This is a genomic window from Cryobacterium sp., assembly GCF_025463825.1.
Taxonomy (GTDB): Bacteria; Actinomycetota; Actinomycetes; order Actinomycetales; family Microbacteriaceae; genus Cryobacterium.
In genome coordinates, this window is the sequence record NZ_JAODBG010000004.1 from 1 (window position 1) to 50,565 (window position 50,565).

Annotated in this window: 49 protein-coding genes; 26 read left to right on the forward strand and 23 right to left on the reverse strand. The window is 69.6% G+C overall.

Features of this window, described 5'->3' with window-relative positions; translation table 11 throughout:
• Positions 1-60 precede the first annotated feature (60 nt).
• Both JWP54_RS00235 and JWP54_RS00240 read right to left on the reverse strand, forming a co-directional pair.
• Positions 61-1,056, reverse strand: coding sequence for a glutathione S-transferase C-terminal domain-containing protein (locus tag JWP54_RS00235; RefSeq protein ID WP_297366177.1), 996 nt, complete (start codon positions 1,054-1,056; stop codon positions 61-63).
• Positions 1,053-1,379, reverse strand: a complete 327-nt coding sequence (locus JWP54_RS00240; protein ID WP_297366178.1) for a hypothetical protein — start codon at positions 1,377-1,379, stop codon at positions 1,053-1,055. The genes JWP54_RS00235 and JWP54_RS00240 overlap by 4 nt, the downstream gene beginning before the upstream one ends.
• A gap of 205 nt (positions 1,380-1,584) precedes the next feature.
• On the opposite strand from JWP54_RS00240, the gene JWP54_RS00245 reads away from it, so the two are divergent.
• Entirely contained in the window at positions 1,585-2,055 is a 471-nt protein-coding gene (locus JWP54_RS00245) for a VOC family protein (protein WP_297366179.1), read from the forward strand.
• Positions 2,056-2,107: 52 nt separating this feature from the next.
• Here the strand turns inward: JWP54_RS00245 and JWP54_RS00250 are convergent, their stop codons facing one another.
• Together JWP54_RS00250 and JWP54_RS00255 are read right to left on the reverse strand one after the other, a co-directional pair.
• Positions 2,108-3,367: an MFS transporter gene (locus tag JWP54_RS00250; RefSeq protein WP_297366223.1), complete on the reverse strand. Its 1,260-nt coding sequence runs from the start codon at positions 3,365-3,367 to the stop codon at positions 2,108-2,110.
• A gap of 166 nt (positions 3,368-3,533) precedes the next feature.
• A complete protein-coding gene (locus JWP54_RS00255) occupies positions 3,534-5,048 on the reverse strand; it encodes an HNH endonuclease signature motif containing protein (protein ID WP_297366180.1) in 1,515 nt (504 codons plus the stop codon).
• Positions 5,049-5,439: 391 nt separating this feature from the next.
• On the opposite strand from JWP54_RS00255, the gene ligD reads away from it, so the two are divergent.
• The gene (ligD, locus tag JWP54_RS00260) at positions 5,440-6,462 is read left to right on the forward strand and encodes a non-homologous end-joining DNA ligase (RefSeq protein ID WP_297366181.1); all 1,023 of its coding nucleotides are present in this window, start codon (positions 5,440-5,442) and stop codon (positions 6,460-6,462) included.
• Between the two features lie 116 nt (positions 6,463-6,578).
• Here the strand turns inward: ligD and JWP54_RS00265 are convergent, their stop codons facing one another.
• Together JWP54_RS00265 and JWP54_RS00270 are read right to left on the reverse strand one after the other, a co-directional pair.
• The gene (locus JWP54_RS00265; RefSeq protein ID WP_297366182.1) at positions 6,579-7,085 is read right to left on the reverse strand and encodes a dihydrofolate reductase; all 507 of its coding nucleotides are present in this window, start codon (positions 7,083-7,085) and stop codon (positions 6,579-6,581) included.
• Positions 7,075-7,914 (reverse strand): thymidylate synthase, encoded by an 840-nt coding sequence (locus tag JWP54_RS00270; protein ID WP_297366183.1) that lies wholly within the window; start codon positions 7,912-7,914, stop codon positions 7,075-7,077. The genes JWP54_RS00265 and JWP54_RS00270 overlap by 11 nt, the downstream gene beginning before the upstream one ends.
• A gap of 109 nt (positions 7,915-8,023) precedes the next feature.
• Between JWP54_RS00270 and JWP54_RS00275 the strand changes: the two genes are divergently transcribed.
• Positions 8,024-8,758: a glutamine amidotransferase gene (locus tag JWP54_RS00275; RefSeq protein WP_297366184.1), complete on the forward strand. Its 735-nt coding sequence runs from the start codon at positions 8,024-8,026 to the stop codon at positions 8,756-8,758.
• Positions 8,759-8,765: 7 nt separating this feature from the next.
• Here the strand turns inward: JWP54_RS00275 and JWP54_RS00280 are convergent, their stop codons facing one another.
• Both JWP54_RS00280 and JWP54_RS00285 read right to left on the reverse strand, forming a co-directional pair.
• The gene (locus tag JWP54_RS00280; protein ID WP_297366185.1) at positions 8,766-9,452 is read right to left on the reverse strand and encodes a response regulator transcription factor; all 687 of its coding nucleotides are present in this window, start codon (positions 9,450-9,452) and stop codon (positions 8,766-8,768) included.
• Complete coding sequence (locus JWP54_RS00285) at positions 9,449-10,786, reverse strand: ATP-binding protein (protein WP_297366186.1); 1,338 nt, start codon at positions 10,784-10,786, stop codon at positions 9,449-9,451. Before JWP54_RS00285 ends, JWP54_RS00280 begins: the two co-directional genes overlap by 4 nt.
• A gap of 113 nt (positions 10,787-10,899) precedes the next feature.
• Here JWP54_RS00285 and JWP54_RS00290 point away from each other — a divergent pair, with 113 nt between their 5' ends.
• The gene (locus tag JWP54_RS00290) at positions 10,900-12,498 is read left to right on the forward strand and encodes a PspC domain-containing protein (RefSeq protein ID WP_297366187.1); all 1,599 of its coding nucleotides are present in this window, start codon (positions 10,900-10,902) and stop codon (positions 12,496-12,498) included.
• Between the two features lie 9 nt (positions 12,499-12,507).
• Positions 12,508-12,846, forward strand: a complete 339-nt coding sequence (locus JWP54_RS00295; protein WP_297366188.1) for a hypothetical protein — start codon at positions 12,508-12,510, stop codon at positions 12,844-12,846.
• 189 nt (positions 12,847-13,035) lie between these two features.
• Here the strand turns inward: JWP54_RS00295 and JWP54_RS00300 are convergent, their stop codons facing one another.
• Both JWP54_RS00300 and JWP54_RS00305 read right to left on the reverse strand, forming a co-directional pair.
• Complete coding sequence (locus tag JWP54_RS00300; RefSeq protein ID WP_297366189.1) at positions 13,036-13,857, reverse strand: alpha/beta hydrolase; 822 nt, start codon at positions 13,855-13,857, stop codon at positions 13,036-13,038.
• Between the two features lie 20 nt (positions 13,858-13,877).
• Positions 13,878-14,012, reverse strand: a complete 135-nt coding sequence (locus JWP54_RS00305) for a hypothetical protein (RefSeq protein ID WP_297366190.1) — start codon at positions 14,010-14,012, stop codon at positions 13,878-13,880.
• A gap of 10 nt (positions 14,013-14,022) precedes the next feature.
• Between JWP54_RS00305 and JWP54_RS00310 the strand changes: the two genes are divergently transcribed.
• Entirely contained in the window at positions 14,023-14,613 is a 591-nt protein-coding gene (locus JWP54_RS00310; protein WP_297366191.1) for a hypothetical protein, read from the forward strand.
• 21 nt (positions 14,614-14,634) lie between these two features.
• On the forward strand, positions 14,635-15,747 hold the full coding sequence (locus JWP54_RS00315; RefSeq protein WP_297366192.1) for a helix-turn-helix domain-containing protein: 1,113 nt from the start codon (positions 14,635-14,637) through the stop codon (positions 15,745-15,747).
• Here JWP54_RS00315 and JWP54_RS00320 read toward each other — a convergent pair.
• Complete coding sequence (locus JWP54_RS00320) at positions 15,744-16,172, reverse strand: ASCH domain-containing protein (protein WP_297366193.1); 429 nt, start codon at positions 16,170-16,172, stop codon at positions 15,744-15,746. The two genes, JWP54_RS00315 and JWP54_RS00320, sit on opposite strands and share 4 nt — an antisense overlap.
• 389 nt (positions 16,173-16,561) lie before the next feature.
• Here JWP54_RS00320 and JWP54_RS00325 point away from each other — a divergent pair, with 389 nt between their 5' ends.
• Positions 16,562-17,572 carry a DNA topoisomerase IB gene (locus JWP54_RS00325; RefSeq protein WP_297366224.1) on the forward strand — a complete coding sequence of 337 codons (1,011 nt, stop codon included), beginning with the start codon at positions 16,562-16,564 and terminating at the stop codon, positions 17,570-17,572.
• A 130-nt stretch (positions 17,573-17,702) separates the two neighbouring features.
• Positions 17,703-17,918 (forward strand): PLDc N-terminal domain-containing protein, encoded by a 216-nt coding sequence (locus JWP54_RS00330; protein ID WP_297366194.1) that lies wholly within the window; start codon positions 17,703-17,705, stop codon positions 17,916-17,918.
• An 86-nt stretch (positions 17,919-18,004) separates the two neighbouring features.
• Here the strand turns inward: JWP54_RS00330 and JWP54_RS00335 are convergent, their stop codons facing one another.
• From JWP54_RS00335 to JWP54_RS00345, 3 genes are all read right to left on the reverse strand, one after another.
• Positions 18,005-18,319, reverse strand: a complete 315-nt coding sequence (locus tag JWP54_RS00335; protein WP_297366195.1) for a hypothetical protein — start codon at positions 18,317-18,319, stop codon at positions 18,005-18,007.
• The gene (locus JWP54_RS00340) at positions 18,226-19,305 is read right to left on the reverse strand and encodes an acyl-CoA dehydrogenase family protein (RefSeq protein ID WP_297366196.1); all 1,080 of its coding nucleotides are present in this window, start codon (positions 19,303-19,305) and stop codon (positions 18,226-18,228) included. The genes JWP54_RS00335 and JWP54_RS00340 overlap by 94 nt, the downstream gene beginning before the upstream one ends.
• A gap of 186 nt (positions 19,306-19,491) precedes the next feature.
• A complete protein-coding gene (locus JWP54_RS00345; protein ID WP_297366197.1) occupies positions 19,492-20,538 on the reverse strand; it encodes an ATP-dependent DNA ligase in 1,047 nt (348 codons plus the stop codon).
• A gap of 109 nt (positions 20,539-20,647) precedes the next feature.
• On the opposite strand from JWP54_RS00345, the gene JWP54_RS00350 reads away from it, so the two are divergent.
• A complete protein-coding gene (locus JWP54_RS00350; protein WP_297366198.1) occupies positions 20,648-22,357 on the forward strand; it encodes an AMP-binding protein in 1,710 nt (569 codons plus the stop codon).
• Between the two features lie 48 nt (positions 22,358-22,405).
• Here JWP54_RS00350 and JWP54_RS00355 read toward each other — a convergent pair whose 3' ends face one another.
• Both JWP54_RS00355 and JWP54_RS00360 read right to left on the reverse strand, forming a co-directional pair.
• Positions 22,406-23,959, reverse strand: coding sequence for a phosphotransferase (locus JWP54_RS00355; RefSeq protein ID WP_297366199.1), 1,554 nt, complete (start codon positions 23,957-23,959; stop codon positions 22,406-22,408).
• Positions 23,960-23,982: 23 nt separating this feature from the next.
• Positions 23,983-24,537: a GNAT family N-acetyltransferase gene (locus JWP54_RS00360; protein ID WP_297366200.1), complete on the reverse strand. Its 555-nt coding sequence runs from the start codon at positions 24,535-24,537 to the stop codon at positions 23,983-23,985.
• Positions 24,538-24,747: 210 nt separating this feature from the next.
• Here JWP54_RS00360 and ppsA point away from each other — a divergent pair, with 210 nt between their 5' ends.
• Complete coding sequence (ppsA, locus tag JWP54_RS00365) at positions 24,748-27,165, forward strand: phosphoenolpyruvate synthase (protein ID WP_297366201.1); 2,418 nt, start codon at positions 24,748-24,750, stop codon at positions 27,163-27,165.
• An 11-nt stretch (positions 27,166-27,176) separates the two neighbouring features.
• Here ppsA and JWP54_RS00370 read toward each other — a convergent pair whose 3' ends face one another.
• Positions 27,177-27,518, reverse strand: coding sequence for a hypothetical protein (locus tag JWP54_RS00370; protein ID WP_297366202.1), 342 nt, complete (start codon positions 27,516-27,518; stop codon positions 27,177-27,179).
• 59 nt (positions 27,519-27,577) lie between these two features.
• Positions 27,578-27,859, reverse strand: coding sequence for a hypothetical protein (locus JWP54_RS00375; RefSeq protein ID WP_297366203.1), 282 nt, complete (start codon positions 27,857-27,859; stop codon positions 27,578-27,580).
• Between the two features lie 185 nt (positions 27,860-28,044).
• Between JWP54_RS00375 and JWP54_RS00380 the strand changes: the two genes are divergently transcribed.
• The 4 genes from JWP54_RS00380 to JWP54_RS00395 all read left to right on the forward strand — a co-directional run bounded on the left by JWP54_RS00380 (position 28,045) and on the right by JWP54_RS00395 (position 32,168).
• Positions 28,045-28,671 carry a DUF4956 domain-containing protein gene (locus tag JWP54_RS00380; protein WP_297366225.1) on the forward strand — a complete coding sequence of 209 codons (627 nt, stop codon included), beginning with the start codon at positions 28,045-28,047 and terminating at the stop codon, positions 28,669-28,671.
• Positions 28,668-29,498, forward strand: coding sequence for a polyphosphate polymerase domain-containing protein (locus JWP54_RS00385; protein WP_297366204.1), 831 nt, complete (start codon positions 28,668-28,670; stop codon positions 29,496-29,498). Before JWP54_RS00380 ends, JWP54_RS00385 begins: the two co-directional genes overlap by 4 nt.
• 69 nt (positions 29,499-29,567) lie before the next feature.
• A complete protein-coding gene (locus JWP54_RS00390; protein ID WP_297366205.1) occupies positions 29,568-31,508 on the forward strand; it encodes a carbohydrate-binding domain-containing protein in 1,941 nt (646 codons plus the stop codon).
• A gap of 255 nt (positions 31,509-31,763) precedes the next feature.
• Positions 31,764-32,168, forward strand: a complete 405-nt coding sequence (locus JWP54_RS00395) for a phage holin family protein (protein WP_297366206.1) — start codon at positions 31,764-31,766, stop codon at positions 32,166-32,168.
• Between the two features lie 43 nt (positions 32,169-32,211).
• Here the strand turns inward: JWP54_RS00395 and JWP54_RS00400 are convergent, their stop codons facing one another.
• The gene (locus tag JWP54_RS00400; RefSeq protein WP_297366207.1) at positions 32,212-33,420 is read right to left on the reverse strand and encodes an MFS transporter; all 1,209 of its coding nucleotides are present in this window, start codon (positions 33,418-33,420) and stop codon (positions 32,212-32,214) included.
• A gap of 86 nt (positions 33,421-33,506) precedes the next feature.
• Entirely contained in the window at positions 33,507-34,178 is a 672-nt protein-coding gene (locus JWP54_RS00405) for a GntR family transcriptional regulator (RefSeq protein ID WP_297366208.1), read from the reverse strand.
• A 189-nt stretch (positions 34,179-34,367) separates the two neighbouring features.
• Between JWP54_RS00405 and JWP54_RS00410 the strand changes: the two genes are divergently transcribed.
• Positions 34,368-35,213: an SDR family NAD(P)-dependent oxidoreductase gene (locus JWP54_RS00410; RefSeq protein WP_297366209.1), complete on the forward strand. Its 846-nt coding sequence runs from the start codon at positions 34,368-34,370 to the stop codon at positions 35,211-35,213.
• Between the two features lie 105 nt (positions 35,214-35,318).
• Here JWP54_RS00410 and JWP54_RS00415 read toward each other — a convergent pair whose 3' ends face one another.
• Positions 35,319-36,224 carry a hypothetical protein gene (locus JWP54_RS00415; protein WP_297366210.1) on the reverse strand — a complete coding sequence of 302 codons (906 nt, stop codon included), beginning with the start codon at positions 36,222-36,224 and terminating at the stop codon, positions 35,319-35,321.
• Between the two features lie 146 nt (positions 36,225-36,370).
• Here JWP54_RS00415 and JWP54_RS00420 point away from each other — a divergent pair, with 146 nt between their 5' ends.
• From JWP54_RS00420 to JWP54_RS00460, 9 genes are all read left to right on the forward strand, one after another.
• On the forward strand, positions 36,371-37,105 hold the full coding sequence (locus tag JWP54_RS00420; protein WP_297366211.1) for a DUF72 domain-containing protein: 735 nt from the start codon (positions 36,371-36,373) through the stop codon (positions 37,103-37,105).
• A gap of 249 nt (positions 37,106-37,354) precedes the next feature.
• Positions 37,355-38,743 carry an FAD-linked oxidase C-terminal domain-containing protein gene (locus JWP54_RS00425; RefSeq protein ID WP_297366212.1) on the forward strand — a complete coding sequence of 463 codons (1,389 nt, stop codon included), beginning with the start codon at positions 37,355-37,357 and terminating at the stop codon, positions 38,741-38,743.
• A gap of 199 nt (positions 38,744-38,942) precedes the next feature.
• Positions 38,943-39,197, forward strand: a complete 255-nt coding sequence (locus tag JWP54_RS00430) for a BatC protein (protein WP_297366213.1) — start codon at positions 38,943-38,945, stop codon at positions 39,195-39,197.
• Positions 39,197-40,435, forward strand: coding sequence for a cupin domain-containing protein (locus tag JWP54_RS00435; RefSeq protein ID WP_297366214.1), 1,239 nt, complete (start codon positions 39,197-39,199; stop codon positions 40,433-40,435). The genes JWP54_RS00430 and JWP54_RS00435 overlap by 1 nt, the downstream gene beginning before the upstream one ends.
• Positions 40,432-41,418 (forward strand): sucrase ferredoxin, encoded by a 987-nt coding sequence (locus JWP54_RS00440; protein ID WP_297366215.1) that lies wholly within the window; start codon positions 40,432-40,434, stop codon positions 41,416-41,418. Before JWP54_RS00435 ends, JWP54_RS00440 begins: the two co-directional genes overlap by 4 nt.
• Before the next feature lie 134 nt (positions 41,419-41,552).
• Complete coding sequence (gene pflB, locus JWP54_RS00445) at positions 41,553-43,820, forward strand: formate C-acetyltransferase (protein WP_297366216.1); 2,268 nt, start codon at positions 41,553-41,555, stop codon at positions 43,818-43,820.
• 47 nt (positions 43,821-43,867) lie between these two features.
• Positions 43,868-44,752 carry a pyruvate formate-lyase-activating protein gene (gene pflA / locus JWP54_RS00450; protein ID WP_297366217.1) on the forward strand — a complete coding sequence of 295 codons (885 nt, stop codon included), beginning with the start codon at positions 43,868-43,870 and terminating at the stop codon, positions 44,750-44,752.
• Positions 44,753-44,868: 116 nt separating this feature from the next.
• Positions 44,869-45,333: an aromatic ring-opening dioxygenase LigA gene (locus tag JWP54_RS00455; protein ID WP_297366218.1), complete on the forward strand. Its 465-nt coding sequence runs from the start codon at positions 44,869-44,871 to the stop codon at positions 45,331-45,333.
• A 139-nt stretch (positions 45,334-45,472) separates the two neighbouring features.
• Entirely contained in the window at positions 45,473-47,065 is a 1,593-nt protein-coding gene (locus JWP54_RS00460) for a cellulase family glycosylhydrolase (RefSeq protein ID WP_297366219.1), read from the forward strand.
• A gap of 9 nt (positions 47,066-47,074) precedes the next feature.
• Here the strand turns inward: JWP54_RS00460 and JWP54_RS00465 are convergent, their stop codons facing one another.
• Together JWP54_RS00465 and JWP54_RS00470 are read right to left on the reverse strand one after the other, a co-directional pair.
• The gene (locus tag JWP54_RS00465) at positions 47,075-47,509 is read right to left on the reverse strand and encodes a VOC family protein (RefSeq protein WP_297366220.1); all 435 of its coding nucleotides are present in this window, start codon (positions 47,507-47,509) and stop codon (positions 47,075-47,077) included.
• Positions 47,510-47,543: 34 nt separating this feature from the next.
• Positions 47,544-48,113: a hypothetical protein gene (locus JWP54_RS00470; RefSeq protein ID WP_297366221.1), complete on the reverse strand. Its 570-nt coding sequence runs from the start codon at positions 48,111-48,113 to the stop codon at positions 47,544-47,546.
• Between the two features lie 122 nt (positions 48,114-48,235).
• Here JWP54_RS00470 and JWP54_RS00475 point away from each other — a divergent pair, with 122 nt between their 5' ends.
• On the forward strand, positions 48,236-50,428 hold the full coding sequence (locus tag JWP54_RS00475) for a transglycosylase domain-containing protein (protein WP_297366222.1): 2,193 nt from the start codon (positions 48,236-48,238) through the stop codon (positions 50,426-50,428).
• Positions 50,429-50,565 lie beyond the last annotated feature (137 nt).

A 50,565-nucleotide genomic window follows, 5' to 3' on the forward strand; every position in this document is an offset into this window, starting at 1 on the left:
GGAGCAGGACGGGATCGGCCACGTGCTGGCGTCGACCGACCCCGGTCCCGCGATGGTCGTCTAGACCTCGGTGTGCGCGGGGCCCTGCTCCGTGACGCGGTCGCCGAGGTGGTCGCGACCGTGCGGCTCGTCCCAGCCCGCGAGCACCGGCCCCTTCGGCACGATGCCGGTGGGGTTGATCTGCTCGTGCGTGCCGTAGTAGTGGCTCTTGATGTGGGCGAAGTCGGTCGTGCTGCCGAAGCCCGGGGTCTGGAACAGGTCGCGGGCGTAGGCCCACAACACCGGCATCTCGCTGAGCTTGTTCCGGTTGCACTTGAAGTGACCGTGGTAGACCGCGTCGAAGCGGGCCAGGGTCGTGAACAGCCGGATGTCCGCTTCGGTGATGGTGTCGCCTACCAGGTAGCGCTGGGTGCTCAAGCGCTCTTCGAGCCAGTCCAGTCGCGCGAAGAGGGTTCGATAGGCCCGCTCGTAGGACTTCTGACTGCCGGCGAACCCGCACTTGTACACGCCGTTGTTGACGTCATGGAAGATCAGGTTGGCCACCTCGTCGATCTCGGCGCGCAGGGCCTCCGGGTAGAGATCGGGGGCGCCGGGGCGGTGGTAGTCCACCCACTCGGTCTGAAAGTCCACGGTGATCTGCGGGTAGTTGTTGGTGACCAGCTTCCCAGAGGGAACGTCGACGATCGCGGGCACCGTTATGCCGCGTGGGTAGTCGGGGAAGCGGGCGAAGTAGGCTTGCTGGATGCGTTCGATGCCGAGTACGGGGTCGACACCGTTCGGGTCGAGGTCGAAGGTCCAACTGTTCTTGTCGTGCGTGGGGCCGGGCAGGCCGAGGGAGATGACCTGCTCCAAGCCCAGCAGGCGACGGACGATGGCGGTGCGGTTCGCCCACGGGCAGGCACGGGCGGCGACCAACCGATAGCGCCCGGGTTCCACGGGCCAGCCATCGCGCCCGTCGCGCGTGATGCGGTCCTCGATGTAGTTCGTGTCGCGGTCGAAGTCCTTGCCAGGCTCCACATAACTTGGGACTAGCGTGCTGGGGTTCAGATTGCTCATGGCTCCACGCTACGGGAATATCCCGTGCGTACGCATGGAGTTTCGGCGGGCCGGGCCGAACCGCCCCGGAGACGGCCCGCCTCGTCGAGCAGGTGGTGCAGGGACCAGGGTGTCGCGTCGGCGAGGAGCTCGAGCAGCGATTGGGCGGATGCGCGGGCCTCGGCCGCTCCGCGTGGGTCGTAGACGTCGATGGCCAGCGGCGGGGCCTCACCGAACTCGGGGATCTCCACTTCGACCCGGCCGCCCTGCGGCAGGCGTACCGACGGGTGCGCGGTGCGGGCATCCTGGACGGTCGTGCCGAGCGTCGCGGCGATGACGGCCAACGCCTCGGGCTGGTGGCGTGGATGTCGGCGACGAGCGTTGAGAGGTGGTCCATGGGTGCCCATCCGGTTGGGGTGTTGGCGCAAGCGGAGCAAGCCGTGCCACCGGGTTCGCCGGACGCCTCGCGCGGGAGGCCGGACGGGTCGATAATCGGTGATGTTCCGAGCGTGACAAAAACGAAGCACCCAACGACATGAGGAGACCATCATGAGCATCCGGCTCAACCCCTATCTCGGCTTCCGCGACAACGCCAGGGAGGCCATGGAGTACTACCAGAGCGTTTTCGGCGGCGAACTGACCGTCAGTACCTTTGCGGAGTACCACGCCAGCGAGGATCCGAGCGAGCAGGACAAGACCATGCATGCCGCGCTCGCCGCACCGAACGGCCTGGAGTTGATGGCCGCGGACACACCCAACGCCATGGACTACACACCGGGCAACAACTTCTCGGTGTCGCTCAGCGGCGAAAGCGCTGACGGCGAGGAACTGCGCGGCTACTTCGACAAGCTCGTCGACGGCGGGTCCGTGACGATGCCGCTCGAGGTCGCGCCGTGGGGCGACAGCTTCGGGATGTGTGTCGACAAGTTCGGCGTGGCCTGGATGGTGAACATCGCGGGTGCCCCGGCGGATGTGTCCGCGAACGAACGCGCAGGGACCGCCTCGAGCGACATCATCTAGCCTGACGGCCGGCCCGGCGACATGGCAGGAACTCCGCCAGCCAGTGGCGCTCTCACGTTTCCGGGGAAAGCCGAGACGGGCCGCTGCGTGCTCGCCCGAGCGTCCAGATCGTAACCACGAGCACCAGGGACATGGCCACCAGGCCGAGGCCCGAGTACCCCACGACGAGAAGCACCGGTCCCGCCAGGGCCCCGGCGAGGGCGCCGGCGGCGTTCATCGACAGGTCGGAGAAGCCCTGGAGGGGCGCGCGATCGTGTACGCCCACCGCATCGGAGATAAGGGCAGAGCCGGCGACGACGGATGCCGACCAGCCGACGCCGAGGAGGATCAGGCCGACGACCATGGCGGTCGCCGACTCGTCGGCAAGCCAGAACGTGAGCAGGGCGCTGAACAGCATGGCCTGGCCGGTCAGGATCACCGGCATCCGGCCGCCCCGGTCGGCGAGGGCGCCGAACACGGGAGACAGCGCGTACATGCCGGCCACGTGCAGGCTGATGGTGAAGCCCACGATCGTGAGGGACGCACCGTGGTCGCGTAGGTGCACGGGGGCCATCGACATGAGCGCAACCATGGTGGCGTGGCTGAGCGCGATTGCGGCCACGGCGTAGCGGGCGGCTGGGTGGCTGCGCACAAGGGCGAGGCCGCCGCGCCGCGGGGCGCCGCTCGCGGTGGCGCCGCGCTCGGCCATGGCGGTGAGGAGCGGATCGGGCCGCAGCCCGATCGTGTAGACGAGGGCGGCGCCGAGGGTGGCCGCCAGGGAGAAGGCGAACGCCCCTGTGAGCGGGGGCAGCCCGAGTGCGGCGCCCACCACCTCGCCGGGGCCGAACAGGTTGGGTCCGAGCACCGCTCCGATTGTGGTGGACCACACCACGATGGACAGGTCGCGGCCGCGAGTGGAACTGCTGGCCAGGTCGGTGGCGGCGAAGCGGGCCTGCAGGTTCGCGGCCGACCCGGAGCCGAGCAGCATCAGCGCCATGAGCAGCAGCGGGAAGTTGTCGACGGCGACCGATGTGATCGCCAGCGCGGCGCCGAGGCCGGCGACGAGGGACCCGGCCGCCAGCGACCGGCGGCGTCCCCGCGCCTGCGCCAGCCGCGCCAGGGGAACCGCTGCCAGGGCGGCGCCGAGGGTGCTCATGGTCGCGGCCATTCCGGACCAGGCGCTGGAACCGGACAACTGGGCCGCCAGCAGCGCCCCGAGCGACAGGGTGGCGCCCATTCCAATGCCACCGAGGATCTGCCCGGCGACCAGGATCCAGACGACGGTGCGCTGCCGCGGTGCCCGACGATCGTGCGCTTTCGGCTGCTCGATCATCACCGTCCCATTATGGTGTGCTCGGTCCCCGTGGCCAGCGGAGCGTCACGCGAGCCTTCGACCGACGGTTCTCGCTACACCACAGGCGTTGCAGCACTCAACCGGGTAGCCAGTCACTCTCGTTAAGTGACTGCGCGGCGGGCGCACGAGGTCCGATTCGCCGCTCTCAGAAGGGCGGGTTTTCGGCGGCCGGTGGCGAGGGGTACCGTTTGGGCTGGTGCCGGGGCATCAGGAAGCTGTCGTCGGCGGGTTGCTTCTGGGTTTTCGGTCCCACGGTCGGTGGTGCGAGGCGGGGTGGTCCGATCGGGTTGGCCGGGTCGGTGCGGTAGGTCCGCTTCCCCGGCGAGGTCCAGACCAGCACCCCGCCCGCTTCCTGCGTCACCGACCACTGACTGAGGTGTTTGAGCCGGTGGTGGCCTTCGCAGAGGTGCGCGAGGTTGTCCAGGGTGGTGGCGCCGTCATATTGGCGGTCTTGGGTGTGGTCGATGTCGCTCTTGATCGCCGGTCGGGAACAGCCGGGGAACCGGCAGGTCTCGTCTCGCATTCGCAACACTTTTCGCATGCCCTTGATGATTTTCTGTTGCTTCTTGTCGACGGAGAGGATCACTCCGGTTTCGGGGTGAGTGAGGATGCGGGTGAAGCTGGGCGCGTTGCCGGCGACAAAGCGAGCCGCGTCGGGAGAGATCGGCCCGTAGCCTTCGAGGGTGGCGGGTTCCTCGTCCAGGCCCAGCAGGGTCAGGGCCGACACGGTTATCATCACGGTGCCGCGCATTCCGGCACCCAGCCCGGTCGGGGTGATCCCGTCCAGCAGGAGCGCGGCGGTGACGTCGGCGCGGAGCTGGTCAAGGGTGCGGGTGGGGAGGTCCTCGGTGATTTTCGGCTCGATCCCGAACGCGGCCCCGGCCCCGGCGCCTCCGAAGCCGTCTTCGACACCGGCACCGGCCTCCTGGTCGGCTGAGTCGCAGTCCGAGGATGGGTCGCCCAGCTTCTTCAAGCTCGTGGCCATGCTGGTGATGCGGTTGCAGGCCGCTGTGGTTTGGTCGGCGGTGCCGTACCAGTGCAACCAGCCCATCCCATCCGGCGCGGCCTCCCACCAGGTGCGCCGGTCCGCGAGAGCGTCCGTGCTGCGGGCCACGATGGACTCCGGGTGCAGTTTTTCACGGAGCCGGCGGGCCCGATCCTTGAACCGGCCCGCCGACTGTGACTTCGCCACCGGCAGCACCTTCTCTTCGAACGCGGCCTGGTCCTCGTCAGGCACGGTGCGGATCTGGTCGAGCAGGGTTGTCGCATGCCGGTAACTAATCTCACCACGAGACAGCGCATCGAACGTGGCCGGGGCGTGGCTGTAGAGGAACCGGGCCTCGTCCAGCTGCCGTTCGATGGTGCGCTCGGTGGTGCGCGTCAGGCAGGCGGTCTCGGGCACGATGGTGCGGCGGGCGATCTCATGCTTGTCCCACCGGGCGTACGCGGCAGCGCGGGCCCGGTCCTCGGTCATGGTCGCCGCGTTCCGGTCGGCCGTGCGTATGGACTCCCGGTCGCCGTGCAGTCGGGAGGACACCCGCGGATTCTCGCTCCAGGCCTGCAGATGCAGCAGGGCTTCGACGCGGCGAGCCTGGGCCTGGGCGATCAGCCTGTCCTCCGCCGCGACTCGCTCGGTCAGCTCGGCCAGATCGTCGCGCACCCGCTGATCCATCGTCGGGTCCGGCTGGTACGACTCGGGCAGATCCGGTATCGGCGCGGGCGCGGGTGCTGGCGCAGGTTCAGGTGCGGGCGTGCTCGCCAGTGTGGGTGGTTGTGGATCTGGTGGAGCGGGCTCCAGAGAGTAATCGTCGTCAACGTCCGGAACTGGCGGTGGTGCCTGGTCTGGGCTACTCATAGTGAGATCGTCTCACCTACCACCGACATCGAACCCGCCCGCAGGACCCCTCCGTGGGACTATCGAAAACTTTCTCGCGGAAGGGCCGAGGCGGAGCAGAGGCGGGCGCAGAGGTGCGGCCGACCTGGGCGGGGCAGTGGAGGTGCGGGAGGTGTGGGAGAGGCACACCGATCGCGTTCGGGGCTAAATTAGGCGCATGGCGAGTGAAGCGACCGAACTGACAGTTCCCGGACCGAACGGCGACCGGGTGATGCGCGTTTCCAGCCCGAGCCGGGTGCTCTGGCCGGAGGCCGGCATCACCAAGCTCGACCTGGCCAACTACATCGTGGAGGTCGGGGACGCTTTCGTGGCCGCCAACGGCGACCGGCCGCTGTCGCTGCAACGGTTCCCGGCGGGCGTCGACGGCGAACAGTTCTTCTCGAAGAACCCGCCCAAGGGGGCACCCGACTTCATCCGCTCGGTGCCGGTGGTCTACCCGAGCGCGCGCACGCATCCGCAACTCGTGATCGACGAACCGGCCGCCGCCGTCTGGGCGGTGCAGATGAACACTGTGGTGTTCCATCCGTGGCCCTCGCGGGCGGAAAACACCGACAACCCCGACCAGCTCCGTATCGACCTCGACCCGCAGCCGGGCACCGACTTCGACGACGCCATCCCGGTGGCCATCGAGCTGCGCGCGGTGCTCGCCGAGGCCGGCCTCACCGCGTTCGTCAAGACCTCCGGTAACCGGGGGCTGCATGTCTTTGCGCCCCTCGAAGCCACCAAGGAGTTCCAGGTGGTGCGGCACGCCGTCATCGCCGCCGCGCGCGAAGTCGAACGACGGATGCCGAAGACCGTGACCACTGCCTGGTGGAAGGAGGAGCGCGGCAGCCGCATCTTCCTGGACTTCAACCAGGCGAACCGGGACCGCACCATGGCCGGCGCCTACAGCCCGCGGCCACTGCCGCACGCCCCGGTGTCGTGCCCGATCACCTGGGACGAGCTCCAGAACACCGATCCGACGCTGCACACGGTCCTGACCGTGCCGGAGCGGTTGCGCACCAACGGCGACCCCTGGGCTCAGATGCACGCCGACCCCGGTCGCATCGACACACTGCTCGAGTGGTGGGAGCGGGACCTGGCCGCCGGGCTGGGCGAGCTGCCGTTCCCGCCGGACTATCCGAAGATGCCGGGGGAGCCGCCCCGCGTGCAGCCCAGTCGCGCCCGCCACGACCCCTGAACTCGTGGCGGTGCTGGTGCAGCGCCCGCGCCCGCGGCCGACCGCGCGGCGTATCCAGTCGGGCCTTCAGCGACGTGTGAGCGCTCGGCCCGATCCGGCTGAGGCGCCACCGGAGGCTAGGCCGTGACGCGCCCGTAGCTGACGAAGCGGTACCGCAGACCGGTTCGCGAGGTCAGCCAGTCGCCGGTGGCGGTCTGCGCGAAAGCGGCATCCACCACGGGTGCGACGGTGTCGCCGGGCGCGTCGAGGTCGACCTCGGTCACTTCGAGGCGGTCGGCGAGGGGCATCGACTGCCGGTAGATGTCGCCGCCGCCGATGATCCAGACCGGCCCGGGCAGAGCGGCAGCCAGGGCGTCGGCCAGGGAGTGCACGACGGTGGCGCCATCGGCGCTCCAGTCCGGCTGGCGGGTGATGACTATGTTGTGCCGGCCGGCGAGGGGCCGGAACGGCTCCGGCAGCGAGTCCCAGGTGCGGCGGCCCATGACGACGGCGCCGGCCAGGGTGAGCTCCTTGAACCGGGCGAGGTCTTCGGGCAACCGCCACGGGATGGTGCCGGCGTCACCGATGACACCGTTGACCGCCTGCGCCCAAATCAGGCCGACGCCGGTGCCGTCAGACGGCAACGGGAGCCTTGATCGCGGGGTGGTGCACGTAGTCGACGACCTCGAGGTCCTCGAACCGGTAGTCGAAGATATTGTCCCGCTCGGTGGTGATCTTGAGCTGCGGCGCCGGGTACGGCGTGCGGCTGAGTTGTTCGGTGACCTGCTCGAGGTGGTTGGAGTAGATGTGGCAGTCGCCGCCGGTCCAGATGAAGTCGCCCACTTCGAGGCCGGTCTGCGCCGCGACGAGGTGGGTGAGCAGCGCGTAGCTGGCGATGTTGAACGGAACGCCGAGGAACAGGTCGGCGCTGCGCTGGTAGAGCTGGCAGGAGAGCTTGCCGTCCGCCACGTAGAACTGGAACAGTGCGTGGCACGGGGCGAGCGCCATCTCGGGGATGTCGGCGACGTTCCACGCCGACACGATGATGCGCCGGGAGTCCGGGTTGGTCTTGAGAGTCTCGATGACCTGGGCGATCTGGTCGATGTGGCCGCCGTCAGGCGTGGGCCAGGACCGCCACTGCACGCCGTAGACCGGGCCGAGTTCGCCCTGTTCGTCGGCCCACTCGTTCCAGATGCGTACGCCGTGTTCCCGCAGCCAGCCCACGTTGCTGTCGCCGCGCAGGAACCAGAGCAGTTCGTAAGCGACGGAGGGGAAGTGCACCCGTTTGGTGGTGACCAGCGGAAACCCCTTACTGAGGTCGAAGCGCAGTTGGGCGCCGAACACGCTGAGCGTGCCCGTGCCGGTGCGGTCCGCTTTGTTCGCGCCGGTCTCGAGCACCAGGCGCAACAGATCTTCGTAGGGAGTGGCGATGGTGCTGGCCTCGGGCGCGCTGGTGCCTTGCTGGATGTTCATTGGCATAAATCTACCCGCTCGGCCTCCCTGCACAGAGCGAAGAGGGGGTGTTCGTGCCCCGCGGCGTCACATCCGCATCCGGAACCGGCTTCCTCGCTAACATGGGGCCGTGAAGCCCTTTCTGCTACTGGCAACCCGCTTCGAGGATGAAGCCGCCGACGACGAATACGCGGGGTTCCTTGCGGCCGGGAGCCTGCGTCCCGAACAACTGCATCGCGTTCGCCTCGAGGCGGCCCCGCTGCCGACGGTGAATCTCGCTGACTACTCCGGCGTGATCGTGGGCGGCAGCCCGTTCAACGCGAGCGACCCGGCGGGAACCAAATCGGCGGTGCAACTGCGGGTCGAAGCCGAACTCGCCGGAGTGATCGACCAGGTCGTGGCGCAGGACTTCCCGTTCCTGGGCGCCTGCTACGGCATCGGCCTGCTCGTCGGCCACCTCGACGGAGTCGTCGACGACACCTGGTCCGAGCCGGCCGGGCCCATCGTCGTCAGCCTCACTCCGGACGGCGCGGCCGACCAATTGTTCGGCCGGCTCGCACCGAACTTCGAGGCGTTCGTGGGCCACAAGGAGGCCTGCACGGCCCTGCCGGCGGGCGCGGTGCTGCTCGCCACCGGGGAGAGCTGCCCGGTGCAGGCGTTCCGGGTCGGCCAGAACGTCTACGCCACCCAGTTCCACCCCGAACTCACCCAGGCCGGCATCCGCACCCGGCTGCGGGTGTATCACGACAACGGCTATTTCGAGCCGGATGCCTACGACGACGTGATCGCCGCCATCGACGCGTCCCGGGTGACCGAGCCCGCCAACATCATGAAGGCGTTCGTGGAGCGATTCGGCACCCCGTAAGCCCACCTCAGAGCAGCTTGCGGGCCGTCGCCCAGGCGGTGAGCTCATGGCGGCTGGAGAGCTGCAGCTTGCGCAGCACCGCCGAGACGTGGGTCTCCACGGTCTTGGGCGAGATGAACAGAGCGCTCGCGACCTCCTTGTAGGCATAGCCGCGGGCGATCAGCCGCATCACCTCCTGCTCCCTGGCCGACAGCCGGTCGAGCTCGTCGATACTGGCCGCGGTCTCGCCCGCGACGGCACCGAAGGCGTCCAGCACGAACCCGGCCAGCCGCGGCGAGAAGACGGCGTCCCCGCCCGCCACCCGGCGGGCGGCCTCTGACACCTCGGCGCCGGAGGAACTCTTGGTGATGTACCCGCGGGCACCGGCGCGGATGACGCTGACCACGTCGTCCGCCGCATCCGACACGCTCAGAGCCAGGAAGAGGGTGGCCGGCGCTTGGGGAGCCGCGGCGCGAATCACTTCGGCGCCGCCGCCGCCGGTGCCGCCGGGCAGATGCACGTCGAGCAGCACCACCCGGGGCTGGGTGGCCACGACGACCGCGATCGCCTCGTCGACGGTCGCCGCCTCGCCGAGCACCCGCAGGGCCGGATCCAGCTCCGAGCGGAGGCCCGACCTGAAGATTGAGTGGTCGTCGACGATCACCACCGTGAGATCGGGGGCGTCGCCGGTGGCGGAGGCGGTCGGGTCGGTCATGGGGTGTCTTCCTGAACGTCGAGGGGGAGCGTGAGCCGAATCTCGGTGCCGGTGCCGCCGGGCCCCGGCTGCACCGTCGCCGTGCCGCCGGCCCGCTGCATCCTGGCCAGGATCGACTCGCGCACGCCCCAGCGATCCGCGGGGATCGCCCCGATGGAAAAACCCGGGCCCCGGTCGGTGACGCTGACCTCGATGGCGGCCGGGGAGGACTCGACGTACACCGAGATGTCGCCGCCGGCGTGCCTGGCCGCGTTGAGCATGGCTTCCCTGGCGGCCGCGAGCAGCGGTTCCGGCACTTCCCGGTCGACGGAGCCGACCGCGACGACGTCGACGTGCGCCGCGAAGTCCCGCTCCAGCGTCGTCGCGAACCCGCGCAGCTCGGCGGCCAGGTCGACGGGTGCATTCCGGGTACCGGTGAACAGCCACTCCCGCAGGTCTCGTTCCTGGGCGCGGGCGAGCCTGGCGGCGTCGGAGTGCGGGCCGGCCTTCTGCTGGATCAGCGCCAGGGTCTGCAGCACCGAATCGTGCAAGTGGGCGGCCATCTCGGCCCGCTCCGCCTCTCGCTCCCGGGCGGCGCGCTCATCGGAGAGGTCGCGGGTGAGCCGCACGGCCCAGGGAGCCACCACCACGGCGACTCCCACGAGCACCGACAGGGCCGCGACGATGACGGTCCAGACGTTGGGGCTTTCGCTCGTGATGAAGAACAGCAGGATGCCCAGGGCCACCAGCACCAGCGCGCCAAGGGCCCGCACCAGCATGCCCGAGCTGCGGGGGCCGGCGCCGCTGCGCAGCTCGGCGAACTGCCGCCAGGCCAGGCCGGTGCCGGCCAGTGCCACGATCGCGGGGATGATGGCGTCCAGCGGCAGCTCGGCACCGAGCCGGTTGGCGATCAACGCTCCGGCGGTGCTGACAAGGGCGAGGCCGAGGAGGATCTCGGTGACGGGCGCGCGCCGGGGTTCTCCTGCGGCGGCGTCAACGGATGCGCCGGTGGTGCCGGTGGTGCCGGCGGTGGCCGGCGAGGCCAGGGCCGGTGCGACCGGGGTCGTGAGGGAGCCGGACCGCGCGGAGGTGGTGAGAGCTGCCTTGGGTAGTCGGTCGTGGTGTCCGCCGCTGCCTGTCGCAGGAGCTTCGTCGGGGGTCGTGGCCCACAGCCAGCCGTACAGCAGCACACCCGCGCCGCCGCAGAGCGCCAGCACGAACGTCACGGTACGCACCAAGGTGACGGGCAGACCGGTGTGCCGGGCAAACCCCGCGCAGACGCCCGCCACGATGCGCAGGCGCGGGCGCACGAGCCTCCCGCTCGAGCGGGGGTGGGCGGCACTCACGTCGGTCACAGCACCATCCAAGCACCCATGGAGCCCCTGGTCGCTCGCCGAACCCCGGGGTCAGGGTGCAATCAGGGTCTTCCCCCATGGCTCGTCGCGCGGCGGAGCAGCAAGATGGAGCCATGACCGAGACATCAGCGCCCTTCACTCCCGGCACCCCGTACGGTGCACCCGGTGGCACCGGGCAGTCCAAACAGCCTGGCGGGGCCGCATTCTTCGACTGGGTATGCAGCCTCGGCTTCGTCCGTGGCCAGGACCGCTGGCTGGCCGGCGTGTGCGGGGCGATCGCAACGCGCACCGGCCTCGACCCGTTGATCGTGCGCGGCATCGCCGTCGTGATCGCAATCCTCGGCGGCCCCATCTTCTTCGTCTACGCCCTGGGGTGGGCGCTGATGCCCGATCAGTCCGGCCGGAGCCTGGCCGAGAAGGCGGCGCACCAGGTCTTCGAACCGGCCATGATCGCCGTCGGCGTGCTGCTGTTCTTCATGTTCATCCCGTGGATGCAGGGCATCTGGTGGCAGGGACCGCCGGAAGTGTGGGGCATGCCCGGCTGGCTGGAAGTGCTGCTGCGCACCAGCTGGGCCATCGGGCTCACGGTGGGCATCATCCTGCTGGTGATCTACATCGCCAAGCGGGTACCCTCGCCGCGGAACACCGCCGGCTACCCGTCGGGCTACCCGGCAACAAACCCGACGGCCAGCCCGTCAGCGTCCACGCCCGATGCGGATGCCCCCACCGCTGCCGCTGGGCCGGAGACCGCAGCCCAGCCGAGCACCACCGATCAGGCACGCGCCGCGTCCACACCCCACGCCCGGGCAGCGTCGAGCCCGACGTCGACGTTCGTCCCACCGATCCCGCCCGTGCCCGATGCCCCGGCCGCAACCGGCTCGACGGCGAGCGCCAGCCCGGCCGGCCCATCGCTGTGGGATGACCTCGCCGGCCGCCGGCCAGCCGGGACTCCGTCGGCCGGACCTGCGCCGTACGGGTCGGCACCGTACGGGTCCACCCCCACCGGTCCCGACTCCGGAGCCGGCGCCCCCGCCGCGGCCTTCGACCCCGAGCGATACCGGTCGGCGCACCGCCGCCGGCAGCTGGGCGCGGGTTTCGTCTCCGTCGTGGCCGGAGTGGCGCTGAGCGCCGGTGCCGTCGCCGCGTCCTTCGTGGCAGACGGATCCTGGTCGAACTCGGCCTTCCTGGTCGGCGCCGCGGCCGCGCTCGCCGTGGTCGCCCTGGGCATCGTGGTCGCCGGCATCCGCGGCAAGGAGGGCGGCTGGCTGAACTTCTTCAGCATCGCACTGGTCGTCAGCATGGGCTGGACCGCGTTCATCCCCGCGGACGCCGATGTGGTGCCCTTCGGCGATCCCACCTGGCAGTACGACACGAGCGACCCCACCGGCCTGGCCATGGTCGCCGGTTCGCCCCGGATCGACCTCTCCGGGCTCGATCGCACCCCCGCCGGCATCGACCGCACGATCGACGTCTGGCTGGGCTTCGGGGACGTCGAGCTGCTCCTGCCCGAGAACCGCACCGTCGAGGTGCAGGCCAGCAACCTGGCCGGCGGGATCGACTACGGCGAGTCCGGCGTCGACCGCGGCGGCCTGCTGTTCTTTGACTCCCGGTTCGTCTCCGAAGGCAGCGGCACCGGCGTCACGACCGTGCGTGTCTGGACCGGCTTCGGCGAGGTCACCATCAACCAGCCGGCCTCGCCGGCCCTGCGCTAGGAGAACACCATGACCGACGCATCCACCAACCCGAACAGCACCACCAACACCGGCGCCGCCCCGACGGAGCCGACCATCCCCAGTCCTTCGGCACCCGCCGCCACGGGAGGGCGGGCGGCGCCGGCAGCAGAGGCGGCCTATGCCGACCCGTTGCCGCGCAAGCGCCGCCCGCTGGTCGCCACTATTCTCTGGGGCGCCATGATGCTCGCGATAGCGGCCTTCTTCGCGGCCCGCGAACTGGCTCCGGGCGGACTCGACCTGGTCACCTGGCTGCTTACGGCCGTCGTCGGTATCGGACTGCTGCTCGTGGTCGCCGGAATCGCCGCCGCCTCTCGTCGCGCCGGCTGAGCCGGGGCGCCCGCAGATAAGGATTTCGTGAGTTTTTCCGGACGTAATCGCCTGGGGTGTCCTTATTTCGTCACTATCTCCTTATGCGCCAGGGCAGCACCACCCGGTAGGGCCGGCCCGATGCGAGCCGGCCGGTGCGGATGCGGCGGCCAAGCGGCCGCCGCATCCGATGGCACGGAAGCGAAAACGCTACTGGGCGATGAAGGCCAGCAGGTCCTTGCCGAACCCGGTGCGGTAGTCGCCGTAGATGCCGTGCGGGGCGCCCGGGTAGACCTTGAGGGTGCCGTCCTTGACGAGCTCTGCGGTCTTGAGCGCCGCGGCGCCGATCGGAACGATCTGGTCGTCGTCGCCGTGAGCGATGAAGATCGGCACGTCCAGAGCCTTGAGGTCCTCGGTGAAGTCGGTCTCGGAGAACGCCTTGACGCAGTCGTAGGCGGCGGCGAGGTTCACCAGCATGCCCTGGCGCCAGAGGTCGTCTTTGGCGCCCTGCGATACCAACGATCCGTCGCGGTTGGCACCGAAAAACGGCACGGTCAGGTCCTGGAAGAACTGTGAGGCGTCCTTGAGCACACCGGCGCGGATGTCGTCGAACGCCTCGATCGGGGTGCCCTCAGGGTTGTTCTCGGTCTTGACCATCTGCGGCGGAACGGCTCCGGCCGTGACCACCTTCACGACCCGGCCCACACCGTGCTGGGCGGCGTAACGCACCACCTCACCACCACCCGTGGAGTGGCCGACCACGACGAGGTCGTGCAGGTCGAGAGCCTCGACCAGCTCGGCGAGGTCCTGGGCGTAGGTGTCCATATCGTTGCCCGTGTAGGTCTTCGACGAACGGCCGTGGCCGCGCCGATCGTGCGCGATGGCGCGGTAGCCGGCATCCGCCAGCAGCTTGAGCTCAACCTGCCAGGCGTCGGATGAGAGCGGCCAGCCGTGGCTGAAGAGCACGGGCTTGCCGGTGCCCTGCTCGGTGTAATAGATCTGGGTGCCGTCGGTCGTGGTGATGTAAGGCATGGTGTGCTCTCTTTCGTTTGTTAGGAAGGGATCTGGGCGGTCGCCAGGGCCTCGATGAGGTTGGCGACCTCGGTGGGGTGGGTCTGCATGACGAGGTGCGGCGCATCCAGTTCGACAACCCGGGCGAAGCCCGCGCGTTCGTACCCGAATCGCACGACATCCCGGGTGGATGGTGCGGTCAGCGCTTGCGATGATGCCCCAGGACGGCTTCGTTTTCCAGGCCGCCGCAGCGACGGGCTCTGCGAGGACGTCGGCGGGAATCGGAAGCGGGGCCACGGAATCGGGAAAGCCGCCCTGCAGCAGCCCGATGCTCTCGCCGACTTCGAGCACATAGGCGGCGACGAAGACCAGGCTGGTGACGTTGTCGGCCGCTCCGACCACCCCGACGACGGCGCCGCCGGAGCCGTGGCCCGCCAGCAGCACGGCCCGTCAACCTGTTCAACGAAGGAGCGGATCTTTGCGGCCCCTCCTGCGATGCTGCTGTGGGTGACCGGCGGCACGAGCACGGCACCCGCGGCGCTGCAGGAGATCCGTGACCGGCGCCCAGGAAGGAGCCTCGCCGAAGGGGCCGTGGGTGAGAACGATGGTCGTGTCGGTCAATCCGGCTCCTCTCTGGTGCCTGGGGTCGACCCGGGTAGCGAACGTCCGCGCCGACAGGAAGTTGCGCTGGTCGAGCGCATCTGCGACTCTCATCAAAATGACGTCGACACCCAGCACATCGTCCTGCCTTGGCGTGTCGCAACGCAGAAAGCATGAAGAACTGGTGAATCTCGCACTGTGAGTCCGTCACCCCTCGCCGCGCGGCTGCGAACGCTTCGACTGGCAGCGGACCTCACCCTGGAAGGGCTCGCCGAGAGAAGCGGCATCAGCGCGCGCACCATCAGCGATATCGAGCGCGGGGTCAGCGTCGCGCCGCAGCGCCGCACGGCGGCGATAGCCCAGGGCCTCGGACTCGACGTCGCCGGCACCGACGCGTTCCTCCGGTCGGCTCGGGCCAGACGCCGTGCTCCAACCGATAACCACCGGGCGTCGGCGATCGCCCCGCACCGGCTGCCGGACTTCACCGGCCGCGATCGAGAGATCGCCGCCATCCGCGCGCTGCTCGACGCTCCCGCGTCGGCGGCAGGGGCGCCGACAGCCGTGATCATTTGCGGACCCCCGGGTATCGGGAAGACCACCAGTGCGCTCGAGGCCCTCAGCACCGCGGGCGAGGTCCGGCCCAAGGTCTACTATGTCGACCTCGACGGCTTCAACACGGTGCCACTCACCCCGCTGCAGGTGCTGCGGGCACTCCTGCGTCAGGTGCCCGGCATCAGTGAAAAGCTGCCGACCAACTTGGATGACGCGACACTGCTCTGGCAGAAGGTGACCGCCGACAGCCCGCCGGCGGTGCTGCTGGACAATGCGGCGAACGAGTCGCAGATCCGGCCCGTGCTGGCGCTGCAGAAGCGTGGCGCGGTTGTGATCACCTCACGCCGTAGCCTCTCCGGCCTCGAGGGCGTGCGCCGAGTGACGTTGGGGCCGCTCGGTGAGGAGGAGAGCGTCCTGCTGCTTCGCCGCCTGATCCCGGCAGACCAGCGCAGGGCCGGTGACCTGCGTGAGCTTGCACAGTTGTCGGACCACGTTCCGCTGGCCCTGCGCATCGCAGGCAACCGGATCGCCAGCCATCCGGACTGGCAGACGGCCGACTTCGTGGCGCGGATGCGGTCGGCCGAGAACCGGCTCCGACTGCTCGTGGCGGGAGACCTTGCGGTGGAGGCCGCGTTCGCGCTGTCCTACGACGACCTGGAGCCGGAAAACGCCGCACTGTTCCGGGATGCGTTCACCAACGAGCAGCGCACTCAGCTCGAAGAGCTCCGCGCGACATTGGAGCCGGCCGGGCCTGCCTAAATGACGGGAGCGTGGACGACGCGGAAGACCTTGCTGATCACCGGCTCGGCATCCGTCAGGACCCAGTCGGGGTCGTCCAGGTGCTTGCGGATGGCGGGGACCAGGGTCTCCCAGTAGTCGCGGTGCACGGTCTGCCAGTTCTCCAGCGTGGGGGACTCGTGCTGGGCGAGCTCCAGGGTGGTGTCAGCGGCGGTGTGCTCGCGGACCTCGAGCACCTCGACCACGGCGACCCGGGTGTTCGCGGAGTCGACGAGGGCGTATTCGGTGCCGACGACGGGGAGGGGCTCCCCGGTCAGCTCGTAGGCGACGCGCAGGTTGGATGAGCCGGTCTTGTCCCCGCTCATCACCAGGGCGACCATCAGCTCGCGGAACTCGCCGGGCTCACCGAACACGAGCGGGGGAAGGGTGTCGATATCGGCAAGCATGGGAACTTTCTCTCGCGTCGCCCGCGAGTACTCGCACGGGCCGTGAGGATCAGTATAGAGAGCGCCTGGAGCGCTCCCAGCCGCCGTTCCTCCCGAGTTCTCGGCGGCCGGAGGACTCCCGGTGCTTGCCCGGAATGCGCCGCGCGCTTACGCTGAAAAACCCACAGCACGCCCGGAGGATGATCATGGCGACAAGAACCCGGACCGCCCTCACGAGAGGCACCGTTAAGAAAGGCGCTGTCAAGTCAGGCACCGCCAAGGAAGTCACGGCCGAGCAGGCCGTCGTTGCGACACCCGTGGCGAGGAAGCGAGAGTCAGCGAAGCCTGCCGCCGACACACGAGTGGCCGCCCGGTCCGCATCGACCCGGACGGCATCCGCGACGCCGGCGGTGAACCCGGCGGCAGCCCGACCCGCCGCCGCCCGCCCCCGGGCCGTCCGGTTGCGCCGCAGCAACACCTCGGGCACCGGGTACACCCGCCGGCGCTCGGGCCGCGGCTTCAGCTACCTGGACGCGGCCGGGCTCGTCATCGCCGACCCCGAGCTGCGCGCCCGGTTCAGCGCCCTGGCCATCCCGCCGGCCTGGCAGGACGTCTGGATCGCCCCGTATCCCAACGGCCACATCCAGGCGACCGGGGTGGATGCCGCCGGCCGGCGCCAGTACCTCTACCACCCGGATTGGCGCCTGAAGCAGGACCGGGCGAAGTTCGCCCGCGCCCTGAAGCTGGCCGAGTCGCTGCCCCGTGCGCGCGGCTACGTGACCCGGTGCCTGCACCAACCGGGGGCAACCCGGGAACGCGCCCTCGCCGCCGCGTTCCGCATTCTCGATTCCGGCGCTCTGCGCATCGGCAGCGACCGGTATACGGAGGAGAACGGCAGCCACGGGCTCACCACGCTGCAGCGCTCGCACGTGAGCGTCGACGGCGACACCGTGCACTTCGCGTTCCCCGCCAAGAGCGGGCAGTCCTGGCAGAGCAGCCTGACCGACCCCGACGTGGCCGCGTTCGTGCGGGACGCGCCCGACGATTCACCGGATGCCCCGTTCCTCGCCTGGGACGACGACGGCCAGCCGCGTACGGTCTCGGCCGCCGACGTGAACGAGTTCATCAAGCAGCACACCGGTGGCGACTTCACCGCCAAGGATTTCCGCACCCTGCGCGGCACCATCGCGGCGGCGATCAGCCTGGCCAAGAACGGACCGGAGGCGACGAAGCGGGCCCGGGCCCGGGCGCTGACGGCGGCCATGCAGGCCGCGGCGGAGGTGCTCGGAAACACGCCCACCATCGCCCGCACGAGCTACGTGGACCCGCGGGTGGTCGATGCGTTCACCGCCGGGGAGACGATCGATCCGGCCCGCGCGGCATCCGCCGAGTCGGAGCTACGCCGGTTATTGCTGCCCTGAGCCCGGATTGCCCGTCGGGGTTCGTTCTCCGAGGCGCGTTCGGTGGCATGATGCGAGCAACGCGCGCCGCCAGCGTGGCGACTGCGCAACGACGAACACGACGATAGAGACGATGATGAAGGAGAGTGATATGGCTACGCGAAAGTGGAGCGAGATGGCCGGGCCCCAGAAGTTCGGCACGGTGGCCGGAGGAATCGTGCAGTTCGTGCTCGCAGCCCTCGCCTGGAGTGACCTGGCCCACCGGCCGGCCAAGAAGGTGAACGGCCCCAAGGGCGTTTGGGCCGCCGTGATCTCCATCAACTTCGCCGGTCCGATTGCCTACTTCCTCGCGGGCCGCAAGGACTGACAGGCTTCGTCCGTCATGTGCAAACTTCCCGCCTTCGTTGTCCTCGGAAAGGCGGGAAGATTGCAAACGAGAACGGGCCGCTCGGGTCAGGTGGACCAGCTGGGCTCGGGCACCTCGTTCAGGAGCACGTACTGGCCGACGTCGCGCTTCTTGTCGGCGGCCGGGTCGTGCAGGCTGTGCGTACGCAGGTTGCGCCAGAAGATGTCCGAGCCCACCGAGTTGGCCGTGGCGCGAGCGCCGGTGAACTCGAAGATCTTGGCCGTGGTCTCCAGGCCGTCCTCGATGGCGCGCAGCTTCGCGGCGGCGATCAGCACCGCGATCTCGCCGCGGCGGCGGGCCGTGAGGTCGTGGCGCCGCGCGTGCAGCACCTCGCTGATCTCGGCGCCGGCCCGGTCGGCCACGGCCTCATCGGCCCAGAGCTTGGACTGCAGCTGGCCGTACCCCTCCAGCAGGTACCACTCGTCGGTGGCGCGTTCCTGTCGCCGTCGCCGTACGGCCAGGCGCGGGTGGCGGTGCGGGTGTACGCCGACGCGGTTTCCAGGGCGCCCTGTGTGATGCCCAGGTAGAAGTTCGTGAAGACCAGCTGGATCGCCGGCACGTTGAGGGTGTTGTAGATCAGCGGCTGGAACACCTTCTCCACGAAGCCAGCAGCGGCGGCCCACGGCACGCGAACACCCTGGATCTCGACGGAGCCGGACTCGGTGAGGCGCTGGCCGAGGTTGTCCCAGTCGCCGCCGAAGCGGATGCCGGGCTGGTCGGTGGGCACGATGGCGAAAATGTGGGTGTCGGTGCCGGCCAGCATCCCCTCGAGCACGGTGAGATCGGCGACCTGGCCGCCGGTGGAGAACGACTTGCGGCCGGTGACGACCAGCTCATCGCCCTCTTCGACAACGATGAGGTCCGAGTCGCGCGGATTGACGGCACCGCCGAAGAGGAAGTTGTTCGTCGTGTACAGGTCCTCAATGGCCGCGATCTGCTCGTCGGTGGCGACAAGGCGGGCGGCCCACGCCCGCAGGTAGTGGTCGCCGAGCAGCTGCCCGATCGAGCCGTCGCCGCGGGGGATGATGCGGATCACCTGGTAGGCCGTCTCCCAGGTCTGCCCGCCGCCGCCGGAGGCGACCGGGCCGAGCAGCGTGACCAGTCCGGAGGCCTTGAGCGGGCGCACCTCGGCGTGCGGCGCCAGGTTGGCCCGGTCCCGGTCGACGGCGTCGACGATGAGGATGTCGGACACCTCCCTGGCCCGGTCCAGCCAGGCCTGCGCAGTGGTGGGGGCGGCGGCGTCGGCCCAGCGGTCGTCCAGCGCGGCGGCGGAGGTCGTGACGGTGTCGGCGGATTCGGTCAGCGCGGTATCGGTCAGGGGATGTCCAATCGTGGTCGGCGTGCGCATACCGAGGTCGGCGCCCGGCACGACGAATCAGCGGCCGAGGTGCTGCCGCTTGGATCGTCCCGACGCGTTCGCTCGAGGTGATGCAACCATAGGCAGGCCCGAGCCCCGAACGGCTGAACGGGGGCAGCGGGAGCCGAAATGCGACCCTAAGTTACCTCCGCTCCGCCGACGAACCGGCGCCGTGACTTAGTCGAGCACGTCGGCCAGGTCGTACGCGATGGGCCGCTCCAGCTGCTCGAAGGTGCAGGAGCGGGCCTCGCGGTCCGGCCGCCACCGGTCGAACTGCACGGTGTGCCGGAACCGCTCACCCTCCATGTGGTCGTACCGCACCTCGAGCACCCGTTCGGGTCGCAGCTTCACGAACGAGGTGTCCTTGCCGGCGGAGAACCGGCTCGGTTCGCCCTCACCGGTGACGACGTTGCCGGCCTCGTCCCGCAGCACCAGCGGTTCCAGCTCGTCCACCAGCGCCAGCCGGCGCACATCGCTGAACGCGGATGCCCCGCCCACGCTCCGAAGGTGACCGTCGCCGTCGTACAGGCCGAGCAGGAGCGAGCCCACGCCGTTGCCGCTGACGTGTTTGCGGTAACCGAGCAGCACGACATCCGCGCTGCGGTGGTGCTTCACCTTGAACATCAAGCGTCTGCCGGGGGCGTACGCGGCGGCGAGCGGCTTGGCGACGATGCCGTCCAGGCCGGCGCCCTCGAACTCAACCAGCCAGCGGCGGGCCAGGGCCACGTCGCGGGTGGTGCGGGTGAGGTGGATGGGGTCGCCCAGGGAACCGACGAGGGTTTCGAGCGCGGTTCGGCGTTGTTCGAACGGCGTGTCCAGCAGGCTGTTCCCGGCCAGGCCGAGCAGGTCGAAGGCCACGAAGGTGGCCGGGGTCTCGTCCGCGAGCCGGCGCACCCGGCTTGCGGCCGGGTGGATGCGCTGCGACAGCTGCTCCCAGGACAGGCGTTCCCGGCCCGGCTCACCCGCGCGGAGCACGATTTCGCCGTCGAGGATGCAGGGCTGCGGCAGCAGCTGCTCGAACGCGTACGTGAGCTCGGGGAAGTACCGGGTGAGCATCTTCGAGCCGCGACTGCCGATGGTGCTCGCGGTGCCGTCGAACGAGACGATGCTGCGGAAGCCGTCCCATTTGGGCTCGTAACTGAGGCCGCCGGGCACGCTGTCCGGTTCGGGGACCGTGTCGACGGCCTTGGCGAGCATGGGGGAGACGGGAGCTGCGACTGCCATGCCCAGAGTCTGGCCTGCTTCCGGCCCGCGGTACACCTCTTGCACATATTCCCAGCGCGGCTGGGTATTCATGCCGCTGGAGGCATCCGGTGGGAAGGAAGATGGGACCATGACCGAGCGCACCAGTACGACCAACTTCCGCAGCGCCCGCGACCAGCTCGTCGAGCTGCGCGCGGACCACCCGGGCGCCGCCGCCGCGTTCGTCTGGCCCGATGTGGGCGACAGCTTCAACTGGGCCGTCGACTGGTTCGACGTGATCGGCACCGGCAACGACAAGACCGCCCTGTGGATCGTGGAGGAAGACGGCCGCGAACTCAAGGTGAGCTTCGACGCGATGGTCACCCGCTCCGACCAGGTCGCCACCTGGCTCGTGCAGCAGGGCGTGGGCAAGGGGGACCACGTGATGCTGATGCTCGGCAACCAGGTCGAGCTCTGGGAGACCATGCTCGCGATCCTCAAGGTCGGCGCGGTGATCCTGCCCACCTCCACGGTGCTCGGCACGCACGACCTCGCCGACCGGGTGCTGCGTGCCGGGGTGCAGCACGTGATCGCCAATGTCGCGGATACCCCCAAGTTCGCCGGCATCGCCGGCGGGTTCACCCGTATCTGCGTGGGTGAACCGACCGCGGGCTGGACCGAATACGCCGATTCCGCCCTGGCCGAGGCCGGCAAGGTCAACGTCCCGGTCGCCTCCACCGACCCGTCACTGATCTACTTCACCTCCGGCACGACGAGCAAGCCGAAGATGGTGGTGCACAGCCAGACCTCGTACCCGGTCGGGCACCTCACCACCATGTACTGGCTGGGCCTCCGCCCCGACGACGTGCACCTGGCCATCAGCTCGCCCGGCTGGGGCAAGCACGCCTGGAGCTGCTTCTTCTCGCCGTGGATCGCCGAGGCCACGGTGTTCATCTACAACTACTCGAAGTTCAACCCGGCCGCGCTCACGCACCAGCTGCACCGCGCCTCCGTCACCAGCTTCTGCGCGCCGCCGACGGTGTGGCGGATGCTGATCCAGGCGGATGTCGGCGCCAAGCCGGCGAGCCTGCGCGAGATCCTCTCCGCCGGTGAACCGCTCAACCCCGAGGTCATCAGTCAGATCCAGCGCGCCTGGCAGTTGACCATCCGCGACGGCTACGGCCAGACCGAGACCACCGCCATTGTCGGCAACGTGCCGGGGTCAGCCCTCAAGGCCGGGTCGATGGGGCAGCCACTGCCCGGCGTCGCCGTGGTGCTGGTCGACCCGATCACCGGAGCCCCCACGGAGGAGGGTGAGATCTGCCTGGACCTGGGCTCGCCGGCGGTGAACCTGATGTCGGGCTACCACGGTGACACCGAGCGGAGCGCCGACGTGCTCCGGGACGGGTACTTCCACACCGGCGACGTCGCCACCCGCGACGAGAACGGCTACCTGAGCTTCGTGGGACGTACCGACGACATCTTCAAGTCCAGCGACTACAAGGTCTCCCCGTTCGAGGTGGAGAGCGTGCTGATCGAGCACCCCGCCGTCATGGAAGCGGCCGTCGTGCCCGCCCCCGACGACACCCGGCTGAACATCGCCAAGGCCTACGTGGCGCTGGCCGCGGGCTGGGCACCGGACGCCGAGACCGCCCTGGCGGTCCTGCGCCACGCCCGGAACGGCCTGCCGCCGTACATGCGGGTGCGCCGGGTGGAGTTCTTCGAACTGCCCAAGACCAACTCGGGCAAGATCCGCCGGGTCGAGCTGCGCACCCGGGAGAACGAGGCCGCGGCCGCGGGCGTCAGGCTGGCCGACGAGTGGCGCGATGACCAGTTCCCCGAGCTGAAGAAGCGTTCCTAGCCGCACCACCCACCCGCGAGCTGCCGTCCGCGACGGGGCAGGTCGCGGTCAGCGCTTGCGGCGCGTGGCGGATGCGTGCGCGGCGGCGTGCGCCTCGGCGGACGCATCCGCGTTGAGGGGGACGGGGGGCAGCGGCAGCACGGCGGCCTCTTCCACGAGGCGCTGCACGGCCCGCAGTGGGATCGGCAGCCAGGACGGCCGGTTGCGGGACTCGTAGACGCTTTCGTAGATGGCCTTGTCGAGCTCGAACGCGGCCAGCAGCGCCTCCTGACCGGCCGGGGACGTGCCGGCCTGGGCGTGGTAGCCCTCGAGGAAGGCCGCCCGCGCGCACCGACGCCAGGCCTGGGCGGCGGGCTCCGCGGCCGGGTTGCCCTGGGCGATCGTGGCGCCCACGTAGGAGAACGACCGCAGCATGCCGGCCACGTCCCGCAGCGGGATGTCCGGCAGGGTCCGCTCGGCCAGCGGGCGGAGCGGTTCGCCCTCGAAGTCGATGAGCACCCAGCCGCGACCGGGCACGTCCAGCACCTGGCCGAGGTGGTAGTCGCCATGGATGCGCTGCAACCGCGGCCACTGGGCCGCCTGGGCCCTGGCGAAGACACCGACGACGGCGTCTCGATGCCGGGCCAGCTCGGGGACCTCCCGCGCCGCCAGCCGGTAGCGCTCCCGCATGCTCGAGCACAGCTGGTTCACGACGTCGGGAGTGGAATCGTGGGTCGGGAAGGCCCTGGCCAGGTCGCGGTGCACGGCGGCCGTCGCCACGCCGAGGGCGTGCGCCCGGGCGCTGAAGTCGATCCCGGCCTTCGCGGCGTGCAAGGCAACGCGCCAGGCGTCGTCGACACCGGGGAGGAACTCCTGCGCGAAGGCCAGGTGGCCGCCGACGCGGGCGGGAGCAGTGGGGCTCTGCCATTCGCCCCAGACCGCCCCGACCGGCTCCGGCACGAACCGGGACCCGACGCGGGCGAGGGCGGATTGCACGGAGACATCAGGGTTCTGGCCGTCGGCGACCACCCTGAACACCTTGACGATGATGGGCCGGCCGGGTCGGCCGTCCGGGTCGACGACGTCGAGGATGATCGACGTATTGGACTGCTCGCCGCGGAGGACGCGGCTGGCCACCACCGTCATCCCAGCCGGAGCGGGGGTGCCCGGCGCGACTTCGCCGGAGGCGGCCATACCCGTCGGCGCCTGGGCGCGGATCGTGCCGCTGGCGAGGATGAAGCCGAGCAGCGCGGCGGCGTAGGCCGGGTCGTGCACTGCGTCGTACAGATAGCGGGGTCGGCCGTCGCCGCCGGTGGTCCGGGCGATGAGCGCGGCCGGTGCGGCGCTGTCGGGTGCCCCCACCCCGGGGGCGGACTCGACGCCGGCCAGGGGCCCGGCCCGCTCGGTCACGGGCAACTGGTAGATCGTGGCGAACCTGCTGGCCGTGTCGAGCACCAGATGGCAGGCGATGCGCACGCCGGCCTCGCCGGTGGGGAGGGAGAACTGGCCGATGCTCCGCAGCACCGGGCTGTGGCCCTTGCCGGCGAACCAGCGCTGCTCGGCCACCCACCGGTCCAGCTTGGGAGGAAGGTCGATGGCCGTGCCGGCCCTGGCGTGCTTCATGTCGCTCAGCGTAGCCGGACCTGCTACTCCGGGGGCGCCGACCGGGCCTCGGCGACGTCGGCGCTCAACAGCGAAACGACGACGGTGTCGTTCTTGGTGGACTGCTGGCCGACCTCGGTGAAACCGAGGCGGTCATGGAAGGCGAGCGATCCCGGGGTGGGCGGCTGCAGGTTCACCTCGCAGAACACCACGGCGGCGCTGATCGTCCGCGCGGCGTCGAAGACCGCGGAGTACAGCAGCGCGCCCAGGCCGAGGCCCCGATGCTCGGGTGCCACGACGATGCGGTCCAGGTACAGGAAGTCGGCCGACCTGCCGGAGAACCAGCGGTAGTTCTCGCTGTCGTAGTCGGCGCCGGCCGCGAAGAGGATCGCGAAGCCGAGCACGGTGTTCGGTTCGGTGTCCGCCACGACGGCGATGGCGCTGTGCGCCTCCGCGAGGATCGCCCCGAGTCGGTCGGTGTCCAGGTCGTTGACGGCCGGAACGGCGGCGCTGTTCAACTCGAGCAACCGGGTGGTGTCGGTCTCGCGAACCCGGCGGAGGGACACCGGGGGGAGGGCAGGCGGTGGCGCGTCGGTCATCCTTCGACGATAATCGATCCGGCCCGTGCGACCGGCCGGCTCGCCGGGTGCGCCATCCCCGCCCAGCCTGCACCGCCCAGCCTGCACCGCCCAGCCTGCACCGCCCGGCCCCGCTCAACCGGCCCCCGCCTAGCCGCATCCGCTGCAGAGCAGTAGGTTGCCGCTGTGGAGATACCGGGGCAACCGTCGTGGACGAATTCGGGAGGACTCATGCGTGCTCAGAGCGTGGCCTGGTTCAACAGCTTGGGCCTGACCGACATGGCCCGGGTGGGCGGCAAGAATGCCTCCTTGGGAGAGATGGTGCGCGCCCTCACCGGCCGCGGCGTGCGGGTTCCGGATGGCTTTGCGACCACGGCCGACGCCTACCGCACCTTCGTCACCGCGAATGCTCTGGCGGATGTCATCCGGGACCGGCTCGACAGCTACCACGCCGGCTTCGCGTCGCTGCGCCAGACCGGGCAGGCCGTGCGGGAGGCGTTCCTTGCGGGCGAGTTCCCCGCCGACCTGATCAACGACATCCGGGAGTCGTATCGCACCCTTGCGTCCCAGGCCGGCGAAGCCGACCTGCCGGTGGCCGTGCGGAGCAGCGCGACAGCCGAAGACCTGCCGGACGCCAGCTTCGCCGGCCAGCAGGAGACCTTCCTCAACGTGAGCGGTGAGCGCGACCTGCTCGAGGCTTGCCGGCGCTGTTACGCCTCCCTGTTCACCGACCGGGCGATCAGCTACCGCGAGGTGAAGCAGTTCGACCACCTCGACGTGGCCCTGTCGATCGGGGTGCAGCGGATGGTGCGTAGCGACCTGGCCGGCTCGGGGGTGATGTTCTCCATCGACACCGATACCGGGTTCCCCGGTGCCGCCGTCATCAGCGCGGCCTGGGGCCTGGGCGAAACGGTGGTGCAGGGCGCCGTCGACCCCGACAAATACCTGGTCTTCAAGGCCCTCCTCGCTGAACCGGACTGCGAGCCGATCATCGAGAAGGCCCTGGGCCGGAAGGAACGCAAGATGATCTACGCCGAGGGTGGCAGCGCACGCACCCGGGTCATCGACACCCCGGAGCGGGAACGCCGGGCGTTCGTGCTCAGCAACGCCGAGATCGTGCAGCTGGGCCGGTGGGCGCAGATCGTCGAGGACCACTACGGCCGGGCGATGGACATGGAATGGGCCAAGGACGGCCTGACCGGCGAGCTGTTCCTCGTGCAGGCGCGGCCGGAGACCGTGCACTCGCAGAAGAGCCTGACTCGCTTCACCGTGAGCCGCCTCACCGAGGCCGGTCCGATCATGCTGACCGGCGTGGCCATCGGTGACAGCATCGCCTCGGGCACGGCCTGCGTCATCCGCGGCCCCGCCGACATCGAGAACTTCCGGGACGGCGCCATCCTGGTCACCGAGATGACCGACCCCGACTGGGTGCCGATCATGAGCCGGGCCGCGGGGATCATCACGGATCACGGCGGACCCACCAGCCACGCCGCCATCGTCAGCCGGGAACTCGGCGTGCCCGCGGTGGTCGGCACGCGCATCGCCACCGAGGTGCTCACCGAGAACGCTCCGGTCACGATCTCTTGCGCCGGGGGCGACGAGGGATTCGTCTACGCCGGTATCCTCGCGGCCGAGACCGAGGAGATCGACCTGGGCGCGGTGCCGCACACCCGCACCCAGGTGATGGTGAACATCGCCTCCCCGGCCGCAGCGTTCGAGTGGTGGCGGCTGCCCACGGCGGGGGTGGGGCTGGCGCGGATGGAGTTCATCATCACCAACCTCGTCAAGATCCACCCGATGGCGCTCGTGCACCCCGAGCGCATCACCGCCCCGGCCGTGCTCCGGCAGATGGCCGAGCTCACCCGCGGCTACGACGACCTGGCGGAATATTTCGTTCAGACCCTGGCGCTGGGCATCGCGAAGCTGGGCGCGCCGTACCACCCGAATCCCGTGATCGTCAGGCTCAGCGACTTCAAGTCCAACGAGTACGCGCGCCTCGTGGGGGGCGCCGTCTTCGAGCAGCCGGAGGAGAATCCGATGCTCGGCTTCCGCGGAGCATCCCGGTACTACGACCCGAAGTATGCCGAGGGTTTCGCCCTGGAGTGCCGGGCGCTCAAGCGGGTGCGCGAGCAGATCGGCTTCAGCAACGTGATCGTCATGGTGCCGTTCTGCCGCACGACGACGGAGGCCGACAGGGTGCTCGAGGTGATGGCCGAGAACGGCCTGGTGCGGGGCGAGAACGGTCTGCAGGTCTACATGATGTGCGAAATCCCGGCCAACGTCATCCTCGCGGAGCAGTTCGCCGCCCGCTTCGACGGCTTCTCCATCGGGTCGAACGACCTCACCCAGCTGGTGCTCGGCGTCGACCGGGACTCCGGCGACCTCGCCGCGCTGTTCGACGAGCGCAACGAGGCCGTCACCCGGATGATCAGCGAGGCGATCGACAAGGCGCACGCGGCCGGCATCAAGATCGGCATCTGCGGGCAGGGGCCGAGCAACTACCCGGACTTCGCGGAGTTCCTCGTGGGTCAGGGTATCGATTCGATTTCCCTCAACCCGGACACCTTCCTCAAGACGGTGCACCGTATCAAGGACGCCGAGGTGAGGACCGTCGGAGACTGGCCGACGCTGAGCCGGGTGACCACGTAGACCCGCTCCCCTCAGATGGTGTCATCCAGCTGCAGGTCCGGTCCGTCCAGGACGGCCCGCTCGTAGTCGGCTTCGGCGGCGTCTGCCACCTGCCGGGCGGCTATCACGCGCTCGCTGATCCGGTGCTCGACGGCCTCGGCCATCGCCACCTCGTCGGGGGAGGCGTTCATGAGCTGGTCCTCCAGATCTTCCGGGTTGCGGTGCAGCGCTTCGATCGCGGTGACCTCGGCCCTGGCGACCGCGGCGCGACTCCTCAGGAAGGTGATCCGGGCCTCCCACTGGCTGGGGGGCCGGTGGCCGTTCTGCCGGCCGCCGGCCAGCGGGCTCTCGTTGTTGTTCGGATTCTCGTTCACGATTCCTCCCTGTTCGCAAGGGGCCTAGCGCCGCTCTCCGGCCCGCGTAATGCGGCCGTTCAGTCGTAGGCGCGCAGCAACTGCCACCGGCCCTGACCGTCATCGTGCTGGATGTCGAAGACCAGGGAGGTGCCGTCCTCGGCCGTGCCCTGGCACCGCCACGCGGCAACGGGCTTGGGCGGATGGGTCAGGAATTGCAGCACCTCGTCGGGCAGGGTCAGCGACGACGTCAGCGGCGTGGGGGTGTCGGTCACCCGGAACCGGCGGGATCGCCAGACCAGGCGCACGGGTTGACCGGCCGGTGACATCCACACGGCGACGGTTTCATTGATCAGAGTCATGGCAACACCTCGTTAGAACGTATGTTCGAAGTTTACTCCAGCGGGCCCGACAGTGCGAGACCGATGTGCCGCGACGCCGCCTGAGACGACTCATCTACGGCTCATAATTCCTCCATAGCCGACTCATAGAGTCCTCGGGCTGGATGGACATCGTTACGTTGCCGATTGTTCATTTGGAGGACACCATGCTGCAGGCCGCGATCATCCTGATCGATCTGCTCTTCATCAGCCTGCTCACGTTCGGGCTGTATTTTCCGCGCCACCGGCGCCGTGACCTGGTGGTCGCGTACCTCATCGTGAACGTGGGCGTGCTCGCGGTGGCCCAGGTGCTGGCGTCCAGCACCGTAGGTGTGGGCCTGGGCCTCGGCCTCTTCGGCGTGCTGTCGATCATCCGCCTGCGCTCCAGTGAGATCGAACAGCACGAGGTGGCCTACTACTTCGCGGCCCTCGCCATGGGCCTGCTCGCCGGTCTCAGCGCCGAGCCGACCGTGCTCACCGTCGTGCTGATGGCCCTGATCATCGCCGTCGTGTTCTTCGGCGACAGCCCCCGCCTGTTCCGCAGCTACCGGCAGCAGACCGTGGTGCTGGATGCCGCGTTCCCCGGCGAGACCGAACTCGTCGCCCACCTCGAAGGGCTCCTCGCCGCCCGCGTGCACGGCGTGCACGTGCGCAGCCTCGACCTGGTGAACGACACCACCCTCGTCGACGTGCGGTACCAGGTGGGCGCAGGGCGCTCCCGCACCCCGACGCCGGCACCCGTCCGCACGACAGGCATCACCGGCGCGACCGTGCTGCAGGAGGCGCGAGGTTGAGCGCCCTCGCCCCGTCCGCTGCTGCCGTGCCCGCGGGGGTGGTGCTCGACGTGCCGCTGGCCGGCCTGGACACCGTCGACCTGGCTGAGCTCACCGATCGGGCCAGCCTGCTCACCCGCATCGACCGCAAGTACGTGCTGCCGCGGAGCGCCCTTGACGCGGTCCTGGCCGACCTGGACCCCGGCGTGCGGGTGCTCGACATCAACGGGGTGCGCTCCAGCGCGTACGAGTCCGTGTACTTCGACACCCCGGAGCTCACCAGCTTCCTGATGGCGGCGCATCCGCGCCGGCGCCGGTTCAAGATCCGCACCCGCACCTACGTGGACTCCGCCCAGAGCTACCTCGAGGTGAAGACCCGCGGCGGCCGGGGCGTGACCGTCAAGGATCGGCTGCCCTACGCGCTGGACGACCGGGCCACCCTCACCACCGAGGGCCGCCGCTACACCGACACTGTGCTCGACGAGGCCGACATCACCGGCGCAGAGGGGCAGGACCTGGTCCCGACCCTGACCACCCGGTACCTGCGCACGACCCTGTTCATCCCGGAGTCCAGCAGCCGGGCCACCATCGACACCGGCCTGTCCTGGGCCACCGTTCCCGACCGGCCGGCGGTTCGGGCGGATGCGCTGCCGTTGCGGCTGGACCGGCCCCAGCTGGCGATCGTGGAGACGAAATCGGGCTCGCGGGCATCCGCCGTCGACCGGATTCTCTGGGCGCACGGCCACCGTCCAGCCACCATGTCCAAGTACGGCACCGGCATGGCCGCCCTCCGCCGTGACCTGCCCGCCAACAAGTGGGCACCGGTCCTGCGCCGCTACTTCCGCTAGCCAACCTCCGCCGCCTCCGGTGGCCACCCATTTTGTCGTGACCGACACCCCATCGATTGGAAATACCCCATGAAGAATTCGCCCCCAAACCCCTCCGATCCCGCCGGTGGCACGCGCCGCTTCGGAGTCACGGCCTGCACCTACCGGGTGCTGCCGTTCCTCGTCACGGCGGCCCTGCTGACCGGCTGCACCGCCGTCGCCGCCAGTACGGACGGCAGCGCGACATCCGCCGACACCGCCGCGGTCGTCGTGGACGAGTCGGCCACCGCCGCCGAGGTGCTCGCCGCCAACCAGGAGACCCACGACGACGAGGCCGACTACCAGTGGGATGACGCCGACGTGGTGGCGGTCAGCCTGGCCGGCGACAGCGTCTCGGTCGACAGCACCTCGACAGGCAGCGACGCTGTCACGATCTCCGGCAGCACCGTGACCATCACCGCGGCCGGCACCTATGAACTCAGCGGCACCCTCGACGACGGCCAGATCGTCGTCGCCTCCTCCGGCGAGGGCACCGTGCGCCTGATCCTCAACGGCGTCGAGGTCACCAACTCGAGCGGCGCCGCCCTCGTCGTCTCCGAGGCCGACGAAGCGATGATCGTGCTCGCCGACGGATCGACGAACACGCTGGCCGACACCGACAGCTACGGCGAGGACGCCGAGGCGAACGCCGCGCTGTACAGCGCCGCCGCCCTCACCATCACCGGCACCGGGTCACTCGACGTGACCGGAAACGGCAACGACGGCATCACCAGCGCCGACGGCCTGGTAATCAACTCCGGCACCATCACGGTCACCGCCGCGGACGACGGCATCCGCGGCACGGACTACCTCGTCGTGGACGGCGGCACCGTCACGGTGACCGCGGGCGGCGACGGCCTCAAGTCCGACAACGAGGAAGACCGCACCCGCGGCTACATCGCCCTCACCGGCGGCACCGTCGACGTGACCGCCACCGGCGACGGCCTGCAGGCCTTCACCGACATCGTGCTCTCCGGCGCCGACGTCACCGTCGAAGCCGGCGGCGGCAACACCGCCACGGTCGCCGAAGACCTCTCCGCGAAGGGCGTGAAGTCGGGGACGGTCACCGTCATCGACGGCGGCACTCTCGCCGTCGATGCGGCGGATGACGCCCTGCACTCGGACGGCACGGTGCGGGTGGCCTCCGGCGAGGTGACCCTCGCCGCCGGAGACGACGGCGTGCACGCCGACCTGGCGCTGGACATCATCGGTGGCAGCGTCACGGTGACGACGTCGGACGAGGGCCTGGAAAGCGCGGCCATCAGCATCGGCGGCGGAACCGTCTCGGTCACCGCCAGCGACGACGGCCTCAACGCCTCCAGCGGCTCGACCACGACCGACACCGCGGCTGCCGGTTCGACGACCGATGACACCGCCGCCGGTGGAGCACCGGCCGAGGGCGAGATGCCTCAAGGCGGCGATGGCGGTGGTATGGACTCCGACGGCGGTGAGACCATCACCATCACCGGCGGGACCACCGTGATCGACGCGGACGGCGACGGCTTCGACTCCAACGGGTCAGCGACCATGAGCGGCGGCATCCTCGTCGTGAACGGGCCGACCAACAGCGGGAACGGCGCCCTCGACGTGAACGGCACCGTCACCGTCACCGGGGGAACCCTCCTGGCTGCCGGCAGCGCCGGAATGGCCGTGTCACCCGAGGCCGGGTCGGAGCAGACCTTCGTGGCGATCGCCCTCGACGCCGTGGAGTCCGCCGGAACCACGGTTCAGCTGGTCGACGGCGCCGGTGACGTGGTGATGGCCTTCGAGTCCGTCAAGGACTTCCAGTCGGTGGTCTTCTCCTCCGACGAACTGGTCGACGGCGAGACCTACACGGTCTACGTGGGCGGCGCGGCCTCCGGCGAGATCGCGGACGGCGTCTACAGCGACGGCGACTACGCCACGGCCACGAACGCCACCACCGTCACGGCGGGTGTGGCCGCGACGGGAACCATGGGCGGCGGCGGCGCAGGGGGCGGCGGCCCTCGCTGACGGATGCGCCCGGGTGCGCTAGGAACGAGCAGCACCGCTCCCGAAACGGCCGGCCCCCTACAGGCCGGCCGTTTCGCGGTGGTGCTGGCGCTGATGCTCACGGTGGCTCGTCAAAATGCTCACGGCACGCGTTAATGCGCGAAATATCACGTGCCGCGAGCACTTTCACGTGCCGCGAGCACTGTCGCGTGCCGCGAGCGTGGGCCCCGCGAGACGCGGGGTGACGGAGGAGCGCAGGGGCGCTACCATCGCGGCATGATTCGCATCCTGCTGCGCGCGCTGATCTTTCTGCTCTCGGCGGCGCTGGGCTTGTGGGTGGCCTCGCTGGTGTTGGACGACCTCACCATCACGCCGAGTGGGTTCCTCACCGCCGTGGTGGTCTTCGCGATCGCCCAGAGCGTGCTCTCGCCGTTGCTGGCCAAAGTGGTCGCTCGCGGTGCGCCGGCCTTCCTGGGCGGGATCGGGCTGCTGTCGACCGTCGTGGCCCTCTGGATCGCGTCGCTGTTCCCCGGCGGTCTCACCATCGAGGGTTGGCAGACCTGGATCCTCGCGGCGCTGGTCGTCTGGCTGGTCACGGCCCTGGCGGCGCTGCTGCTGCCGTTGGTCCTGCTGCGGGAGGCGAAGGAGAACCGCGCGGGCGCATCCCGGTCCAAGCCATAGGAACGCGATGTGCCGCAGGTTGTGACCGTGCGTGAGGCGCACCTCAGGCGCGGCGGAGACCCACCGCGGTCAGGGCCAGGCAGCCGGCGCAGGCCGCCGCGAGGAGGGAGAGCATCAGGGGGTAGCTCGCGAAGTCGTGCAGGGTGGCGAATGCGACGGGCAGCAGGAAGCCCGCGTAAGTGAGGCTGTAGTAGACCCCGGCGATGCCGGCCAGGTCGGTGGGGGTGGCGATGCGCTGAATCTCCACGAGGCCGGCCACGACGGTGATGCCGTAGGCGGCGCCGAGCACGATGCCGGTGACGAGGGCCAGCACGGGGGAGAGGATGACGGAGGTGGCGACGGCGCTCAGCACGCCGGCGACCATGAGGCCCATGCCCACCAGGAGGGCGCGTCCGCGGGTGATTGAGTTGAGGCGCGAGACCTGCGGCTGCACGATTGCCCCGGTGCCCAGGGTGACCACGGTCAGCAGAGTGGCGAAGGCGAGGTTGAGTTCGCCGAGCCGACCCTCAACGAGCTTGGGCATCATGGCGTAGGCGATGCCGGCGGCGCCGAACACCCACGGCGCCGTGGGCAGCACCACGCGCCGGAACCGGCGGTGCCCGGCGAGGGGGGCCCGCAGGTCGAGCCACAACGACTGGTGCACGCGGCCGCGGCGCACGGTCTCTGGCGCGTGGAGCAGGGCGGGCAGCACGAGCAGGCTCAGCAGGATGTGTACGGCGTAGGGGAGCAGGGTGGGCAGCGGACCCCACTGGGCGAGCACCCCGGAGACGCCGGCGCCCAGGCCGAATCCGACGGTGAGGGTGAGCGCGGGGCGGCGGGCGCCGGCCGTGGGGCGGGCGATCAGGTCGAATGGGGCGCTGGAGAGTTCCTTGAGCCAGGCCGTGCCGACGGACATCGCCACGCCGACGCTGAGCCCGGCGAGGAACCGGCCCAGGCAGATGATGATCTCGCTGGAGAACCCGAGGCCGAGCAGGGTACTGGCGACGATGCCGCCGAGGACCCCGATGATCACCAGGGGCTTGCGGCCGTACCGGTCGGAGAGCGCGCCGGCCAGCAGGAGCCCGGGGACGAGCCCGACGACGTAGAAGCCCAGGAAGAGGTCGGCGGTGACGGTGGAGTAATGACCCAGCGTCTCGTACATGTGCAGCAGTGGGGTGAAGTGGTTGCCGCCCCAGGCCATGACGAAGAGGGCGGGTGCGGCATGCTGCCACGGGGGGATGGCGCGTGCGGTGCGGGGAATGCGGGGGGACATGGGGCTTCCGGTTGGCAGAGCGGCTGGGGGATGAGTGTGGGAGTGCGGTGCGGTGCGGTGCAGTGCGCGTGCGAGGGCCGGCCGGCTCAGAGCGGCCGGGTCACGCGGTGGCCGGACTCCAGGTGCAGGCGGAGCGCCGCGTCATAGGCGGCGGTGTCGCCGGCCCGTAAGTGACCGGCCAGTTCCCGGTGCTCATCGATGAGCCGGACGATGTTGTCGGGGTCCCGCACGGCGACCCGGTGCACCAGGCGCTCCAGCCGAGGGCCGAGCCGGGCGTAGATGTCGTCGATGACCCGGTTGCCGGACTCGTCCACGATGCGGGAGTGGAACCGGTGGTCGGCTCGGGCGTAGGCCAGCAGGTCGCCGGCCGAGGCGGCATCCGCCTGCGCCTGGATCAGTGCACGCAGCTCGACGTCGACGGACTCCAGCCGCTGCGGGCGCTCGCCGAGCACCTGCACGGCCTTGGTTTCCAGAAGCGCGCGCACCTGCAACAGCTCCGCGGTCTCCAGGTCGTCGATAGCCGTGACCACGGCGCCCTTCTTGGGGAAGAGCCGGAGCAGGCCGGCCGACTCCAGGGACAGGAACGCTTCGCGAACGGGCGTGCGGCTCAGGCCCAGGGTCTGGGCGACATCGCCCTCGGTGATGAGGGCGCTCGCGGCCAGGTCGCCGGAGATGATCGCGTCGGCCACGTGGACGTAGGCGCGCTCGACCGCCGAGAGGCCGGCAGGACGGGCGGGGGAGGCGGCGGAGGACTGCATTCCTCCAGCGTACTGCTGAAATGGATTGATAAATGCATCAAAGGTTCAATCGCGTTGCCGTCGGCACCATCCACCGCCCAGCGTGGGGTCACCGGTCCCGCCGAGTAGAGTGCAGACACCGCGAGCCGACGATGCCTCGCCAAAACGCGCGGGATCCGCACCGATCCGGCCAGAGTGGAAGAGCGTCGAATGAGCGAGCGAACAATAGTGATCACCGGGGCCAGCGACGGCATCGGTGCGGCGGCCGCACGGGCGCTCAGCGTATCCGGCGACCGGGTGGTCATCGTCGGGCGCTCGCCGCAGAAGACCGAGGCGATTGCCGCCGAACTGGGTGCGGACCACGTCATCGCCGACTTCACCCGCCTGGCCGACGTGCGCGCACTGGCCGCCCAGCTGCTGCGCCGCTACCCGCGGATCGAGGTGCTGGCCAACAACGCCGGGGGCATCATGGGCGCCAGGGAACTCACCGAGGACGGCCACGAGAAGACCTTCCAGGTGAACCACCTGGCCCCGTTCCTGCTCACGACCCTGCTGGTGGACCGCCTCGTCGAGAGCCGGGCGTCGGTGATCAACACCTCGAGCGCCGCCAACCGGTTCGGCCGGCTCAATCTCGACGACCTCGGCAACGAGCGCAAGTACTCGCCCAACAAGGCCTACGGTGACGCGAAGCTGGCCAACATCCTCTTCACCCGCGAGCTGCACCGCCGGTACCACGGCCGCGGCATCGTGACCGCTGCGTTCCACCCCGGCGTCGTCGCCACCAGCTTCTCCACCGGCTCGACGAGCATCATGCGGCTGGTCTACCAGTCCGCCCTCAAACGGATGCTGATCAGCCCGGAGAAGGGCGCCGACACCCTGGTCTGGCTGGCCGGCACGACCGCCGGCGTCGACTGGCAGTCCGGCGAGTACTACGAGAAGCGCACGGTGCAGTCCGCCAACAGCCAGGCCGCGGATGCCGGCCTCGCGACGGCGCTCTGGGAGCGGAGCATCGACCTGGTCGCCACCGACCTGCTCCCGCAGGCCAGCACCTCCTAGCCATCCGCCCGTCACCGCCAGCTGTTCCCGTAACGGACAATTGCGCCCGGTGTGCCGGACGCAATTGTCCGCACGGGCACCAGTGCGCCGACCGGGAGCCGCGGGTCAGGGAAGCCGGGTCAGAGCGGTGAACGACATCGTGGCCGACTGGCCGTTCTGGCAGGTCTGGTAGAGCAGGTCGTAGCCGCGCGGGACATCGGCGGTGCCGTGCCGGGAGGCGCTGAGCATGGCCACGATGCCGTCCACCCGGTAGGTGCCGGCGTGCACGCCGGTGAGGGTGATGATGGTGCCGGCGTCGTCCGGGAAGTCCTTGCCGCCGCACGACCAGTGCTCGGCGATGGTGGGCACGTTGTCATAGTGCGCGGTCACGTCGACGGACCCGATGCACTGGTCGAGTTCGGGGTTCCAGCCGATGGCGTGCACGTTGTTGGTGTACCGCGCCGCGAGGATGCGATCCTGTTCGGCCTGCCACTCTGCCATCGCCTGGCCGACGGCCGCAACCGGGGCGGCCAGGTCGGTGGCGATGCCGTCGACACCGGCCGCGGCCGCGAAGTCCACCGCCGACAGTGCCTGGGCGCTGTCGCGGACGCCGGCGCCCGACTCGAACAGGGTGCTGGTGACGACCGACGCATCCGCCGTCGTCTCGGCAGCGCTGAGCTCCTGGGCGGCCGCGCTCAGCGTGCTGGTCGCTGTGTCGATCGCAGCGGCGAGATCGGTGCGCGGCTGCTCGGTGAGCACCTTGCCGGCGCTGGTCTCGAGGGTGGCGATGGCGGCGTCGAGGGCGCTTTCGCCGTCGGTGACGGTCTGCACCGCAGCGTTCTGCTCGGCACGGAAGGCGGCCGCCGCGGCGTCGTACCGGTCCTGGGCCGCTGCCAGGGAGAGTGCCCGGACGCCGAGCACGACGGCCAGGACGACGGCGAGCAGGCCGGCAACGGTGATCACCCGGGTGCGGGTGCGGCGCCGCGGGCGAGCGATGCGGGCGCGATCTGAGCGCCGTGCGTCGTCGGTCATCCGTTCCCCCTGGTGTCCGTGTGGTGCACGTGCCCCGGCCAACCGCGTGGCCAGCGGATTCACAGCCTACCGATCTCGTGTTTCCACCAGGAAACATGTGCGCATGTCGCGGCGAAATTTCCGGGTGCGGGCCAGTATTGGGCTCCATGAGCACATCGATCCATATCGGCACCTCCGGGTGGAGCTACGACCACTGGGAGAACGTGCTGTATCCCGCCGGCCTGCCCGCCGCGAAACGGCTGGCCACGTACGTCGCGAACTTCGACACTGTGGAACTCAACGCCAGCTTCTACCGGTGGCCCCGGCCGGCCACGTTCGCCGGCTGGCGGCAGCGGCTGCCAACCGGGTTCCTGATGTCCGCGAAGGCTCCCCGCGGCCTCACCCACGCGAAGAAGCTCTACGGCCCGGAGGTCTGGGCCGACCGGATCGGCGCCGGCTGGCATGAACTCGCGGATCGTCGCGCCATCCTGCTGGTGCAGCTGGCTCCCGGCCACGAGCGGGATGACGCCCGGCTGGACTTCTTCCTCTCGTCCCTGCCTTGCTGGATCCGGGTGGCGGTGGAGTTCCGGCACCCGAGCTGGCACGTCGACGAGGTCCTCGCGCTTCTCGAGCGGCACGGCGCCGCCTATTGCGTGATGAGCGGGGCGGGGCTGCCCTGCCTGTTGCGGGCCACGGCGCCATTCGTGTACCTGCGGCTGCACGGCCCCGACAACGAGTACCTGTACGGCGGGTCGTATTCCGACGCGGACCTGCACTGGTGGGCGGACCGCATCCGGGAATGGCAGGCGGACGGCCGGGAGGTGTTCGCGTACTTCAACAACGACGGCGGCGGCAACGCCGTGCGGAACGCCTGGATCCTGCGCGCGGCTCTCGGAGTGTGAGGCCGCATCGCCCCCCGACCGTTCCTTCCAGCATCACCACGCGGCCGGAATGCCCGCACTACGCCCCTAGCGCGCCCGGCCGGGGTGCGATATGTAAATCGGCCCCGGTGACGCGGAAGCCGCGGGCAAGTGGGCCGAACAGCCGGTCAGCCGAAAATCAGCTGCATAGGATTATGGCCAAGGCGCAATTGCAGAAGTCGCTCGCGTCGATGAGACGCCCGACCGGGCGCATGTCCAGCAGGGGTATTCATGACCATGACCGACGTCACCTCCATCGTTCTCGACGAGCTCGCCGCCGTTCTCTCTGGCGCGCAGATCGCCACGGGAGCGCGCGCTGAGGGCAACCGGCGCGACCAGTCCGAAGGTACCCTGAGCGGGGAGCCGCTGGCCGTGGTGTTCCCGGCCAGCACCGAGGAGGTCGCCGCGGTGGTCACCATAGCGGCCGCCCACCGCATCCCGGTCGTGCCGCAGGGCGCCCGCACCGGCCTGGCCGGTGGCGCGAACGCCATCGACGGCGCCATCGTGCTGAGCACCACCCGGCTCAAAAAGATCCTTGCCATCGACTCGGCCAACCAGACGGCGACCGTGCAGGCCGGCGTGCGCACCATAGCCCTGGCCAGGGCGGCCGAGGCCGTGGACCTTTTCTACCCGCCCGACCCCGGCTCCTGGCGCGCCTCCACCATCGGCGGCAACGTGGCCACCAATGCGGGCGGCATGCTCTGCGTGAAGTACGGCGTCACCGGCAACTTCGTGCGCCAGCTCACCGTGGTGCTCGCAGACGGGTCGATCGTGCACACCGGCCAGCGAACCATCAAGGGCGTCGCCGGTTACAACCTCACCGCGCTGCTCGTGGGGTCGGAGGGCACCCTGGGCGTCATCACCGAGATCACCGTGGGCCTGCTGCCCAAGCCCGCCAGCCCGTCCGGGGTCTCGGCCACCTTCGCCACCACCGCGGATGCCCTGGCCGCCGCCAACGCGATCGTCGCCGGCGCCCGCCGGCCGAGCGTGCTCGAATTCCTCGACGGCGCCTGCATCGCCGCGATCAACGCCTTCGACCCGGACTCGGCCCTGCCGGCCGGGGCGAGTGCGCTGCTCCTGGTTCAGTCCGACGAGATCGGCCGGGCCCACGACGATGTCGAGGCCTACGCCGAGGTGTTGTGGGCCGGTGGAGCGGGCGCCGTGACGATCGCGCACGACCCGGCGGCGCTCGAGCAGCTGATGAGCGCGCGGCGCCTGCTGCATCCGGCCGTGCAGGCCGTGCGCGGCGGAGCCCTCAACGAGGATGTGACGGTGCCCCGTTCCCAGCTGAGCGCCCTGCTGCTCGGCCTCGCCGAGATCGCGATGGAGCTCGGCGTGCCGATCAGCACCGGCGGCCACATCGGTGACGGCAATCTGCACCCGGTGATCGGCTACGACCCCGCGGTGCCGGCCGAGATCGACGCGGCACACGCGGCGTTCGCGCGGGTGATCGCCCTGGCCATCTCGCTGGACGGCTCGGCCTCTGGCGAGCACGGCATCGGTGTGCTCAAGCGTGCGCACCTCGACGACGAGCTCGGCCCGGTACTGCGCGACCTCCAGCGCCGGGTGAAAGCGGCCTTCGACCCGCACTCCATCCTCAACCCCGGCAAGAAGCTCTAGCGGAGCCGCCTCCCGGCCCGTCTCGCCGGACCAACTGTTCCCGAAACGGTCAACTGGTCCCGGCACACCGGGTGCAGAAGTCCGCAGCGGGAACAGTTCTGCGGCCAGAGTCCCCAGCAGCACTGACATTTCGACCTCGGCACCGTACTATCGCCAGTAGGCGTCAGCCGACGCCTGGCAACGGCTACGGAGGTTCGCAGTGAGCATCAACGATGACGACATCACCACATCCGGCGTGGATCCGAACGAGGGCACCGCTGACGGCGGCGCCAACCCCGAGGGCCACGACGGCGGCGCGGACGGCACCGCCGGTGACGGCGAGGGTACCGCTGACGGCGGCGCCAACCCCCAGGGCCACGACGGCGGAGCCGATGGCTCGGCGTCGGAGGAAGGCGTCGCCGACGGCGGCGCGAATCCCGAAGGGCATGACGGCGGCGCCGACGGATCCGCCTGATGCGGGGCGACGAGCGCGGGTCGGCTGACCGACCCGCGCTCGCCCGCCTGCTGGCTGTCGCGCCGGCGGACTTCGCGACCGACTACTGGGGGAGCCGGGCGTTGTTCGCCCGGGCGGCCACCCTGTCCGGCGGCTTCGCCGACCTCTTCACGGCCGACGCCGTCGACGAACTCGTCACCCGGCGCGGCCTGCGCACTCCCTTCGTACGGATGGCCAATGAGGGTTCGGTGCTGAACCCCACCCGCTTCACGGCACCGGGTGGCTACGGCGCCGAGATCGCCGACCAGGTCAGCGCCGACAAAGTGCTCGACGAATTCGCCGGTGGAGCGACCCTGGTGCTGCAGGGACTGCACCGCACCTGGGCGCCGCTGGCCGAGTTCACCCGGCAACTCGTGGCAGACCTCGGGCATCCGGTGCAGGTGAACGCGTACATCACGCCCGCTTCGGCGCGCGGCTTCGACCCGCACTACGACGTACACGACGTCTTTGTGATCCAAATCGCCGGGGAGAAGACCTGGCGCATCCACCCACCCGTACACCCGAACCCGCTCCGCAGCCAGCCGTGGGACGACCACCGGGCCGCGGTCGAGCGCGAGGCGCAGAACGAACCGGCGATCGAGGAGGCCTTCCGCCCCGGCGACGTGCTCTACCTGCCCCGCGGCTGGATCCACTCGGCGACGGCGCTCGGCGGCACCTCCATCCACCTCACCATCGGCGTCGCCGCGCTCACCCGCCACGACGTGCTGCGGGAGGTCCTGGCCCGGGCCGAAACCGCCGACACCCTGCGCGGCGCGCTGCCGCTCGGGATCGACTTCTCCGACCCCGCAGTGGTAGCCGCCCTCGTCGGCGACGCGGTCGCCGACCTGGCCCGGTTCAGCACCGCCGACCCCGGCCAGGCGACCCTGGTCGCCCGCCGGCTGGCCAGGCGGGTGCGCGACTCCACCCGGCCGGAGCCGATCGCCCCGTTGGCAGCGGTGAACAGCGCAGCGTCGCTGCACGAGGCCACGACCGTGAGCCTCCGCCACGGACTGGACGGCACGGTCGTCGCCGCCGGTTCCCTGGTGGCGCTGGTGCTGCCCGGTAAGACGATCACCCTGCCCGCGGAGGCGAGGGACGCCCTGACCGCCGTGCTCACCGGCGACACCGTACGGGCCGGGGACCTGCCCGGCCTGGATGCTGCCTCCGCTCTTGTCGTCGCCCGGCGCCTGGTGCGCGAGGGCGTTCTGGTCGTGCGGTGACCGGCTCCCGCGGCCAGGCGCACGACGCGCCGGCCCCGGGCTGGTTGCCCTGCAGCGACCGTTCCATCGAACGAGACGATCCCCTCGAAGGAACCGCCGGCTATGGAGAACGCTGGTTCCTCGTCGAGATCGACGGCGCCTGGGGCGCGCACGCCTTCCTGCAGTCGCAACTCGACCCGGCCCTCGGTCGTCGGCTGGTCACCCGGATCGAAAGCGCCGGCATCCGCCCGCTGGCCATTCGGCGCACCGGACGTACCGCCGACCAGCGCCGCGGCCAGTCGGCCTGGCGATGGGCCGCGGTGGATGCCCGGCCCGGGCATGAATCCGTGCACTGGGGCTCGGTCGCCGACCCGGCCGACCTCCTGACGGTGCCCCTGGACGGATCCACCGGGATCGCCTCCACGGACCCCGTAATCTGCGTCTGCACCCACGCCCGCCACGACCAGTGCTGCGCCGTGCGGGGCCGGCCCGTCGTCACGGCGCTCGCCCGGGCGCATCCGCAGGCCACCTGGGAATGCTCGCACCTGGGCGGCGACCGCTTCGCCGCCACCCTGATCCTGTTTCCGCACGGGCTCTACTACGGTCGGGTCACCGGCGCCGACGCGCCCGGCGTCGTCGACGCGTACCGGGACGACCTGATCGAGCCGCGCTGGTTCCGCGGCCGGAGCTCCCTGCCCAACGCCGTGCAAGCCGCCGCCGCCTTCGCCAGGAACGAGCTCGGCGACAACCATGTCGACGCCTTCGAGTACCTGTCCTGGACGGAATTGGACGGGGTGCACACCGTGACCTTCAGCCACTCCGGCGATGCCGTCACGGTGCGACTCGGCGAGACCATGTCGCCGCCGTTGCTGAGCACCTGCGCGGCCACGACGGCGCGCCCCGTGCGGCAATTCGAGCTGGTCTCGATCGAGTCGGACGGCACCCGCAACGAGGAGGCGGGAACGGGACCAAGGTCCCGGTTTGCCGACGACGCCAAAGAGTAGGGTTCAAAACAGAGGGCGAACCACCGGCACCGTGGCACCAGCTGGGACCTCGTGGTCCTGCTCTCATGGCCCGACTGGTGGGATGAACACCCAGTTAGCGGGAAAGCCTCGATCCTACAAGGAGAGCACACCATATGACCGTCACAGATGGCATCAGAAGCGACCAGCGCGGACCCGCAGAAAACGGCCCCGCCGAATTCGTCAGCGGCCCGTGGCAGGACTCGATCAACCTGCGCGACTTCATCCAGCGCAACTACACCCCGTACATCGGCGACGCGAGCTTCCTCGCCGGCGTCACCGAGCGCACCACCGGCATCTGGGCCAAGCTGTCCGCGATGTTCCCGGTCGAGCGCGAAAAGGGCGTCTACGACATCGACGCGACCACCCCGTCGTCCATCACCGCGCACAAGCCCGGCTACATCGACCAGGCCAACGAGGTCATCGTCGGACTCCAGACGGATGCTCCGCTCAAGCGCGCGATCATGCCGTTCGGCGGCTGGCGCATGGTCGCCACCTCCCTCGAGACCTACGGCTACCCCGTGTCGCCCGAGCTCGAGACAATCTTCACCGACTACCGCAAGACCCACAACACCGCGGTCTTCGACGTCTACCCGCCCGGGGTGCGCCGTGCCCGCAGCAGCCACCTGATCACCGGCCTGCCGGATGCCTACGGGCGCGGCCGCATCATCGGTGACTACCGCCGCGTTGCCCTGTACGGTGTCGACGCCCTCATCGCCGGCAAGAAGAACGACCGCGCCGAGCTGGACATGGAGCCCTCGACCGAGGACATCATCCGTGCCCGCGAGGAGAACTCGGAGCAGATCCGGGCCCTCAAAGAACTCGTGCAGATGGCCGCCAGCTACGGCTCCGACATCTCCAAGCCCGCCACCACCGCCAAGGAAGCCGTTCAGTGGCTGTACTTCGCGTACCTCGGGGCCGTCAAGGAGCAGAACGGTGCAGCAATGTCGTTCGGCCGGAACGCCGCGTTCCTCGACGCCTACATCGAGCGCGACCTGAGCGCCGGCCTCCTCACCGAGTCCGGTGCCCAGGAGCTCATCGACGACCTGGTGATCAAGCTGCGCATCGTCCGGTTCCTCCGCACCCCCGAGTACGACGACATCTTCGCCGGCGACCCCACCTGGGTCACCGAGTCGCTCGCCGGCATCGGGGAGGACGGCCGCCCGCTGGTCACGAAGACCGCGTTCCGCTTCCTGCAGACCCTCTACAACGTGGGCCCCGCACCCGAGCCGAACCTGACCGTGCTGTGGAGCGACAAGCTGCCCGAGGGCTTCAAGCGCTTCTGCGCCCAGGTCTCGATCGACACGTCGGCCATCCAGTACGAGTCCGACGACCTCATCCGCAACGAGATGGGTGACGACGCCGCGATCGCATGTTGCGTGTCCCCGATGCGCGTCGGCAAGCAGATGCAGTTCTTCGGAGCCCGCGTCAACGCCGTCAAGGCGCTGCTGTACTCGATCAACGGCGGCCGCGACGAGGTGTCCGGCAAGCAGATCGCCCCGGCCAGCACGCCCAACGCCGAAGAGGTCCTCACCTACGACGCCGTCTTCCCGGCCTACCTCGAGACCCTCGAGTGGCTCGCCGAGACCTACGTCACCGCTCTGAACTGCATCCATTACATGCACGACAAGTATGCGTACGAGCGCCTCGAGATGGCACTGCACGACAAGGAGATCATCCGCACCCTGGCCTGCGGCATCGCCGGCCTGAGCGTGGTCGCCGACTCCCTCTCCGCCATCAAGTACGCCAGGGTCCGCCCGGTGCGCGACGAGACCGGCCTGGTTGTCGACTACACGGTTGAGGGCGACTACCCCGCCTTCGGCAACGACGACGACCGGGTCGACGCGATCGCGATCGACGTCATGGAACGCTTCATGACAATGATCCGCAAGCACCCGACCTACCGCGAAGCCATCCACACCCAGTCGATCCTGACGATCACGTCCAACGTGGTCTACGGCAAGGCCACCGGCAACACGCCGGATGGCCGCCGCAAGGGCGAGCCGTTCGCGCCGGGCGCCAACCCGATGAACGGCCGCGACACGCACGGCATGCTCGCGTCGGCACTCAGTGTCGCCAAGCTGCCGTTCGCAGAAGCGCAGGACGGCATCTCGCTGACCAACACCGTTGTGCCCAGCGGCCTCGGCCACACCAAGGACGAGCAGATCACCAGCCTGGTCGGACTGCTCGACGCGTTCACGTCCGCGACCGGTTACCACCTGAACGTCAACGTGCTCAACAAGGAAACCCTTGAAGACGCCATGCTCCACCCGGAGAACTACCCGCAGCTGACCATTCGCGTCTCCGGCTACGCGGTGAACTTCGTTCGCCTCACCCGCGAGCAGCAGGTGGACGTCATCAGCCGCACGTTCCACTCGCACTAAGAAGTACCGCACAACACATGACCGGCAACGCTAGGTAGGACGAGACCATGACCGCAATCAACCTCGGCTTCCCCAGCGTTGCCTGTCCTGTTGTCGCCGAACACGTCGACCTCTCGGTTGACGTGGCCGACGAGATCAGTGCCCTGAACGACGTCGACCGCAAGGCCGAACTGCACACCCTCGAAATGAAGGCGATCCGCGAAGGCACCGTCGCCAGTGTGCATTCCTGGGAGCTCGTGACTGCGGTCGACGGCCCCGGCACCCGCATGACCCTGTTCCTGTCCGGCTGCCTGCTGCGCTGCCAGTATTGCCACAACCCGGACACCTGGAAGGTGCGTGACGGCCTGGTCACACCGATCGACGAACTCGTCGCCCGCATGACCCGCTACCTCGGCGTCTTCAAGGCCACCAACGGCGGCCTCACCATCTCCGGCGGCGAACCGCTGATGCAGCCCGCGTTCGTGAAGCGGATGTTCAAGGAGGCGCACGCCCTCGGTGTGCACACCACCCTGGACACCTCCGGCTACCTCGGCAAGAGTGCCTCGGACGAGCTGCTCGACAACGTCGACCTGGTCCTGCTGGACGTCAAGTCCGGCCTCCCCGAAACGTACAAGGCGGTCACCGGCCGCGAACTCGCGCCGACCATCGCGTTCGGCGACCGGCTCGCCGAGCGCAACATCCCGGTCTGGGTGCGCTTCGTTCTGGTTCCCGGCCTCACCGATGCCGTCGACAACGTCGAAGCCGTCATCGACATCGTCTCCAGCTGGCCCAACGTGCAACGCGTCGAGGTGCTGCCCTTCCACCAGATGGGCGAAGACAAGTGGGACCGCCTGAGCATCCCGTACCCCCTGCACGGAGTGCACCCGCCGGAGAACGACCTGCTGAACCGGGTGCGCGGGCAGTTCGAGGCGCGCGGGCTCACCGTTTTCTAGGGCGACAAGAACAATCCCCGAATCAATACACACGCATAGGACTTTGGACCCTAAGCCGACTGTTGTGACCCTGCAAGACTCTTAGTATCTTCAGAATCACAACGAAAGGCAACATCGTGTCAACAGCAACTGTTCCGGCCACCGCCCTGAGCGCCACCAAGACCAAGGTCATCAAGCTCATCGGCTGGGCCGGAATCCTCGGCGCAATCGTCATGATCATCGGTGGCGGAGTCGTCTGGGGAGTGGTGAGCTCACAGCTCGCCGCCGAGCAGATCACCGTCGCGGAGGATGCGTCCTTCCTGGCCGGCGCACCGGTCGTCGGACCGTTCTCCGCCTACGCCCAGGCGGACATCATCAACCACCACGCCCTCGCGATGGCCGACAGCAAGACCTACGCCGAGCTCGACCAGGACGACCCGCTGCGTGCGACCGTCATGAACGCATCGTTCCTGCGCACCTCGCTCTTCACCTCGGTGGTCTCATTCGGTGTCTCGGCCTTCGCCATCGGCATGGGCGTCCTGTCCGGCCTCTTCGGCTACGCCCTCCTGACCCTCGCTTCGGGGACCAGGAAGACCGAATAACCCACGTTTCTCCACCCCGACGACCCGGCAGCCTCGCTGCCGGGTCGTTCGGCGTTGTGCGGCCGTGACAAATTGCCCGCACCCGCTGTGCCGGGCGCCGGAAAGCCCCTACTCTGAGCGAGGGCCACCATTCGGCGCCATGGCATTTGGGGGACTGATGACCGCGCACCTCGCGTTCCGGGTACGGCGTCGCATCCTGGCGCTCGCGTTGACGACCGTGCTGCTCGGCGGCACAGCGGCGGCAGCGCCGGTGGCCGCAGTTCCCGCGGCCGCAGCTCCCGCAGCAATAGTTCCCGCGGCGACGGCCCCCGCGGCATCCGGCTGGCTGCACACCGCGGGCGGCAGCATCGTGACGGCATCCGGTGCCCCGTATGTGATCAAGGGGGTGAGTTGGTTCGGCATGGAGACGACGAACTGTGCCCCACACGGACTCTGGTCGATTTCCCTGGCTGCGGGACTGGCGCAGATCAAGTCAATGGGATTCACCACCCTGCGGGTGCCGTTCTCGAACGAATGCCTCGCCGCGTCCGCGACGAGTTCGATCAATTACGCGGTGAACCCCGACCTCGCGAACAAGACCCCGCAGCAGGTGCTCGACATTGTGATCAGCCGCGCCGCTGCCGCCGGGCTCAACGTCATCCTGGACCGGCACCGGCCCGACTCCGGATCCCAGTCCGAGCTCTGGTACACCGCCACCTACAGTGAAGCCCGCTGGATCGCGGACTGGAAGGCCCTGGCGACCCGCTACAAGAACGACCCCACCGTCATCGGTGTCGACCTGCACAACGAGCCGCACGGCCCGGCCTGCTGGGGCTGCGGGAACGCCGCCACGGACTGGCAGGCGGCCGCCACCCGCGGCGGCAATGCTGTGCTGGCGGTCAACCCGAAACTGCTGATCCTCATCGAGGGGGTCGAGAACCAGCCCAACGGCACCTCCACCTGGTGGGGCGGCGGGCTGAGCGGCGTCGCGGCGAAGCCGGTCACCCTCAAGGTCGCGCACCAGGTCGTGTACTCCCCGCACGACTACCCGGCCTCCGTCTACGCACAGAAGTGGTTCAGCGCCGCAAACTACCCGGCCAACCTCACCGCGGTGTGGGATGCGAACTGGGGGTATATCAGCAAGCGCGGCATCGCGCCGGTTCTGGTGGGGGAGTTCGGCAGCAAACTGGAAACCACCTCAGATACGCAGTGGATGAGCGCGCTGGTCGGCTACCTCGGTGCGAACAAGACCAGCTTCGCGTACTGGTCGTTCAACCCCAACAGCGGGGACACCGGCGGCATCGTCGCCGATGACTGGGTGACGCCGCAAGCGGCGAAGCTCGCGGCGATCCGGCCGCTGCTGACCGGAACCGTTCCGCCGGCGACGCCGAAGCCGTCTGTGTCTGCGGCGCCGAAGCCGTCTGCGTCTGCGACGCCGAAGCCAACCACCGGAACCGGCGCAACGGCGGCCTGGAATCTGCAAAGCTCCTGGGGCGCCGGCTACGTCGCCGAGGTGCTCGTCACCGGCACCACCGGGGTGAAGGGCTGGAGCGTCACCTGGCCGGATGCCACCGCGACGGGCATCGTCAACGCTTGGGGGATGACCTGCACGGTCACGGTCAAGACCTCGGTCACCTGCACCGGCGCAGACTGGGCCGGGCCGGTCGCCGCCGGCCAGAGCGTGCGCGCCGGAGTGCAGGTGTCCGCCAGCCGTGCTCCCGCCGCGCCCACCCTCACCCTCAAGACCAGGTGATCGTGCCGCCTACCCGGCGATCTCGATGGTGCCGTCGTCGGCGACCGGGAAGCCGGGTGCGAACGCGACCTCCCAGAGGTGGCCGTCCGGGTCGGCGAAGTAGCCGGAGTAGCCGCCCCAGTCGGCGCGGGTGGCCGGTTTGACTAGCCGCGCACCGGCGTCGAGCGCGGAGGCGAACGCGGCGTCGACGTCGTCGACGGACCCGAAATTCAGTGCGAGAGTGATGCCCCGATAGGCGGCGGGGGCATCGGCGGGCAGGCCGACGTCCGCGGCCAACTCGGCATGGCCGAACAGGCCGATCCAGGTGCCCGAGGTGCGGAACCAGGTGATTCCCACCGCCCGGTCGCCGCGCTGTTCCCATCCGAGGGCCCGGTAGAAGGCCACGGATCGCTCGAGGTCGGCCACGCCGAGGGTGACGATGCTGAAATTGGGCGGGATGCTCATGCGGACACCCCACGCCGACCGACCTGTGCGGCGGTCAATACTCGGTGGCGCCCTCGGCGTCGTCGCCGAAGCTGGCGATCCGCGGCGGCAACGGGTACTCGTGGGTGCCGCTCTCGGCCAGGACCTCGACGCTCACGAGGCGGGGAGCGTTCGAGCCGGCCTGGCTCAGGAACCAGCCACCGACGAGCACGACGTCGCTGACCTCGGAGGCCACACTGACGCCGGTCACGGTGAACGGACCGTAGGCCGGGTCGACGAACCGGGCCGTGACGAGGTCGCCGTGCTGCACCACCGGAGTCGCCGGCGCGTCGGCTGCGTCACCCGGAATTACCGGTTCAGCCGCGGAATCGTCGGTGACGGCATCCGCCTGGAGGGCCTGCAGCGACTTGTGCGGCTTGAGATTCTGTTCGATGGAGCGGCCGCCAACGGTGAGGGTCTTCACGGAGGCGGAGATGAACGCGGCGCCCTCGATCGTGAAGGCGCCATAGCGCTTGGTCAGGAACATCGCGCTGACCCCGGTGCCGGACTCCAGGGTCGCGATCGCATCGGTGAGCACCTTGACGTTGCGCCTGGTGGGCACATTGGGCATTGCCGGTCCGGCCATTTTTCCTCCTGAGAACGTGACACGCCACTCTAACCTCCGCCAGCCGGGGCCGGCCCCTAGCGGAAGCCGCTCCGTGGGCGTTAAGTGGCTGAACTCCACGTTACGAAGGGGGAGTCGAGGCGATGGCGGGCAACGGCACCAACGGCATGAACGGCACCGGGGTCACGCCGCCGCGATCACTCGGCGGCGTTCTCAGCGCGATTCTCGGACTGACCGCCAGCAGCGCCGTCGCGGGATTGCTGATCACGGTGAGCCTGACCCCGGTTCTGGCCCTCACCGGCGTCACCGCGAGCAGCACCATCGGCACGTTCACCAACCTGCCGGACTACCTGGCCATCGAACCGCTCGCCCAGCGCAGCAACATTTACGCCACCCGCTCCGACGGCACGCCAGTGTTGCTCGCGACGCTCTACGACCAGAACCGCGTCGAGGTGGGCTGGGACGCCATCGGGCAGAACGTGAAGGATGCCGCGATCGCCGGCGAGGACCCCCGCTTCTACGAGCACGGCGGCGTCGATATGCAGGGCACGGTGCGCGGCGCACTGACCACGGTGTTGAAGGGCAGTGTGCAGGGCGGGTCGTCGATCACCCAACAGTACGTGAAGAACGTGCTCGTGCAGCGCTGTGAGACCCTGGCGACCGAGGCCGAAATCGCCGACTGCTACGACGACGCCACCCGGACCACTGTGACCCGCAAGCTCAAGGAGATGCGGCTGGCCATCGGGGTCGAGAAGAAATATGCCAAGAACGACATCCTGCGCCAGTACCTCAACATCGCCGGCTTCGGCGGCCGGGTCTACGGGATCGAGGCGGCGGCCGACTATTACTTCTCCAGCACGGCGGCCACCCTCACCGCGGCCCAGGCGGCGAGCCTCACCGCCATCGTGAACAATCCCGACAAGTTCCGCCTCGACCGGCCGGAGAGCGAGACCAACGGGGCGGCCAACGGTTACCAGGACAACAAGAAGCGCCGCGACTACATCCTCGGCGAGATGCTCAGGTACCAAAAGATCACCCAGGCCGAGTACGACGAGGCCGTCGCCACACCCGTCGAACCGGTGATCAACCAACCCAGCACCGGATGCCAGACCGCTTTGGCCGACGCCTTCTTCTGCGACTACGTCATCCACGTGCTCTCCAGGGACCCGGCCTTCGGCCCGGACGACGAGACCCGCACCAAGAACCTCCGCCGCGGCGGCTTCGACGTGTACACCACCCTCGATCTCGACCTCCAGCACGCGGCCGTCACGACTCTGAACGAGAACGTGCCAAAGTCCCAGCCGGGCTGGGACGTCGGCGCGGTGATCTCCAGTGTGGAGGTGGGCACCGGCCGGGTGCTCGCCATGGCGCAGAACAAGGACTACAGCCAGGACCCCGAGGTGCAGGCCACCGGTAACAACTGGACGAGCGTGAACTACAACACCGACTTCATCGACGGCGGCTCCCGCGGCTTCCAGCCCGGGTCGACGTACAAGGTCTTCACCCTCGCCGAGTGGCTGAACACCGGGCATGCGCTGGGCGAGCGGGTCGATTCAGCGCCCAAGTCCCGCTGGGGAACCTTCCGGGACAGCTGCCTCGGCCCGCAGAACTACGACCGGGAGGGCTGGAAGCCCAAGAACGACGCAAACGAGTCCGGCGGCAACTACAGTGCCCTCGAATCCACCATCCGGTCGATCAACACCGGCTACATCGGCATGGCCAAGCGGCTGGACCTCTGCGGCATCCGCAAGATGGCCGAGTCCTTCGGTATGCACCGGGCCGACGGCGATCCGCTGAGCCAGAGCGCGGCGTCGGTCATCGGCACCAATGAGGTGGCACCGCTGAGCCTCGCGGTGGCATTCGCCGGCATCGCCAACCGTGGTGTCACCTGCAGCCCGATCGTGATCGACCGGATGGTCGGCGCCGACGGCGCCGAGGTGCCCATCCCCGCGTCTCGGTGCGCGGAGTCGGTGCGGCCGGAGACCGCGCGGCAGATGGTGGCCGCCCTCAGCCGGGTCATGACCGGCGGGACTGCGACCCAGTCCAACACCGGCACCGTTCCCCGGTACCCGATGATCGGCAAGACCGGAACCACCGATGGCGCCAAGGACACCTGGATGAGTGGCGCCAGCAGCGAGGTCGCCACGGTCGTCGGCGTGGTGAGTGTGACGGGGAACGCCAACCAGCGCGCGATGCGGTTCCCGAGCGGGCCGGTGGCCACAGCGCGACACCGGATGTGGCCGGACGTGATGTCGGTGGCGAACCGGAAGTACGGCGGCGAGCCGCTCGACGGGATCCTGATCGAGGAGCCCGACGAGGATGAGGACGAGGAATAGCACGCGGCGGAGGCGGCAGACGAGCCAGCCACTCCCACGATCGTCGGCGCCTTACCCGCGGAGCGGCGCGGCGCCCGCGTTGCGCGTCGCGCGGGTCACACGCCGGTGCGCGCCCTGCGCGCCACCCGCGGAGCGGC

What these genes read in the sequence shown, in the direction of transcription:
- JWP54_RS00235 (WP_297366177.1), bottom strand. Translation starts at nt 1,056, where the DNA reads ATGAGCAATCTGAACCCCAGCACGCTAGTCCCAAGTTATGTGGAGCCT.
- JWP54_RS00245 (WP_297366179.1), top strand. Translation starts at nt 1,585, where the DNA reads ATGAGCATCCGGCTCAACCCCTATCTCGGCTTCCGCGACAACGCCAGG.
- JWP54_RS00250 (WP_297366223.1), bottom strand. Translation starts at nt 3,367, where the DNA reads ATGATCGAGCAGCCGAAAGCGCACGATCGTCGGGCACCGCGGCAGCGC.
- ligD (WP_297366181.1), top strand. Translation starts at nt 5,440, where the DNA reads ATGGCGAGTGAAGCGACCGAACTGACAGTTCCCGGACCGAACGGCGAC.
- JWP54_RS00270 (WP_297366183.1), bottom strand. Translation starts at nt 7,914, where the DNA reads ATGAACATCCAGCAAGGCACCAGCGCGCCCGAGGCCAGCACCATCGCC.
- JWP54_RS00280 (WP_297366185.1), bottom strand. Translation starts at nt 9,452, where the DNA reads ATGACCGACCCGACCGCCTCCGCCACCGGCGACGCCCCCGATCTCACG.
- JWP54_RS00290 (WP_297366187.1), top strand. Translation starts at nt 10,900, where the DNA reads ATGACCGAGACATCAGCGCCCTTCACTCCCGGCACCCCGTACGGTGCA.
- JWP54_RS00295 (WP_297366188.1), top strand. Translation starts at nt 12,508, where the DNA reads ATGACCGACGCATCCACCAACCCGAACAGCACCACCAACACCGGCGCC.
- JWP54_RS00300 (WP_297366189.1), bottom strand. Translation starts at nt 13,857, where the DNA reads ATGCCTTACATCACCACGACCGACGGCACCCAGATCTATTACACCGAG.
- JWP54_RS00320 (WP_297366193.1), bottom strand. Translation starts at nt 16,172, where the DNA reads ATGCTTGCCGATATCGACACCCTTCCCCCGCTCGTGTTCGGTGAGCCC.
- JWP54_RS00330 (WP_297366194.1), top strand. Translation starts at nt 17,703, where the DNA reads ATGGCTACGCGAAAGTGGAGCGAGATGGCCGGGCCCCAGAAGTTCGGC.
- JWP54_RS00340 (WP_297366196.1), bottom strand. Translation starts at nt 19,305, where the DNA reads ATGCGCACGCCGACCACGATTGGACATCCCCTGACCGATACCGCGCTG.
- JWP54_RS00345 (WP_297366197.1), bottom strand. Translation starts at nt 20,538, where the DNA reads ATGGCAGTCGCAGCTCCCGTCTCCCCCATGCTCGCCAAGGCCGTCGAC.
- JWP54_RS00350 (WP_297366198.1), top strand. Translation starts at nt 20,648, where the DNA reads ATGACCGAGCGCACCAGTACGACCAACTTCCGCAGCGCCCGCGACCAG.
- JWP54_RS00355 (WP_297366199.1), bottom strand. Translation starts at nt 23,959, where the DNA reads ATGAAGCACGCCAGGGCCGGCACGGCCATCGACCTTCCTCCCAAGCTG.
- JWP54_RS00360 (WP_297366200.1), bottom strand. Translation starts at nt 24,537, where the DNA reads ATGACCGACGCGCCACCGCCTGCCCTCCCCCCGGTGTCCCTCCGCCGG.
- ppsA (WP_297366201.1), top strand. Translation starts at nt 24,748, where the DNA reads ATGCGTGCTCAGAGCGTGGCCTGGTTCAACAGCTTGGGCCTGACCGAC.
- JWP54_RS00375 (WP_297366203.1), bottom strand. Translation starts at nt 27,859, where the DNA reads ATGACTCTGATCAATGAAACCGTCGCCGTGTGGATGTCACCGGCCGGT.
- JWP54_RS00380 (WP_297366225.1), top strand. Translation starts at nt 28,045, where the DNA reads ATGCTGCAGGCCGCGATCATCCTGATCGATCTGCTCTTCATCAGCCTG.
- JWP54_RS00390 (WP_297366205.1), top strand. Translation starts at nt 29,568, where the DNA reads ATGAAGAATTCGCCCCCAAACCCCTCCGATCCCGCCGGTGGCACGCGC.
- JWP54_RS00395 (WP_297366206.1), top strand. Translation starts at nt 31,764, where the DNA reads ATGATTCGCATCCTGCTGCGCGCGCTGATCTTTCTGCTCTCGGCGGCG.
- JWP54_RS00400 (WP_297366207.1), bottom strand. Translation starts at nt 33,420, where the DNA reads ATGTCCCCCCGCATTCCCCGCACCGCACGCGCCATCCCCCCGTGGCAG.
- JWP54_RS00405 (WP_297366208.1), bottom strand. Translation starts at nt 34,178, where the DNA reads ATGCAGTCCTCCGCCGCCTCCCCCGCCCGTCCTGCCGGCCTCTCGGCG.
- JWP54_RS00410 (WP_297366209.1), top strand. Translation starts at nt 34,368, where the DNA reads ATGAGCGAGCGAACAATAGTGATCACCGGGGCCAGCGACGGCATCGGT.
- JWP54_RS00415 (WP_297366210.1), bottom strand. Translation starts at nt 36,224, where the DNA reads ATGACCGACGACGCACGGCGCTCAGATCGCGCCCGCATCGCTCGCCCG.
- JWP54_RS00420 (WP_297366211.1), top strand. Translation starts at nt 36,371, where the DNA reads ATGAGCACATCGATCCATATCGGCACCTCCGGGTGGAGCTACGACCAC.
- JWP54_RS00425 (WP_297366212.1), top strand. Translation starts at nt 37,355, where the DNA reads ATGACCATGACCGACGTCACCTCCATCGTTCTCGACGAGCTCGCCGCC.
- JWP54_RS00435 (WP_297366214.1), top strand. Translation starts at nt 39,197, where the DNA reads ATGCGGGGCGACGAGCGCGGGTCGGCTGACCGACCCGCGCTCGCCCGC.
- pflB (WP_297366216.1), top strand. Translation starts at nt 41,553, where the DNA reads ATGACCGTCACAGATGGCATCAGAAGCGACCAGCGCGGACCCGCAGAA.
- pflA (WP_297366217.1), top strand. Translation starts at nt 43,868, where the DNA reads ATGACCGCAATCAACCTCGGCTTCCCCAGCGTTGCCTGTCCTGTTGTC.
- JWP54_RS00460 (WP_297366219.1), top strand. Translation starts at nt 45,473, where the DNA reads ATGGCATTTGGGGGACTGATGACCGCGCACCTCGCGTTCCGGGTACGG.
- JWP54_RS00465 (WP_297366220.1), bottom strand. Translation starts at nt 47,509, where the DNA reads ATGAGCATCCCGCCCAATTTCAGCATCGTCACCCTCGGCGTGGCCGAC.
- JWP54_RS00470 (WP_297366221.1), bottom strand. Translation starts at nt 48,113, where the DNA reads ATGGCCGGACCGGCAATGCCCAATGTGCCCACCAGGCGCAACGTCAAG.
- JWP54_RS00475 (WP_297366222.1), top strand. Translation starts at nt 48,236, where the DNA reads ATGGCGGGCAACGGCACCAACGGCATGAACGGCACCGGGGTCACGCCG.